Raw genomic sequence first — 54828 nt, 5'->3', positions numbered from 1 at the left:
CGCGCCCTCTCATGATAAAATCCTGATCGGGACTAGGCGGTATCACTCTGTCCTGGCGACCTTACTGCATTTGGAAAGCTCAGAGATTATCATGGCTCCATCACACCAAGAATGGAGACTTCTCATTCGGAAACCGCGCGACTTTGATTCGGAACTGAAGGCACTGGCCGACAAGGCAAAGCAATTGAAGGAGCGCCGCGTACGCGACCTCGGCGCGCTGGTCACGGCAACCGGAGCCGATGCGCTCGATGCCGAAGTCCTGGCGGGCGCACTGCTCGATGCTGCCGCCAACAGCGACGAGGCCAAAGGGGAGGACTGGCGCAAGCTTGGCGCGGCCTTCTTTCAGGGCAAGTCACGCGACAGTGCGAGCGGACCTGGCCAGCAGCCGGAAGGCACTCTTCCGCTCGATGGCGGCGCGACATCGGCTTGAGGCGGCAAAGGCACGAACCGACATGCGCGAATGGCAAGTGAAACGACGCGAACGGACAAGGCAGCTTATCGAGCTGGGCGGACTGGTCGCCAAGGCCGATCTGGTCGAACTGACGGACGATGATCGCGCTGCACTTTACGGAGCATTCCTCACGGTTGCAGCCAAGCTGCGCGGGCCTGATGGAGCGCAGGCGCTTGTGCTGTTCAAACGCAAGGGGAAGAGGGCGTTTGAGAGGGAGCAATCGGACTGATCGATGCAGGGGGAGCACTTCAAGTGTCTGGAGCTCGAAGCTGTCTGCACCAGATTGCTTGATTCCTTGCGTCGGTCATGTGGCGCTCATTTCGCTCATCTCGAAAGTCGACCTGCTCGATGGATACTTTGATGGATTCCTATGTTAATTCGCGTGTGATAGAAGGCATGAAAAGGACGGGAATGGCGCAACAATCTTCTATTGAATGGACCGACCTAACTTGGAATCCGGTCGTAGGGTGTTCTATCGAGAGTGCCGGGTGCACGAACTGCTACGCGATGCGAATGGCTGCGCGGTTGCAAGCAATGGGTCACGAAAAGTATCAAGGACTTACAAAGCGTTCGAAGCGCGGCGCTGTTTGGACCGACAAGGTGCGCTGCCACGAGGCGTCTGTCGAGATTCCATTGTCCTGGAAGAAGCCTCGCCGGGTGTTCGTAAATTCCATGTCCGACTTATTCCACCCTGATGTGCCCAGTGACTTCGTTGGCCGCATTTGGAGCGTGATGAAAAAGACGCCGCAACACCATTACCAAATTCTGACAAAGCGACCTCACCGCATGGCTGAGCTGTTACAAGAAATTGCGCCGAAGCCGCTTGCAAATGTTTGGTTGGGCACCAGCGTCGAAGATCACCGGGTCGTTCAACGCATGGACGATCTGCGCAACGTTCCAGCGAGCGTACGCTTCATCTCATTCGAACCTCTGGTCGGTGACGTCGGGCGCGTAGATCTAGCTGGAATACATTGGGCTATTGTCGGCGGCGAAAGTGGGCCACGCTCGCGTCCAATGGACAAGGAGTGGGTAGAGAGTATTTTGGATCAGTGCCTAGATTCAGGTACAGCCTTTTTCTTCAAGCAGTGGGGCGGGGTTAACAAGAAAAAGGCCGGGCGCCTGCTCAGGGGGCGGACGTACGACGAAATGCCCAAACTATTGCACGCTTAAGCAAAAGTAGTGATGGTTCATCCGCGCACATGGTGAAAAAATCTTATGATTGGAAGAATGGTGCCGCGCTGGATGACCATTCGCGGGTCAAGCTAAGGATTCTTGACGAATACTTCCGTGAATATCTGAGGGTTAGGTGTGTTCTACCGCAGCAGGAAAAATTTCGCCTCGCAGTCGTAGACGGTTTTAGTGGTGCTGGAATCTATGAGGACGGCTCATTCGGATCACCATTAGTTCTGCTTAATGCTTTGCGGCAGACTGAAGAGAAGCTGAATCTCTACCGAGCGGCTGAAGGTTTTAGGCCGATTGTCATTGAGTGCTATTTCTCGTTCAATGATGTTGATCCTGAGGCGATCAATTTGCTTCGTGAAAATTCGGCAGGGATCATTGCCGAAATCAATGAGTGCCATCCGAATGTAGAACTACATACCAGTTTCCATACTGGAGAGTTTGAACAGAGTAGAAGAGCGATTTGTCAAAGAATTCAGGCGTCTCGCGTGCGCAGCGCTCTCTTTAATCTCGATCAATATGGTTATACCCAAGTTTCAGAAGCGACCCTCATTGAGCTCATGAATATCACGAGATCTGCGGAGGTCTTTTTAACATTCGCTATTGAGTCATTCCTGACCTATCTCTCGCCCGAGAGAATTCGGAACATAATAGGTAGCAATACCGTGCCGTTTGCTGGCAACATTTCGAACGTAGATGAAAACCAAACCAAGCCAAATTGGCTTGGCTCGGTTGAGAAAGTGGTTTTTGAAACCCTCAGGGGAGCCGCTTCTTATGTAAGCCCATTTTCGATCCATAACCCGGACGGTTGGAGATACTGGCTCATACACTTCGCGAATTCGTTCAGAGCGCGACAGGTCTACAACGATGTACTTCATAGAAATAAAAGCTCTCAGGCCCATTTTGGAAGATCGGGCCTTAGCATGCTGCACTACAACCCGAGGGAAAGCCTTGATCTCTATCTGTTCAATCAGGACAGTCGTGGCAGCGCCAGAAAGCAACTATTGGATGATATCCCGGACTTAGTGGGCAAATTTGCGAATGCGCTCCTGATTGGTGATTTTTATAAGGCTTCCTATAACGAAACTCCTGCCCACAGTGATGACATTAATTTCGCTATCATCAACAATCCTGATCTTGAAGTGGTGACGCAAAACGGGGGATTGCGCCGTAGCGCCAATACGATCAGGGATACCGATGTGTTGAAATTGCGAGACCAGACGAGCTTTTTTTCTTTGGTCCGATAAGGCATTAGCGTGCTTTGGCTTAGGAGAGTTGAATGAAGGCGCACAGCCTTGAGTGGTCAAAGTTGCTGACTAGCGTAAGGCGCAAGGATCTTGCTAGATCAAGACCTGGCGCTGACAAATTGGGAGCAGCAGGCACTCGGACAGAGATTGAACGGGACTATGATCGGATCTTGTTCAGCGCCCCCATCAGGAGACTTGCGGACAAAACGCAGGTCTTTCCCCTGGATAAGAATGATAGCGTGAGAAATCGGCTCACTCATTCGTATGAAGTTTCGAATTTGGCGCGCAGCATTGGTGTGGCGCTGGTTCATGGCGATACGGGAGTGCCAACTGACGAGCGCACAAGGCGTGATCTGCCTTCGATGCTCGCAGCTGTGGGTCTGGCTCATGACGTTGGAAACCCGCCGTTTGGCCATCAGGGAGAGTATGCGATCAGCTCTTGGTTCCAAGAACACGAAAGCAAGACCCTCGATTTCACAACTGCCGTCTCCGAGGGCGAGATCGATGATGACGATGCAAACCGGATGAAGGCAGATTACCTGAACTTTGAAGGGAATGCCCAAGCGCTACGCATTCTAACCAAGCTACAAATTCTGAATGATAATTTTGGCTTAAATGTGAGCTGCGGCACGTTGGGTGCGTTGATGAAATACCCAGTCACGTCAGACCGAGTGGATAAAGATCGAATTGCGACAAAAAAATTCGGATGCTTCCATTCAGAACGAGATTGTTGTGACGAGATTTGGCGGGAGACGGGGCTTTCGGAAGGGGTTCGGCATCCGCTTGCGTACATAATGGAGGCCTGTGACGATATTGCTTACTCCGTTCTTGACGCCGAGGATTCGGTCAAGAAGGGGTTCGTTTCGTTTTATGATATCATAAACTTCATCTCAGCTGAGTTCCCTGAGGATCCGGTCGTTAAAAGGCTTAAGGAAAAAGCTCTCAAGCGTGATTCAGAGCATAGGAAGCACAATCTCTCACCTGCTGAGTTGAATGACATCTCCATGCAGATGTTTCGGGTGTTTGCGATTGGCGAAATGGTAACTTCGGTTACCAGCGCTTTTTCTGAAAACTACGATGCAATTATGTCTGGAACTTTCGAAGGAGACTTGATCGGGTCGTCGGAAGCAAAGGCCCTTTGCAAGGGGCTGAAGAAATGCTCGCTGCAGCACGCGTTTCTCCACAAGAGTGTCCTGGAAATTGAGCTCAAGGGGCACAACATTATCCATTCCTTGATGGACATGATGTGGCCTGCGATCGAGGCGCGGGGCGACCCATTGCATACCCAAGGTTTTGAAGACGGGGCATGCGTCTTCGAGAAGTATGTTTACAACCGCATCTCGGAAAATTACCGACGCGTTTTCGAAGACCCTAACAACGTGCTACCTTTGGCATACAAGCGCTGTCAGCTGCTCGCGGACATGGTGTCCGGCATGACGGATAGCTATGCGGTAGACCTCGAAAGGGAGTTGCGAGAGCTAAACACAATTGGGATGTGAAGAGGGTCAATGTGAGAATAGCTCGGCACAAAGACGTTCTGAAAAAGAGGGTCCGAAGGTTTTTTGAGTCGCCCCCCTATGAACGTCGCGCAGTTGCCCAGGTTACGCGGGAGCTTGGGGAGGTGGCGGAGGTGTATGTGTTCGGTGGCCTCCTCCGGGATTTGGCTCTTTATGGGGGGGCAAATTTCAGTAGCGATGTTGATATAGTCGTTGTGCCTCATGAAGGAGCGGCGATTGAGGCAATCGCAAAAAAATTCCAATTCAAGAAAAATAAGTTTGGTGGATATCGGCTTGCTTCAAGTCGATGGTTGTTTGACGTTTGGGAATTCGACAAGACTTGGGCTTTTGTCGAGGACCATGTTCAGCCGAAAAGTAGGCGTTCATTGAACGAAACTACATTCTTCAATTGGGACGCGGTATTTTATGATCTTAGGTCAAACCAGATCGTGTGTGCGGAGCACTATTTCGACCAACTCGCAAACCTTTCTTTGGACATAAATCTCGAACATAATCCAAACACTATGGGGATGTTTATGAGGGCGCTCCGCTTTATTGAGCAAGATCATGCTAGGACTGAGCCCAGATTGACGAAGTTCATCGCAGATGTATTTGATAGTGAAGCCAATTCGAGCATTTTACTCTATCATGCGGAGCACTCAAAAGCCGCTTTCTTGAGCGCAGAGAGGTTACAGGGCCTCAGGGCAAAGGCTCAGAGCTGGGAAGGCCAAACTTGCTATAACTGGCGGAAGCAAACTCAGCTGGAGATGTTTGCAATCGATTAAGTCGCCATAGATTCAGTCGGTCGCCAAGAATGGCAACTTTTAAGCTCGAGGTTGCGGCGGTTGTCGGTGCACAAATTGGTATGTCGTCGGAACCTACGCGACGCTGAAAACTATCGACACGATTCGCGCGGAATTTGGTGCACATAGCGCGAAAAGCACTCGCTGATGGCGTAAAGACGCGCTGCCATGAGCAAAAACTGGCTGCCGAGGAACTTTTTCGAAGCCGCTGTTGAACGTGTGGGATGGTCTCCCAAGGTCTCTAAACGTCCGTAGACGTTTCAAATCTCAAAAATCGTTCAAGATTTGCCTTGATTTCAACCTGTAATGACCCTTGCGCTCACCAAATAAGTTCTCATTATGTTCCGTGGAGGGGCTGACAATGTCAATGTGTGAGAACGCCCAATGTCCAATACAGAACGCATCATCCGACTGAAGACAGTGCTCGACCGCACCGGTCTTTCCCGCTCCACAATCTACCGCAAGATCGCCGAGGGCACATTCCCGTCACAGGTAAAGATCAGCGTACATGGCGCAGGATGGCATGAATCAGCAATCAATCGATGGATCGCCGATCCTGCTCACTATCGTGAAGAGGAAGCGGCAGAATGAGTGGACAGCAGAATGTCGAGCCGATTTGCGTCCGGGTCAATGACGCTGCACGCATGATCGGTGTCGGGCGAACAAAACTCTATGAGCTGATTTCAAGTGGCGAAGTCGAAACCGTCAAGATCGGCAAGGCAACGCGAGTCACGACGGCCAGTCTGCATAGGCTGGTAGAGCGGCATCGGGCATTGGACTGACCAGGCCGCCAACTCGCAAATAGACAGCGCCAGGGCATGCCATTACATTGCGATCAGGCTCACCGCGAACCGCTCATTTATTCAGCTTTTTTGGCAAAACGCTGAACCGAACCATCGTTAAATGAACGAAAATGTGGGGGAGAGTGTGGGGGAAGGTCTGCACTTGTTCCAAGAACAGAATTGATATCAAAGGGTTATTTTTCCGGTTCGATTCAAGCCCTGCCACCACCGTCGGCCCTCAACACACCGCACAGACCAAGCCACAGGCGCAACGCCCGAACCGACGTGTTTCGATGAAGTCGAAAAGTTGGTTCGGAGGCGAAGCGCAGCGGAGCCGGCCAGAGCGAAGCGGTGGCCAATCCAGCCCTGTCCACCACCGCCGCAGCCAGGGCTGCTGAGTTTCGGGCAATGCGAGAAACGAGCCGGTACTCCCCAACCATGCCTTGCCGCCCCGCGCGCCAATCCCTAGACACCGGCGATGGCCGGAGAAATTCTCGACAACAGGGGTAGAGGCGAAGCTGGCTGGAGCTGGCCGTCGATCCACCCGGAGGGCCGCAAGTTCGGCCTCATCACCGCCGCCGCATCGCTGGTTTGCGCGCTGTTGGCGTGGGAGACGCTGGCATGGCCTTTGGCGTTCCTCACCATCGGCGTGCTGGCGTTTTTTCGCGATCCGAAGCGTGTCGTGCCGCAGGGCAATAATGTGGTTGTGGCCCCGGCGGACGGGCTGGTTACGCTGATCACGCAAGTTGCGCCGCCACCAGAGTTGCAGATGGACGACGGTCTGGATTCGCGGGGGATGGGCGCGGAACCACTTACGCGCGTGTCCATTTTCATGAGTGTGTTCGACGTTCACATCAATCGTTCGCCCATTGCGGGCACCGTGCGCCGGGTGGTTTATATCCCCGGCAAGTTCGTGAACGCCGACCTCGACAAGGCGAGCGACGATAACGAGCGGCAGCACTTCTTGGTCGAGCGGCAGGACGGGGTGCAGATCGGCTTTACGCAGATCGCTGGCCTGATCGCGCGACGCATCGTGCCTTTCGTGAAGCCGGGCGACATTCTTGGGGCTGGGCAACGCGTCGGACTGATCCGGTTCGGCAGTCGGGTGGATATCTACCTGCCTGCCGGGACCGAGCCGAAAGTTCTGAAAGGGCAAAAGACAATCGCCGGGGAAACTGTCATCGCCGAAATCGGCAACGCGCCGTTGCTGGAAGGAATTCGCCAGTGACCACACCGGGTTTCGACGAAGATCTGGACGACCGCATGGCCGAGCCGGGCGATGTCGGGCCGCGCATCGGGCATGGCGATCGTGCCGTGCCGCGACGTCGCACGCGCGGGCTGACCATGCGGGCGGTGGTGCCCAACGCAATTACGGCGGCGGCGCTGTGCATCGGGTTGACCGGCATTCGCTTCGGCATTGCCGGAGATTGGGATCGTGCCATTCTTGCGGTGCTGGTTGCCGGGTTCCTGGACGGGATCGATGGGCGGATCGCGCGTCTGCTGAAGGCGCAAAGCCGGTTTGGGGCAGAGCTCGATAGCCTTGCCGATTCGCTGTCGTTCGGCGTTGCCCCGGCGCTGATCCTGTTCATGTGGTCGCTTCAGGATCTGCCGCGCCTTGGCTGGTTTGCCGCACTGGCCCTCGCCTTGTGCTGCATGTTGCGGTTGGCGCGGTTCAATGCGCAGATCGACATGGAAGAACAGCCGCACAAGTCCGCCGGTTTCCTCACCGGCATTCCCGCCCCGGTCGGGGCGGGGGTGGCGTTTCTGCCGCTCTACCTTTGGGCCGCGACGGGCGAGCCGATCTTCCGCGATCCGCTTCTGGTCGGACCGTGGGTCATCTTGATTGCGTTCCTGATGATCTCGAACCTCGCGACGCTCAGCTGGACTTCGTTGAAACCGGGGCGCTCGGTGCGGCTCGAACTGATTGCGCTCGTCGGCCTCCTCGGCGCGTTTCTCTTCCTTGAGCCGTGGTGGACGCTGGCCGTCGTGTCGATCCTCTACCTTGCGCTACTACCTTATGGCTGGCTGCGTTATGCCAAGGTCAGGCGGCAACGGGCAGCGGTGCAACCCTGATCGTGGCGCGATCCACCAGCGGCAGGCGATGCACCGTCGCGGGCGTGCGAACGGCGGGACGGGTAGCGACTTCGGGAAAAACCAGCGGCTGACGCACGCGATCGTCGCCATCACGCAGAACCGGCAAAAGATCGAAGAGCAAGCTGCCAACCAGCGCGCAAGCGCCCATGGCTATGACCACGAAGAAAAACAGCGTAACGACCGGCAGCACACTCGACATAGCAATGAACCCCTTTTGTTCCACTGCTTTTTCCGGTATAACGGTAAAGCAGCGTCTGGACCCGACCATCTGGAATGATGGCGCTAGGTACATTTCCTGATTCGCTTTGTTCTCTTTTTGTTCCGATCTGTCAAGTGGAACCGTTTTGGACCCATTCGATCGGGAGCCAAGCCACGGGGCTTTCCTTCGCGGAAAACTGCCGCTAAAGGGCCGCTCGTTCGTAAAGGATTCGGCATCGGGCCGGGTCACGCACGGGCAAATCCACATGGAAGGCACACATACCGGTGCCTTGGCCGGTGCCGACGCGGCGCCAGTCACGGTCATCCGTCTTCCAGAGGCATAACCGGAAAGGAAACGATTATGGCGTCCACTGGCGTCACCATGCAGCAATTGATCGAGGCCGGCGCACACTTCGGCCACCAGACCCACCGCTGGAACCCGCGGATGAAGCCGTACATCTTCGGCAGCCGCAACGGTGTTCACATCATCGACCTGTCGCAGACCGTGCCGCTGTTCCAGCGCGCTCTCGACTTCGTGTCGGCCACCGTGCAGGCGGGCGGCAAGGTGCTGTTCGTCGGCACCAAGCGCCAGGCGCAGGACCCGATCCGCGAAGCCGCGCTGTCGTGCGGCCAGTACTACGTCAACCACCGCTGGCTGGGCGGCATGCTGACCAACTGGCAGACCGTTTCGAAGTCGATCAAGAAGCTGAAGACCATCGAGGAACAGCTTTCGGGTGACACGTCGGGCCTGACCAAGAAGGAAATCCTCGACATGACCCGCAAGCGGGACAAGCTCGAGCTTTCGCTGGGCGGCATCCGCGACATGGGCGGCATTCCGGACGTGATGTTCGTAATCGACGCCAACATGGAAGAGCTGGCCATCAAGGAAGCCAACGTGCTGGGTATCCCGGTCGTCGGCGTGCTCGACACCAATGTCGATCCGACGGGCATCGCGTTCCCGGTTCCGGGTAACGACGACGCGGCCCGCGCGGTTCGCCTGTACTGCGACGCCATTGCCGACGCAGCCCGCAAGGGCGGCCAGAAGGGTGTTGTCGATTCGGGTGTCGACATCGGTGCGATGGACGAGCCAGCCGCCGAAGCGGCTGTTGCCGAGGCCTGATCGGGCTTGATTGAATCTGGCGCGCGGGCGTGATCGTCACGCCCCCGTCATGATTTGCTGTTCAGTGCGCCGGGCCGCAACCGCTGTGGCCCGGCGGCACGATCATTTAAAAAGAGGAACGACGCGATGGCTTACACCGCCGCTGACGTGAAGACCCTGCGCGAAAAGACCGGCGCGGGCATGATGGATTGCAAGAAGGCGCTGACCGAAACCGATGGCGACATGGAAGCCGCGGTCGACTTCCTGCGCGCCAAGGGCCTTGCCGCCGCTGCCAAGAAGTCCAGCCGCACCGCGGCAGAGGGCCTGGTCGGCGTGGCCGTCGAAGGCACCAAGGGCGTTGCTGTCGAGGTTAACTCGGAAACCGACTTCGTTGCCAAGAACGACCAGTTCCAGGACTTCGTCCGCAAGACGACGCAAGTTGCGCTGGGCGTTGACGGCGACGATGTCGAGGCGCTCAAGTCGGCGGCATATCCGGATGGCGGCACCGTCACCGAAAAGCTGACCAACAACGTCGCGACCATCGGTGAGAACCAGCAGGTTCGCCGCATGAAGACCGTCGAAGTCGAGAGCGGCCTCGTCGTTCCCTACATGCATAACGCCGCCGCGCCGAACCTCGGCAAGATCGGCGTGCTGGTCGCTCTGGAGTCCGAAGCGGCTACCGACGTTCTTGAAACGCTGGGCAAGCAGCTGGCCATGCACATCGCCGCCGCGTTCCCTCAGGCGCTGACCGCCGAAGGCCTCGACGCCGAAGTGATCGAGCGCGAGCGCGCCATTGCCCGCGAAAAGGCTGCCGAGAGCGGCAAGCCCGAGAACGTGCAGGAAAAGATGGTCGACGGCGCCGTCGCCAAGTACGCCAAGGAAAACGCACTGCTGAGCCAAGTCTTCGTCATGGACAACAAGACCCCGATCCAGCAGGTTGTCGATCAGGCCGGTAAGGACGCCGGCGCCAAGATCGTGCTGAAGGACTATGTTCGCTTTCAGCTCGGCGAAGGCATCGAAAAGGAAGAGAGCGACTTCGCCGCAGAAGTCGCCGCTGCCGTCGGCGGTTGATCCTTCGATCACGCAAATAGAGCGGGCCGGAAAGCATCATGCTTTCCGGCCCGTTTTGCTTTGCCCAAGGGTGGGTTCAGGCGTCGGCACGTTGCATCGCGTGGATGTCTGCCGCGCCAAGCGGCTGACCGCCGATGGCCCAGTGACCGCCTTCGACTTCGAGGACTCGAACCCAGGTCACGCCGCGCATGACTTCGCCTTCGATTGCGACGACCGCGTCGGTCACGTCCTTGATCATGCGCTGCTTCTGGTCCTTGTCGAAGACACCGTCGATGAGCTGAATGTCGATAAGGGGCATTGTAGTTCTCCTGTATGGCCTTGCTGATGTTCAGTCTTCCGGAGTTCGTTTCCCGGTGACCTGTCCCGTTTAGGCGGGCCCCTTCGCCTCTGCTTGGAGACTGCGTGGAGATTGCGTGGAGACTTTCGCAGGCTTGACTTCACACTCTCCGCCCGCAACGCATCAGGCGGGGCGCATATGGGTAGGGGGCAGTGCCATGACCGTATTTGCCTTCGACGAATTCGAGCTTGATCGCGGCAGTTTCGAGCTGCGCCGCAATGGCGTAGGCGTGGCCATAGAACCGCAGGTCCTGCGTCTTCTGTTCCTGTTGGTCGAGAACCGGGACAGGCTGGTCACCCGCGACGAGTTGTTCGAAGTGATCTGGAAGGGCCGCTTCGTATCCGACACGGCGCTCAGCAGCAGGATCAAATCGGCTCGGCAGGCGCTTGGCGATGATGGCAATGCGCAGCGCTATATCCGGACCGTGCGCGGAGAGGGCTTTCGTTTCGTCGGCAAGCTGTCGGACGAACCGTATTCCGCGCGCGATCTGGCTGCAGGGGTCGCGGTCGTCATGGAACGCTCGCTGGTGGGCGTATTTCCCTTTACGTTCGACCGGGACGAGGCGGCATATCTGGTCGATGGCCTGGCAGAATTGTTGATTGCCGAACTGTCGGCATGGCGATGGTTTCCGATCCTTTCGCGCAACGCGACCGCCGGGGCGAAAGGCGACAGCCTGCTGGATCGCGCACGCTCGCTGGACTTGCGGTATGCCATTTGCGGGCGGGTGATCAGCCATGGCGAGGAGGCGCGCTTGACCGTGGAGGTCGTGGATGTCGCCAGTGGGGAGACGCTTTTTAGCGAAATCTTTGCCGATCGTATCGATGATCTGATTGCGAAGCAGTCGGAAATCGCGCGTTCGATACTGCGCGTTGCCGCGCCAGAGCTTGATGGGGCAGAGCGTCGACGCATCGTGCGGATGCCTGCGCAGAATCTGGGCGCATGGGATCTGACGTTGAAGGCGCTATGGGCGCTGAACTCGCCTTCGCGGGAAAGTCTTGCCTTGGCGCTGGATCAATTGGACTCCTCTATTCGACTTGATCCGGGACTTGCCTTGCCATGGTGCCTGAAGGCGCAGGCGCATTTTGAGATTGGTCTTGGCGGCTGGCTGGGCGGCGATGTTGCGCTTGCCCGCAATTGCTTCAACCAGATGCTGTCGGCGGCACGCGCCTCGCTTGATCTGGACCCGCGCGGGTGGATGGGGCACTCTTTGGCCAGTGCCGGAGAACTGTGGGCGCGTGCCGCATATCATCCCGCCCGATACCATGCGGAGGAGGCGCTTCGCCTTAACCCGAGTGCCGGTCTTGCCCACCATTTTTCCGGCTGCATCGCGGGCTTTGGCGGTGATCCGGCTGCGGCGATCGAGATTCAGGAAGCAGTCTATCTCGTCGATCCCGATTATCGCCATGCGACCGTCATCGAGGCGGACCTGGGCCTGTGGCATTTCCTTTGCGGCGATGTCGAACGTGCGCTTGATCATCTGGATCGTTCGCTTCGGCTGAATTCGGGCAATCTTCGCGCGTTGCAACGACGGATCGCGGCGCGTTTCAGGCTGGGTGACATCGCGGGTGCGGTGGCAGACGGTCGCGATCTGGTGGCGCTGGGCGCGACGTTGAAAATCGACCAGATTCGCGCGTCCTACCCATTTCAGGATGAAGCCCATGCGGATTGCCTGCTGTCCGCGCTGGCCCGGCCAGAGCTGCAGGCACTGGGGTAAATGGCGCAGAACCACCCCCTTTCCCCTTTCCCCCGCGCCCGCCGCGCGCTAGGGACGCCGGTCAGTCGCAATCGCAACCGGGTTCTTCTCGCTCCATGCTTCTTCCAGAGACCAAACGCATCCTCCTGAAGCTGTCGGGCGAGGTGCTGATGGGCGACCAGCAGTTCGGCATCGATACCGATTTCGTGTCGAAGCTGGCCGAGGAAGTGAAAGCGGCCAAGGAAACGGGCCTGGAAATTTGCCTTGTCATCGGCGGCGGCAACATCTTTCGCGGCATGGCGGGCGCGGCCAAGGGCATGGACCGCGCACAGGCCGATTACATGGGCATGCTGGCCACGGTAATGAACGCGCTGGCAATGCAATCGGCATTGGAAAAGCTGGGCGTGGAAACGCGGGTGCAGTCGGCGATCCAGATGGATCAGGTGTGCGAGCCCGTCATTCGCCGCCGCGCCGAAAGGCACCTCGAAAAGGGCCGCGTGGTGATCTTCGCCGCAGGTGTGGGCGCGCCCTACTTCACCACCGATTCCGGTGCCGCCTTGCGCGCGGCCGAGATGCGGTGCGATGCGCTGTTCAAGGGTACCAGCGTCGACGGTGTCTATGATGCCGATCCGAAGAAGGTCGCCAGCGCCACCCGCTATGATCATATCGACTACGACACCGTCCTGGCCGAGAACCTGAAGGTCATGGACGCAAGCGCGGTTGCGCTGTGTCGCGACAATGCAATTCCCATCGTCGTCTTCTCCATTCGCGAACGCGGCAACCTTGCCCGCGTGCTGGCCGGGGAAGGCACCCAGACAATCGTCGGCACCGGCCCGAACCCGGCCTGACGCACCAGAGAGGACCAGACATGGCCAAATACGACAAGGCAGACATCGAGCGCCGCATGAACGGCGCCGTGGAATCGCTGAAGGGCGACCTTTCGGGCCTGCGCACCGGGCGCGCCAACGTCTCGCTGCTCGATCCCGTAGTGGTCGAGGTTTACGGCGCGATGATGCCGCTGAACCAGGTCGCCTCGGTCACGGCCCCTGAACCGCGCATGCTGTCCGTGCAGGTCTGGGACAAGTCGAACGTAATCGCGGTGGAAAAGGGCATCGCCCACGCCAACCTCGGCCTGAACCCGATGATCGACGGCCAGACGCTGCGCCTGCCGATGCCCGACCTGACCGCGGAACGCCGCAAGGATCTGGCCAAGATTGCCGGTAAATATGCGGAAGCTGCGAAGATCGCGATCCGCAACGTACGGCGCGACGGCATGGAAGCGTTGAAGGAAGACGAGAAGAAAAAGGAAATCTCGGAAGACGATCGCAAGCGGTCGGAGGATGAGGTCCAGAAGCTGACCGACAAGTACGTCGCCGAGGCCGACAAGGCCGCAGAGGCGAAGGAAAAGGAAATCCTTAGCCAGTGAGCCCTGATCGCGTCTTTGGGGCCGCGCCCCGATTGGCGCAGGGGTCGCGCGGGGGGCGTGACGCTCGCCATGTCGCGATCATCATGGATGGCAACGGGCGCTGGGCGAAAAAGCGCCTGCTGCCCCGTGCGATGGGTCACAAAAAGGGCGTGGAGGCGGTGCGGGGTCTCGTCCGGTCGCTGCGCGATACGCCCTTAGAGGCGCTGACCCTCTATGCGTTCAGCACCGAGAACTGGGGGCGACCCGCCGACGAGATCGCGGATCTTACCGCGCTGATGAAGCACTTCATCCGCAACGACCTGAACGAGATCGCCGAGGCGGGCGTGAAGTTGAAGATCGTCGGCGATTACTCGGTGTTCGACGAAGAAGCCGTGGCGCTGATCGAAGGCGCCTTGGAACGGACGAAGGATAACGACGCAGTCACGCTGGCCATCGCGTTGAATTACGGTGCGCAGGCGGAAATCGTGCGCGCGGCCCGTGCCGCCGCCGCAGAGGGTGAGATCACCGAGGAGGCGATTGCGCGCCACCTCGACACTGCGGACCTGCCGCCGCTCGACCTGCTGATCCGCACCAGCGGCGAAGTGCGCTTGTCGAACTTTCTGTTGTGGCAGGCTGCCTATGCCGAGCTTTATTTTACCGATGTGCTCTGGCCCGATTTCACCCCGCGTCATTTTGCCGAGGCGCTAGACCATTTCGCGGGACGGGAGCGGCGCTATGGCGGACGGTGAGATCAGCGCAGAGGCACCCGGTCCGGTCGAACCGGGGCACGTAAAGCCCGAAGGTCCGCGCAAGACCGACCTTGGCGTGCGGGCGATGTCCGCCATCGTCATGGTCGCCGTGGCGGGGTTTTGCCTGTGGATGGGCGGCTTGCTGCTCGACGCGTTTATCGTGATCGTCGCGGGTGTGGCCTATTGGGAATTTCAGCGGCTGGTCCGCCGCATGGGCATCGAACTGGGCCATTCGGCGGGCAGGACGCTGGCGTGGACGCTGGGCGGGGCGCTCTACATGGGCGTGGCCGCGTGGTTGATGACGACGGTGCCCGCGATACTGGTGGTGCTGGCCATCGCGATTACGGCCTTCGTCGATACCTTTGCCTATTTCTCGGGCCGGACATTCGGCGGGCCGAAGATCGCGCCATCGATCAGCCCGTCCAAGACATGGGCCGGACTGGGCGGCGGCGTCGTCGGTGCGGCGCTGGCGCTGGTGCTGTTTCTCTATACTGCGCACATCTGGGCGGCGGGTTTTGGCGAGATGGGCGTGCCCGGCAATTCGCGCGACACCTATTTCGTGGTGTTCGGCGGGGCGGAACTGATCGTCTCCGCGCTGGCCGCGGGCGCGGTGCTCGCCATTCTGGCGCAAGCGGGCGACTTCTTCGAAAGCTGGATGAAGCGGCGGGCGAAGGTGAAAGACAGCTCCACGCTGATCCCCGGACATGGCGGGGTGTTCGACCGCGTGGACGGCTTGCTGCCGGTGTCCATCCTGATCGGGCTGCTCGCCCTCTTGGCGGCGTGATGCGCACGATTTCGATCCTTGGCGCGACGGGGTCTGTCGGGGCCTCTACGCTGGACCTGATCCGGCGGGATCGGGACAAGTGGCGCGTCGTCGCGCTGACCGCCAATCGCAGCGCGCGCGAACTGGCGAACCTGGCGCGCGAATTCGGGGCAGAGGTTGCGGTTGTCGGCGATGAAAGCTGTCTTGCCGACCTGCGCGAGGCTTTGGCTGGCAGCGGGGTCGAGGCGGCTGGCGGTCCCGATGCTCTGGTCGAGGCAGCGGCGCGCGGCGCGGAGATGACCGTTGCGGCCATTGTCGGTTGTGCCGGCCTTGCCCCGACGATGGCGGCGATTGAGAAAGGCGGCTCCATCGCGCTGGCCAACAAGGAAGCGCTGGTGTCCGCAGGCGAGGTAATGACCGCCGCGGTCGAACGACACGGTGCAACGCTGCTACCCGTGGATTCAGAGCACAACGCGATCTTCCAGTGCCTGCATGGTGAAGACCTGAACGATGTTCGCTGGATCACCCTGACCGCCAGTGGCGGCCCGTTCCGCGACGCCTCTCGCGCAGAGATCGAGGCCGCGACCCCGGCGCAGGCGGTGGCCCACCCGAACTGGGACATGGGCGCGAAGATCAGCGTCGATTCGGCCACGATGATGAACAAGGGGCTGGAGTTTATCGAGGCGCACCACCTGTTCCCCGTCGGGCTGGACCGGCTGCGCATCATCGTCCACCCACAGTCCATCGTGCACTCCATGGTCGAATACCGCGACGGATCGACGCTGGCGCAGCTTGGCCCCAGCGACATGCGCGTCCCCATCGCCAGCGCACTGGCATGGCCGGGGCGCATGGATACCCCGTGTGAGCCGCTGGATCTTGCCCGTATCGGCACGCTGACCTTTCGCGCGCCTGACGAAGACCTGTTCCCCGCCACCCGCGTCGCCCGCGAATGCGCCAGCGCCGGGGGCGCCGCGCCTGCCGTGCTCAACGCCGCGAACGAGGTGGCCGTGGCCGCGTTTCTTGCCGGTAAGATCGCGTTCACCAAGATCGTGGCACAGTGCGAAGACGTGCTGGCCAAGGGCATCCCCGCCGCACCCGCGAGTCTGGAGGAGGTTATTGCCGTCGACGCAGAAGCCCGCCGCAAGGCGCAAGGCCTGATGGCCATAGTCTGACGGAATAGGCACGATGTTCGAAAACCCCAATCTTTTCACCGCCATCGTCGGCTTCATCGCGGTCCTTGCGCCGTTGGTGGTCGTGCACGAACTTGGCCACTACCTCGTCGGACGCTGGTTCGGCGTGAAGGCAGAGGCATTCTCGGTGGGATTCGGCAAGGAAATCGCCGGTTTCACCGATAAGCGCGGCACCCGGTGGAAGCTGTCGGCCATCCCGCTGGGCGGTTACGTGCAGTTTGCGGGCGACATGAGCCCGTCGAGCCAGCCGACCGACGAGTGGAAGGCTTTACCGGAGGCTGAGCGCAACCAGACGTTTCAGTCCAAGGGGCTGGGAGCGCGTGCCGCGATCGTCGCGGCGGGGCCGCTGACCAACCTGCTGGTCGCGATCATCATCATGGCCGGGTTCATCATGGCCTTCGGCAAGATCGTGGCCGAGCCGGTCGTGGGCGAAATCTACGCCGAATCGGCTGCTGCCGAAGCCGGGATCGACATCGGCGACCGCATCACATCGGTGAACGGCTCCGCTATCGATTCGTTCGACGACTTGCGTGAGCTTATCGTGCCCTATCCCGGCGAAACCGCCACGCTGACCTGGCTGCGCGATGGGCGCGAAATGCGCGCCGACATTGTGATCGGCACGCATGTAGAGGTGGACCGTTTCGGGAACCGCTTTGAAATGGGCCGCATCGGCATCGCCGCAAACGCGGTCGATGCGGTTGAGGTCGGCCCGCTGGAGGCGGTCGCCGAAGGCACGCGCCAGACGCTGTCGATCATGAAGTTGTCGGCGGTCGGCCTGTGGCAGATCATCACCGGCAGGCGCGGTCTGGACGAGCTGGGCGGGCCGGTCAAAATCGCCAAATACTCGGGCGAACAGCTGGTGCAGGGCTGGTATGCCTATATCGGTTTCGTGGCGATGATCTCAATTAACTTGGCATTCATTAACCTTTTGCCAATCCCCGTCCTCGACGGCGGGCACCTTGCGTTTTACGCGATAGAGGCGGTCCGCCGCAGGCCGGTTTCGGCGAAGGGTCAGGATTGGGCCTTTCGCACTGGTCTTGCGCTGGTGCTGGGCCTGATGGTGTTTGTGACGTTCCTCGACATCAGTTCGCTCAACATATTCGGGAGCTGACCCATTTCATCAAAGTTTCGGCCATGCCGGACCCCGTCTGCCGGGGCCGCAATCGCGGATAATCACGCCATTCGGCTTGATCGCCCGTCAGCCATCGGGCACAGGGCTTTCCGCGCCGGGGGCCGGGCCACCTCCGCTCTTTCGGCGGTGAACCTATCGGCCCGGCAGGTATTCGCGGACACGCGTTTGGACGGGAAGGTTGCTTGATGGCCGTAAAGCCAGATTTTTCGCTGCGTAACACCGGGTTTGGTAACGGTGGGATGCGCGGTGCCATGCTGACGGCGCTGCTTGCCGGAACGGCGCTCGCCCCCATCCCGGCCTTCGCGCAAGAGGTAGAGGCCGAGGCAGAGGCGCAAACGCCCGCGCCGGTCGTGCCCGATACACAGGTCATCCGCTCCATCGCGGTCGCCGGGGCCCAGCGGCTGGAGCCGCAGACGATCCTTTCGTACATCAAGATGCGCCCGGGCGACGTCTATACCGCCGCCGCGGCCGACGCCGCGCTGAAGGAGCTTTACGCGACCGAGCTGTTCTCGGACGTGAAGATCCGTGAAGAGGCTGGCAACGTGGTCATCCAGGTGACCGAGAGCCCGATCATCAACCGCATCATCCTTGAGGGCAACAAGCGCCTGAAGGACGACAAGATCCTGCCCGAGATCAAGCTGGCCCCGCGCCAGATCTATACCCGGTCGAAGGTTCGTGCCGACGTCAACCGCATCATCGAACTGTACAAGCGGCAGGGCCGCTTCGCCGCCACGGTAGAGCCGAAGGCGGTGCAGCTGGATCAGAACCGCGTCGATATCGTCTTCGAGATCAAGGAAGGTCCGAAGTCCAAGGTCCGCCAGATCAATATCATCGGGAACGAGAACTTCTCCGACGGCGAATTGCGCGGCGAAATGCTGACCAAGCAGACCGGGTTCCTGTCCTTCATCAAGGGCGGCACCAGTTACGACCCCGACAAGCTGGCGTTCGACCAGCAGAAGCTGCGCCAGTTCTACCTGACCGAAGGCTATGCCGACTTCCGCGTCGTGTCCGCCGTGGCAGAGCTTACGCCCGACAAGGAAGACTTCATCATCACTTATGTGGTGGAAGAGGGCGACCGCTATAAGTTCGGCGACGTCAGCGTCGATTCCGAAATTCGCGACTTCGATTCCGAACGGCTGACCTCGAACCTGCCGATGGATACCGGCGACTGGTACAACGCCAAGATGGTCGAGGACACGATCGAGGGCCTGTCGGAAACGATTGGTGCCTTCGGTTACGCCTTCGCCAGCGTGGAGCCGGAGTACAAGCGCAACAAGGAAGACCTGACGATGGACGTCAACTTCCGCATCGGGAACGCGCCGCGCGTCTATGTCGAATCGATCGACATCAACGGCAACACGCTGACGCAGGACAAGGTGATCCGGCGCGAATTTCGCCTGACCGAAGGCGACGCGTTCAACTCGCTACAGGTCAAGCGGTCGACCGCGCGCATCAACTCGCTGGGCTATTTCCAGGAAAACTTCGAAGTTGGGCAGGAACAGGGCAGCGCGCCCGACCGCATCAAACTGGTCGCCAACGTAGAGGAAAAGGCGACCGGCGAACTGCAGCTTTCGGCAGGTTTCTCCAGCCTTGAAAGCTTCATCCTGCAAGGATCGATCCAGCAGCGCAACTTCCGCGGACGCGGCCAGACGGTCGGCCTGTCGCTGAACTACTCGCGCTATTCCAAATCGGCGCAGGTCAGCTTTACCGAACCTTATATGTTCGATTCGAACATCTCGTTCGGTGCGGACATCTATCGCCGCGATTACAACAGCTTCAACTATTTCCGGAACGATCGAAACAACACGTACGAAAACTCGACGACGGGCTTCTCGTTGCGCGCCGGTACGCCGTTGTCGGAATACATGACGCTGATCGGGCGTTATACGCTGAATCTTGAGGACGTGACGCTGGGTGATCGCTATTTTAGCGATCTCGACGGTGACGGTGATGTCGAATGTAACGTTTTCCAGGCGGGTCGGTATCTGTGCGATGCTGTCGGTAAGCGGACCAGTTCCATCATCGGTACGTCGCTCGTTTACGACAGCCTAAATAACCGCATCCGCCCCAGTCGGGGTGAGCGGATTGTCGGCAATCTCGATTTTGCGGGCCTCGGCGGCGACGTCAAATACGCTCGCGCTCGGCTGAATGCGGCCAAGTATTTTCAGGTGCTGGGCAATTTCGTGTTTTCGGTGCAGGGGGAAGGCGGTTACATCAAGTCGCTGCAGGATCGGAACCGTCCCGGTGTGGACGATGTCCGCCTGACCGACCGGTTCTTCCTTGGCGAGCCGGAGATGCGCGGGTTCGACATTCGCGGGATCGGTCCGCGCGTGGTGCGCAAGCCGGTGACGGATGGTGTCGTCAACGAAGATCGCGATCAGTGGCGTGATGACGCGCTGGGTGGGAAGATGTACTACCGTGCCCGCGCAGAGCTCGAAATACCGCTTGGCGCGGGTGCGCGCGAATTGGGTCTGCGTCCGTCGATATTTGCCGATGTCGGTGCGGTCTTCGGGTTGAAAGACCCTGTCGTGAACAACATCTATTCCGAAGCGACATACAACGAAGCTGGCGAACCGATCCTCGACTCTCAGGGGAATGCAGTTACCATTCTCTCCACGCGCCCCGTCGATGGCCAAGGCAATGAAAATACACTCCGCTTCGTCGAGGAATACCTCGGCGATACGCCCAAGCCGCGCGTTGCCGTTGGCGTCGGCGTCAGCTGGAATTCACCGTTCGGGCCGCTCCGGCTCGATTTCTCAAGGGTTCTGCTGAAGGAAGATGGGGACGATCCCAAGACCTTCAGCTTCAACGTAGGGACGCAGTTCTGATGAAAACCACGCACAAGATCATGGCCGCCGCGCTTGTTGCCGCGACGCCCGTCGCGCTTCCGGTTGCCGCCACCGCACAGGTCGCGCCCGGCATCGCCGTCGCCAACCCCGATGCGATCGTCGTCAATTCGGCCGCCTACAAGCTGGCCGAGCAGCAGCGCCAGACGACGTACAAGCCGCAGCTGGACCAGGCCGAACAGCGCCGCGCCGCGATCGAAGCGCAGCTTCAGCCGCTGCTGACCAAGTACCAGACCGACGCTCAGGCGGCGAGCCCGAACCAGGCATCGCTGCAGCAGCAGGCGCAACAGATTCAGCGTATCCAGCAGTCGGGCGAGGCGGAACTGAACCGCATTCTTCAGCCGCTGGCCCTGTCACGTGCCTACGTTCTCGAACAGATCAGCGACCGTCTGCCCGCCGCGATGGAAGCCGCGCAGAAGCGTCGCAAGATCACACTGGTGCTCAACCCGGCTGCCGTGGTTGCCGCCGACCAGGCTTATAACCTCAATCAGGATGTCCTGACCGAGCTCGACCGCGCGCTGCCGCAGGCGCAGCTGGTGCCGCCCGCCAACTGGAAGCCGGCTGCCCAGCGACAGGCCGAAGCGCAGCAGGCCGCTGCCGCGCAGGGCAACGCTGCCGCCACCGGCGGCCGCTAAGCGCGATTGAGGGGGCATACTCGATGAGCGACACCGGTTTCGACCTGACGAAAGTGCTGGAACTCCTGCCGCATCGCTATCCGATGCTGCTGGTCGATCGGGTCGTTTCGCTGGATCCCGAAAGCGAGATTCACGCGGTCAAGGCCGTGTCGTTCAACGAGGATTTCTTTCAGGGCCACTTCCCCGGCAAGCCGATCATGCCCGGTGTGTTGCAGGTAGAGGCGTTGGCGCAGGCGGCGGGGCTGCTTGCGGTCAAGGCGCTGGGCCTCGAGGGATCGGGCAAGCTGGTCTATTTCCTCGCCATCGATCAGGCGAAGTTCCGCTCTCCGGTAGAGCCGGGCCATCTGCTCGACCTGAAAGTGAAGTTCATTCACAAGCGCGCCCGCATCTGCAAGTTCGCGGGCGAGGCCTCGATCGACGGCACGGTAACTTGCGAGTGCGAGTTCACCGCGATGATCGAAAAGTAGGGCCGGCCCTCCACGCTTGCAATTCCCGCGGCTCACCGCTATGCGCGCCGCTTTCGCGAACACCCCGTGTTGCCGGTCGGAACCGGCGCATCAACGGAGATTACCGCCATGAAGGCCGATACCCATCCCGATTACCACATGATCAAGGTGCAGATGACCGACGGCACCGTGTTCGAAACCCGCTCCACCTGGGGCTCGGAAGGCGACACGCTGACGCTCGAAATCGATCCCACCAGCCACCCGGCATGGACCGGCGGCAACCGCGTGGTGAACGAAGGCGGCCGCGTGGCCCGCTTCAACCAGCGCTTCGGTGGGCTCAAGCTCAAGAAGTAAGCGGTTCGAGCATACCGAACACGATGGGGCGGCCCTGCGGGGCCGCCCTTTTCGTTTTGGGGTGCGCACGCTAAGCGGGAACCAGGCAGGGGGCGAACCGTCTGTCCGGGACAGTTCTTCGAAAGGAAATGCCTTGCCCTCTGGCTTAGTCGCGCTGCTTGACGACGTATCCCTGATCGCCCGCGCCGCCGCCGCCAGCATGGACGATGTCGCCGCCGGGGCCGCCAAAGCGGGGTCAAAGGCAGCGGGTGTCGTCATTGACGATGCGGCGGTCACGCCGTCTTACGTTACCGGTTTCACGCCGCAGCGCGAATTGCCGATCATCTGGAAAATCGCCAAGGGATCGTTCCGCAACAAGCTGCTGATCCTGCTGCCCGCCGCGCTGTTGCTCAGCGAATTCCTGCCATGGGCGATCACGCCGATCCTGATGATGGGCGGGCTGTTCCTGTGTTACGAAGGCGCGGAAAAGATCATCGAGAAGCTGGGCGGCGACAAGCACGGCAAGACGCTGGACGACAAGATCACCGACGTTGCTGAATTTGAGCGGCAGCGTGTTGCGGGCGCGATCCGCACCGACCTGATCCTTTCGGCAGAGATCATGGCGATCTCGCTGAGCGAAGTCGCCGGTAGTTCGTTACTGGTGCGCGGTGTTGCTCTGGCTGCCGTGGGTATCGGCATCACCGTGCTTGTCTATGGCGCGGTGGCCTTGATCGTGAAGATGGACGATATCGGCCTCCACCTGAAGCAGCGCGCGTCACAGACGGCAAAGAGCGTTGGCGATTTCCTGCTCGCGCTGATGCCGAAGCTGATGATCTTCCTGTCGATTGTCGGGACTGCGGCGATGTTGTGGGTTGGCGGCGGCATCGTGCTGCACGGCACGCACGAATTGGGCCTTCATGCCCCGTCAGACATGGTCCACACCGTGCAGCACGCAGTCGAACACGCGACCGGTGCGCTATCGGGTTTGCTAGGCTGGCTGACTTACGCAATTGCCTCGGCCTTTCTTGGCCTGATCCTTGGCGCGGTGATCGTGTTCTTCCTGCACAAGCTGCCCGCGATGATGGGGCGCAAGCCCGCACACTAAGCCGTGCGTGCAGCCCAATCGCTGGCCAGCATGCCCATCGTGTGCTGGTCGATCCATTCGCCATCCCACAGCAGCGCATGGCGGCGGGTGCCTTCGTGAACATAGCCGACTTTTTCGTAGGATCGGATTGCCCGCGGATTGAACGCGAAGACGCCCAGTTCGATGCGGTGCAGGCCGACCTCTTCGATGCCAAATCGGGTCAGCAGTTCCATAGCCTCTGTCCCGTAACCCTTGCTGCGGGCCTCCGGATCCCAGATCACGATGCGGATGTTGGCGCTGGAATTGTCTTCGTCGACTTCGTTCAGCACGACTTCGCCGACCATCCGGCCATCGACGGTAATCGCATAGTCCCAGCGGTCGTCCGCCTTTGCAACGCGGGCGCAGTGGGCGGCAACGCGGTCATAGGGGAATTCGCCGTGGCTGCCGGTTAGGCGATTCGCTTCCGCGTCATCCATGCCGCCAAACACGCAATCGGCATCATCCGCCGTGATCGGTCGCAAAACGATGCGCGTTCCGGTCAGTACCGGTTTTCCCGGCTTTTTCAGTTTCATGACCAACCCCCTGGTGTCGCGCCTATTTCCAGGGACGCTCCCTGTACCACTGCGTTATCACGTATTTAACGCCCTTGCGCACCTTCATCCCGTGGTGGAGCGTGGCGGGATTGGGGGTGCCGTCGGCGCGCATGTTGTTCCAGCAGACCAGGCGACCGGCCTCGGGCTGAAAGGTCTTGCCCGCGACCTTGAACCGGGTCGCACCGCCCGCTTCCGGCTCGTTGAGATAGACCATGAAGGTCCAGGTACGCTGTCCGGCGACGCTGCAATATTTCTGGAAGTCCGCGCCGGTGGGTTCGAAATAGTCGGTGTGATTCTTGAATTCCTGCCCCACATCGTATCGCTGACCTTGCGAGGGCTCGGCATAGGCGATGTCGATGCCCGATATACGTGTGAACAAGTCGCGCAGCGCCTGCACCTGCGGATCGTCGGGCGGCAGGTCGCAGGTCTCGCTCGTGCGGAAATAGTCGTCGCCGTTAGGGTCGGCGATGGTCGAAGGGCGGCGCTTTGTGTCGATCAGCGCGATCAGGTTGGCGCGCATAGCCTCGGGCACGAAGTCGCGCACGGTAAACAGCTCCAGCTTGGGCGCGGGCACTTTCTGCACCTTGGGCCATGATCGCACATGGGCCGTCACCGCTTCGCCGAAATCCGTCATCGTTCAGGCAGATAGGTCATCGATGTGACTTCGCCAAGCCAAGCTTGCGAGGTGGACGACAGTGGCGCATAGCCTCATCCCGCCATGCCCCGCCTAACCGGACCAGCCCGCCCGCGCAACGGTTTCAGCCTGATAGAGCTGATGGTCGTGCTGTTCATCGTCGCACTGATGACCGGGATCGCCTTGATGACGCTGCCCGATGGCCGTGCGGACCTGCGGCGAGAGGCGGAGCGGTTTGCAGCGCGCACCATTGCCGCGCGAGACCAGGCGATTACGACCTCCGCGTCGGTTTCGGCGGTGGTCGGCCCGGCAGGGTATTACTACGAGAGGCGCGTCGATGGCCGGTGGTTGCCGCTGGATGGGCGCGCGTTGGAGGCGACCGACTGGGAACGCGGCACGGTCGCCGCTTTCGAAGGGAAGGGTGCGGACGAAGGCGATTCCGCCAACCGCCGGATCTTGTTCGACCCGCTCGGCCTTGCCAGCGAAGATGCGCGCATTGTCCTGTCACATGACGGCAACGCAGTGGTCGTAGTCCTGCGCCGCAACGGCGAAATTGCCGTGACCGCGCCGTGAATGTCCGCCCGAATCAATCCATGCCCAACCTCCGCCGCAACGGATTTACCCTGATCGAACTGCTCGTCGCGTTGGCGATTTTCGCCATTGCCGGGCTGACGTTGATGCGGATGGAAGGCGCGTCGATCGCCCGAACCGCCGATCTGGATCAGCGGTTGTTGCGAGAGGTTACCGCGCAGAACCTTGCCGCTGAGTGGCTGACCGATCCGATCCCACCCGCGCTGGGCGATGATAGCGGAGAGGTCGCCAATGCCGGGCGGCAGTTCGCGTGGAGCCGGACTGTCGACGCGCCGGAAGAATTCGCGGGCACGATCCGCATCGTCCTTTCGGTTCGCGAAACCACGCCGGGGCGTGAATCGAGCGCGGTTACCTACGAATTCTACCGGATCGCGCCGACATGAGGCGTAATGGTTTCACCCTCGTCGAGATGCTTGTCGCGCTCGTCATTTTCGCGGTGATCGCGGGTGGGGCGCTGGCGATGCTGCGCTTTTCGGTCGATGCCGAGATTTCGGGCCGTAATGCGACGCAGCGAATTGCCGATCAGCGGCGCTTTATCGCGGTCTGGACCGCCGATCTGGCGCAGGCGGCCGCCCGTCCCGCACGGGATGAGGGCGGGCTGATGCACGCGGCGATGGAGGACGGGGCAGACGGCGCGCTGATCGCGCTGACGCGCAGCGGCTGGGACAATCCCGGCGGAGAAGCGCGTTCGTCTTTGCAACGCGTGATCTGGCGGGTCGAGAACGGGCGGCTGGTGCGCATCGGCATGCCGTTCACCGATGGCGCATCCCGGCCCGAACCTTCGCCGATGGCGCAAGTGTCGGGACAGCCGCGCCTGCGGTTCCGCGCGCCTGAGGGGAATTGGATCGACCGCTGGCAGCCCGAAAAGCAGACAGACCTGCCGACGGCGGTCGAACTGCTGCTGCCGCAGGCCGACGGAACCGAGTTGCGCATCGTCGCGCTGGTGGGATCGAACTACCAGTGATGCGGCGCGCCACACCCGAATGGATGCGCGCGAAGGGGCGCGGGGCGGCGCTGCTTTCGGTGCTGTTGCTGGTCGCGGTCATGGCGGTGATCGCGGCGATGATGCTGGAACGGTTGAACCTTGCCACGCGGCTGGCGGTCAATGCACAGGCGATGGCGCAGGCGCGGCTCTATGCGCTGTCGGCGGAGAACATCGTCGCATCGCGGCTGGGCGCACTGGTGGCGATTGATCGGACGCGGACAGTCGATCCCGGCGGGTTGCTCGATACCGCGACCCCGCTGCCGCTCTCGCGCGGCAGCGTGACGGTCACCGTCAGCGACCGGGGCAACTGCTTCAACGTCAACGCGCTGGTTTCTGGCGAGGGCAAATCGACGCGGATGAACCTCAGCGCGCTGAACCAGTTCCGGCGGTTGATGGACCTGCTGGAAGTGCCTCCCGATCAGGCGATCATCGTTAGCGATTCGCTGGTCGACTGGATCGACAGCGATCAGGACCCCCAGATCAACGGGGCCGAAGATGGGTACTATCAGGGGCTGGCCACGCCCTATCGCACGCCGGGTCGCCGGATCGTCGACATTACCGAGCTTCGCGCCGTGCGGGGGATGGAAGAGCCGATCTTTCAGCGTCTGCGCCCGTGGCTCTGCGCATTGCCGGGGGGCGAGGATGCGGTGATCAACCTCAACACCCTGCGCCCGGACCAGGCCCGGCTTGTCGCGGCGCTGACCCCGGATACGTTGGATGTGAACCGCGTGCGCGCCCTGCTCGAATCGCGTCCGGCGACCGGGTGGCAGTCGCTGTCCGCCGCTATCGCACCGCTGGCCGCGCAGGGGGCGCCGATCGGGCCGTCTCAGATGCGGCATCTTGGCGTGGCGAGTCGCTGGTTCGAGGCACGCTTGCAGGTCCAGGTCGATTCGGTTGTGTTGGAAGAACGCGTGCTGATCGACGCGCGGCTGGAGCCGGCGCGGATCGTGTCGCGCAGTTGGGGTGAGGGGGGCTGACGGCCCGCGTAATAATATTGCGCAGTTGTCGCTACCGCTTCTTTTTTGCTTCCCTTTACGCATCGCTTGTGCAACAGGCGCGTCCCGCCTCCGATAGCGCTTGACGCGCCGTCGCGGCAGTGAAAACAGGCCAGCCCTGCCCGTCGTCCGACGGGTTTAACAAGGCTTTGTGGCGACCGTAGCTCAGTTGGTTAGAGCGCCGGTTTGTGGTACCGGAGGTCGGGGGTTCGAGACCCCTCGGTCGCCCCAGCCTGCACTGCCGGATCGTGCGGCGACCATGCCCGCACCATCCGATGATATGGAGAGGCGGCGCAGCGCATATGTGGAACAATCCCGCGTTCGATGACCACGAAAAGGTCACCCTTGTTCACGACCGCAAGAGCGGGCTGCGCGCGATCATTGCCATTCACTCGACCCACCTCGGCCCCTCTGCGGGCGGCACCCGGTTCTGGCACTATGCCGACAGCGCCGCCGCATTGACCGACGCGCTGCGCCTGTCGCAGGGGATGAGCTACAAGAACGCGCTGGCTGGGCTGCCCATCGGCGGCGGCAAGGCGGTGATCCTGGCCGATGCCGACCGCACCAAGACCGACGCGATGATGCTGGCCTTCGGCGAGGCCATCGAAAAGCTGGGCGGCCAATACGTGACGGCGGAAGACGTCGGCATTACCGAGGCGGACATGGCGCTGGTCAATCAGCGGACCGATTTCGTCACCGGCCTGCCTGCCAAGGGCGGTGAGCCGATGGTCGGGTCTGATCCCGGGCCCTTCACGTCCTACGGCATCTTCCTTGGCGTGAAGCAGGCGGTGAAGCACAAGCTGGGCAAGGACAGCGTGGCGGGCGTGCACATCGCGTTGCAGGGCACCGGCAGCGTCGGGTCCGGCCTTGCGCGGCATCTCGCCCACGAGGGCGCGGTGCTGACGCTGGCCGACGTGAATGCGGACCGCGCGGCGAAGCTGGCCGCGGAATTGGGCGGCAAGGCCGTGTCGGCGGACGAGGTCATGACGGTTCCGTGCGACGTGTTCAGCCCCAATGCGCTGGGCGCGATCCTGACCCCCGAATCGATTGCCGCGCTGGACTGCGCTATCGTCGCGGGCGGAGCGAACAACCAGCTTGCCACCGTCAAGGATGGAGACCTGCTGGCGAAACGCGACATTCTGTTTGCACCCGACTATGTGATCAACGCGGGCGGCATCATCTCGGTGATGGTCGAATATCTTGCCCGTGGCGGCCCGTCGGCGACCATCGAAGACGCGAACGGGCGGATCGAGCAGATCCCAGAGCGTCTGGAGGCGATCTGGCAAGAGGCGGCCAGCACCGGCACCGCCGCGAACCGCGTTGCCGATGCCATGGCAAGGCGGGCGATCGGGCGCTGATCGCCTGAAAATCGGGCGCAACCTCATGCTTTAGGGCAAGGCGGGCGAGTCGATCCCTTGCGGTTCCGCGCGCGCGCTGCCAAAGCGGGCCGCGACAAGACGAACACATGCACGGTTTCGCCAATCCCGCCCGATTCCTGCGCTTTGCGCGCTGGCTGACGCCGCTCTTGCTGGTGTCCGGCTTGCTATTGACGGGCGCGGCGCTGACGTGGGGCCTGTGGTTCGCGCCTGCCGACCGCCTGATGGGCGACACGGTGCGCATCCTTTACATTCACGTACCCAGCGCATGGCTCGGCATGGGCGGGTGGACGACTATCGCGATCGCCTCGCTGGTGGAACTGGTCTGGCGGCATCCGCTGGCCACGATTGCCGCCCGCGCCGCTGCGGTTCCGGGCATGGTGTTTACCGCAATCTGCCTTGCAACCGGCTCGATCTGGGGTCGCCCGACATGGGGCACGTGGTGGGTTTGGGACGGTCGTCTGACCTCGATGCTCGTCTTGCTGTTCCTCTATTTCGCCTATCTTGCATTGGCCGGGGCCGCGCAGAAGGACGGGATCGGCGGGGGTAGCCGTGTCGTCGCGATTTTCGGGCTGGTCGGGGCGATTAATGTACCGATCATCAATCGTTCGGTCGTGTGGTGGAATTCGCTGCACCAACCGGCCAGCATCACGATGGGCAAGTCGGCCATCGATCCGGCGTTTCTTTGGCCGCTGCTGATCGCGACGCTGGGCTTTTCCCTGCTGTTCGGCGGGGTCGTGCTGGCGCGGATGCGGGCGATCTTGGCCAACTTCCAGGCAGAGGCGCGCTTGCGCCGCCGCGCTATGGCCAGCGAAGCGTTGCAAGGGATCTCGGCATGAGCGAGGGGCTGAACCACTGGCCGTTCGTGATCGCGGCCTATGCCATTGGCGTCATTGGCACGCTGGGCATGGTGGCATGGTCATGGATCGCGATGCGCCGGGAAGAGGCACGGCGCGACAAAGTGCGGGAGCAAAAATGAGCACGGCCCTGAAACCCAAGCACCAGCGTCTGGCGCTGGTCGTGCTGGCGCTGGTCGTCCTGGTCGGCGCGGCGCTGCTGGCGGCGTGGGGTCTGCGCGGTCAGGCCAGCTATTTCTATGTGCCCAGCGATATCGCATCCGATCCGCCCGAAGCTGGCCGCGCGGTGCGGCTTGGCGGCATGGTGCAGGAAGGTTCTATCAAGACGATGCCCGATGGTGTGACCGTGGCCTTCATCGTCGGCGATGGCGAGGCGACGGTGCCGGTGCGCTATACCGGCATCACGCCCGACTTGTTCGTCGAAGGATCGGGCGTGGTCGCCGATGGTCGACTTGCTCCCGACGGGACATTCGTGGCCGATAGTCTGCTGGCCAAACATGACGAGAATTATATGCCGCGCGAGCTGGAAGACATGTCCAAGGCGCAAGCCAAGGCAGTGGTGGCCGAAACCGAATGATTGCAGAAGCCGGTCTTGCCCTGCTGTGGTTTGCCGCCGCGCTGGCGCTGTTGCAGTTGTTCGCCGGTGCGATGTCCCTGGGGCGGCTGGCCGATGGCGATTTTGCCGGGATCGTGCGCCCCGCCGCGATCATTCAGGGGCCGCTGGTCGGCCTGTCGTTCCTGATGCTGGTCTGGCTGTTCCTGCGCACCGACCTGTCGGTCCTGCTGGTGGCGGCCAATTCACACAGCGCCAAGCCGTTCATCTTCAAGTTAGCGGGTACCTGGGGCAACCACGAAGGATCCATGCTGTTGTGGGTCACGGTCATGGCCCTGTCCGGCTCTTTCGTGGCGCTGGTCGAGCGGCGGCTGCCCGAACGCACGATGATCGCGACTTTGGCCGCGCAGGCCTTCGTGTCGCTCGGCTTCTACGCGTTCCTGCTGTTCAGCTCGAATCCGTTCGAACGCCTGCCGCGTCCGGTGCCGGAGGGGAACGGCCTCAACCCGCTGTTGCAGGACATCGGGTTGGCCTTCCACCCGCCAACGCTTTACATCGGTTATGTCGGGCTGTCCGTGGCGTTCTCTTTCGCGGTTGGAGCGCTGCTGACGCGCGAGGTCGGCCCCGCCTTTGCCCGCGCCATGCGGCCTTGGGTGCTGGGTAGCTGGATATTCCTGACCGTCGGCATCACCGCCGGTTCTTACTGGGCCTATTACGAGCTGGGCTGGGGCGGCTGGTGGTTCTGGGACCCGGTGGAGAACGCCTCGCTGATGCCGTGGCTGGCGGCGACGGCGCTGCTGCATTCCGCCTCGGTATTGGTTTCGCGCGATGCCTTGCGCACGTGGACGCTGATGCTGGGCGTCGTGGCCTTTTCGATGAGCATGGTGGGCACGTTCCTCGTCCGCTCTGGCATCCTGACCAGCGTGCATGCGTTCGCCGTCGACCCGGAGCGCGGTTCGTTCATCCTTGCCTTGCTGGCGATCTATATCGGCGGCGCACTGGCGCTGTTCGGCGCGCGGGCGAGCACGGTTTCGGAAGGCAAGCAGTTCAGCCTTGTCAGCCGCGAGGCGGGGCTGGTGTTCAACAACGTCGCGCTCTCGGCGATCCTTGGCATCGTGCTGCTCGGCACGCTCTATCCGTTGTTGACGGAGGCGTTCGATACGAAGGTTTCGGTTGGGCCGCCGTACTTCAACCCGGTTGGTGCGATCTTTGCGATCCCGATGATCGTGGTGATGGCCATAGGTCCGCTGCTTCGCTGGCGGCGGGACAGTTTCGGGCGGATCACCAAGATCTTGGTCCTGCCTGCGGTTCTGACTGCACTGGTGCTGGCCGGTGCAGCGGTGCTCGTGCCGGGGATCGGGATATTGCCGCTGCTCGGCCTTGGCCTCTCCCTTGGTCTTGGCATCGGCAGCCTGTTGCCCTTGGTGGGTCGCGATCTTCGGCGTACGCCGCTGCCCACATGGGGCATGGTCGTCGGGCATTTCGGACTGGCCGTCGCGCTGTTCGGCATGGCGAGTGAAAGTGCATTTTCGACCGAGAAGCTGGTCGCCGCCAAGGCCGGTGACACGGTCACGGTCGGCCCGTGGTCAGTCGAATTGGCTGGGGTGGAGCCTGTTGCAGGCCCGAACTGGACGGCGTTGGAGGCCAACATGATCGCGCGGTATCAAGGTGGCGCGCCGATCACGTTACACCCGCAGTCGCGCAATTTCACCCAGCCGCCGATGACGACGAGCGAATCGGCGCTGTCGACGCGATGGAACGGACAGCTTTACGCCGTTCTTGGCGAACAGGGGCTGGATGGACGTTGGCAGCTTCGCCTGTGGTGGAAGCCGTTCGTGCCCCTGATCTGGCTGGGCGGCTTTCTCATCGCCTTGGGCGGCGCGCTGGCGCTGGTCGGGCGGGTTATGGGCGATGTTCGCCGCGGTGCACAGCGCCGCCGGATCGAAATGCGGCGTGAGAATAACCCGCTGCCCGGTGCCGTGCCGGAGCCTGCCGAATGAGCGCATCGACCGACCCCGCGCGAAAGGGCAAGAAGTGGGCCATCTGGCTGCCGCTGGTCCTGTTCGGCGCGTTTTTCGTGCTGGTAATGAACGGTCTGGTCCGCCCGGCGGATCGCGAGATCGAAAGCGCGATGGTCGGCAAGGCGTTGCCCGAATTCGACCTGCCGCCGGGATCGGCGGACCGCCCCGGCCTTAGTACCGCCGATTTCCGCAAGGGTAGCCCGCGCCTGTTGAACGTCTTCGCCAGCTGGTGCGTCCCCTGTGCGGCAGAGGCGCCGCAGCTCGACCAACTCGCCCGAGCGGGGGTAGAGATTGATGGCGTTGCCATTCGTGACCGAGAGGAAGACATCGCCCGCTTCCTCAGCCGCCACGGCAACCCGTTCGCGCGAATCGGCAAGGACGATGTCAGCGAGGTGCAGTTGGGCATCGGCTCGTCCGGCGTGCCCGAAACCTTCATAATCGATGGCAGTGGCACGATTCGGTATCAGCATATCGGCCCGATCATGGACGCCGACATTCCGATCCTGCTCGGCCAGCTGAAAGACGCGGAGGCACCGCTGTGACGCGTCTGATCGCCCTTTTCGCGCTGTTCCTTGCCGTGCCGGTCGCGGCGCAGAGCCAGTTGCCGCCCGCCCCCTATGCCTATCGCCAGCTGGAAGACCCGGCGCAGGAGGCGAAGGCGCAGGATCTGATGGAAACGCTGCGCTGCCTGACCTGCCAGAGCCAGTCCATCGCCGATTCCGACGCCGATATCGCGGGCGACATGCGCAACCAGGTGCGAACGCGGATCAAGGCGGGCGAGGAGCCGGAGGAGATCCGCAGATGGCTGGTCGAACGTTATGGCGACTACATCAGTTACAAGCCCGAGCTGACCACGCTGACATGGCCTCTGTTCGCCGCGCCGCTGTTTCTGGCGCTGCTGGCCGTGCTGCTGCTGCGCCGACGATTCGTGCGGCGAAAGGGTGAAGGCTGATGGGTTGGATCATTGCCATCGGGCTTGCCATCGCGACGTTTGCGGCCATGCTCTTCGTGCTGAAAATGCCGCGCGGCGGGCGAGAATTCGCCGCTGCCGCTCTGCTGGTCGGGCTGGCCGGATATGCCCTACAGGGTAGCCCATCGGAACCCGGTTCGCCCACCCAGCCGCGCGAAAACGCCGAAAGCGGGCAGGCCACGCTGGTCGAAGCGCGCCGCATGATGGACGAGGAATTCGGCGAGGGGCGCAATTACCTGATTACCGCCGATGCCTATGCCCGCGCCGGTCAATTCGGGGCCGCGTCCAGCCTGCTTCGCGGGGCGGTGCGCAAGAACCCGGACGATCCCGATCTCTGGCTCGCGCTGGGCAATGCGCTGGTCGGCCATACCGGCGGGATCATCACGCCCGCCGCGCTCTATGCCTTTCAGAAGGCGTCCGACATCGCGCCCACGCATCCGGGGCCGCCGTTCTTCACCGGTCTGGCACTGGCGCAGTCCGGCCAGTTCGAGGATGCGCGCAAGATCTGGCAGGAACTGCTTAACCGGCCGGTAGAGGATGGCGACGACGAATGGCGCGCCGACCTATCCGCCCGTCTGGCGCGACTCGAGGCGATCATTGCCATGCAATCGGGGGCCGCTGGGCCGGTTCCGGTGGAGCAGGATACGCCGCCTGCGACAGAGGCCGACAGTCCCCCTTCGTGACGATTGAAAGCATTTTCTTGCAGGTGCGAACAACCACTGGTAATCGCCGCCCCCCATTGGCCGGGTGAGAAGCAGCCGTGGTCGTTTCGAAAGGCAAGATTGCCCGATGAGCCATTCCGCAAGCACAGGGGACCAGCGCGTCAGCGCCAAGGCCAAGCTTGCTGTGGGCGCAATCGGCATCGTCTTTGGCGATATCGGCACCAGCCCGCTCTACGCTTTCCGCGAAACGTTCGTCGGTCCGCACCCGCTGACGCTCGACCGGCTGCACGTTCTGGGCGTGGTCAGCCTGATTTTCTGGTCGATGACTCTGGTCGTTGCGGTTCAATACGTCACCATCCTGATGCGCGCGGACAACAAGGGGCAGGGCGGCAGCCTCGCGCTGGTTGCCCTGATCTCGCAGCATATCGGCCGATCTCGATACGGTTGGCTGGCTGTCTTGCTGGGCGTGTTCGCAACGTCGCTGTTTTATGGCGACTCGATGATTACCCCGGCGATTTCGGTCCTGTCTGCGGTTGAGGGTCTGACGGTCGTCGACCCGGCCTTCGGGCGCTTCGTCATACCCATCGCGTTGGTCCTGCTGGTGGCGCTGTTCGTCCTGCAGAAACGCGGTACGGCCAAGGTGGGCGCTTTGTTTGGCCCGGTGATGATCGTCTATTTCACGACCATCGCGATCCTCGGCATCGTGCAGATCATGACCCATCCGGGCGTGCTGGTCGCGCTGAACCCGTGGTACGCGGTGCAGTTCTTCCTCGTCGACAAGACGCTGGCCTTTCTCGCCCTCGGCTCGGTCGTGCTGGCGGTTACGGGGTCAGAGGCGCTCTATGCCGACATGGGGCATTTTGGGCGCGGACCGCTGCGCATGTCTTGGTTCGGCTTTGTGATGCCCTGCCTGCTGCTCAACTATTTCGGGCAGGGCGCGATGGTGATCAGCCTGACCGGCGCCGACGCGGCAGAGGCGATAGAGAACCCGTTCTTCATCATGGCGCCCGAAGTGCTGCGCCTGCCGCTCGTCATCCTTGCCACATGCGCGACGTTCATCGCCAGCCAGGCGGTGATCTCCGGCTCGTTCTCGATCACGCATCAGGCGATGCAGCTTGGCTTTATCCCGCGCCTGTCGATCCGCCACACCAGCGAGAGCGAAGCGGGCCAGATTTATATTCCGGCGATCAACTGGGCGCTGATGGTGGCTGTGATCCTGCTGGTGCTGACGTTCCAGAACTCGTCCAATCTCGCTAGCGCTTATGGCATTGCGGTTACCGGCGCGGTGACCATCGATACCCTGCTGATGGCGGTGCTGTTCGTGACAGTGTGGAAATGGCGCTGGTGGTATGCGGCCCCGGTCGTTGTGCTGTTCCTGATCGTGGACGGCGCGTACTTCGGTGCGAACCTGACCAAGGTAGCCGATGGCGGCTGGTTCCCTCTGATGGTCGGCGCGGTCGTGTTCACGTTGCTGACGACATGGGCCAAGGGCCGCCGCCTGATGCGCGAACGCATGACTGAAGTGGCCCTGCCGATCGAAATTTTTGCCAAGAGCGCGGCGAACAGCGCCACGCGCGTTCCGGGCACAGCGATCTTTATGGCGTCGAGCACGGCGGGCGTACCGTCCGCGCTGCTGCATAATATCAAGCACAACAAGGTGCTGCACGAACGAGTCGTGATCCTGACGGTCAACATTGCAGAGGAACCCTATGTCGATCAGGGCCGCCGCGTAGAGATCAAGGATCTGGGCGACGGATTCTTCCGCATGGTGCTTCACTATGGCTTCATGGAAGAGACCGACATTCCCGCCGCGTTGAAGCAGGTCGACAAGTGCGGCGGCATGTTCGACATGATGCAGACCAGCTTCTTCCTGTCGCGGCAGACGCTGCTGCCATCGGAAAAGCCGGCGATGATGCTGTGGCGCGAAAAGATCTTCAGCTGGATGCTGCGGAATGCAGCGACGGCGATGGAATTCTTCCGCCTGCCGACGAACCGCGTCGTGGAACTGGGTTCGCAAGTTCGCATATAGCAAGAAGCGCGCCGGTCACCCCGACGCGCTTCTCTTTTTGCCAATCGCTGATCAACCGAGATTTGCGGTGACCATCGCCCACATCATGGGCAGCGAAAGCAGTGTATTTAGGCGGCTGGCGATCAGCGCCCGAGGCGCGGCAGCCGCCTTCGCCTCGTCACTGGCCTCGACAATACCCAAAATCTTCTTTTGGGCCGGCCAGATGATGAACCAGACGTTGAACGCCATCAGCAGGGCAAGCCACATCCCCACACCGATGAGCAGGACCGAGCCCTCGCCCGAAAATGTCAGAGCCTCAACTAGATAGCCGCTGACCATTGCGATCGTCAGGCCGGTCAAAACTGTCAGCGCGGCGGCCCAGCGAAAGAAGAACAGGACTTTGGGCGCGATATGCCCGCTGATGGCACCCTTCTGCTCTGCCGGGATGGCGGGCATGGTGGGCACCTGAACGAAATTAAGGTAGTAAAGCAGCCCGATCCACAGCACCCCGAAAAAGAGGTGAAGCCAGCGGCTGATGCTATTGATGTCGATGGGCGCGCTGGGCGCGAATGCGATCATGAGCGCGATGGCCGCGATCAGACCGATCGCGAGCACAAGGTGCAGGTTTCCGAAAAGTTTTGCCATGTCCACTCCCTATGGCGGCCTGATTGACCGTCCCGGTGCGACCCGCGGGCAGACATTTGCGCAATTGTGGGAACTTGTCACCGCAGGACGGTGGATAACCTGTGTTAAGGCTCGGAGTGGCCGCTACGTCAGGCAGGCGGATGCTCCGTCACGGCCTCGTCTTCTTCCTCTTTGCCCAGTCCTTCGCGCATCATCATCGGCAGCTGGGTAAAGGTGAACAGGAAAGACAGCGGCAGGAAGACCCAGAGCTTGGCGACCAGCCAGTCTTCAAAGCTGAGCGAGGCGCGGAGCACTTCGTTGAGTACGCCGAGAAAGATGAAATAGACGCCCCAGTTGCGCGACAGCTTCATCCATCCCTTGTCCGAAAGCCCCTCGAACGCGGCGTCGAGCAGGTATTTCAGCAGCGCCTTGCCGCGCCAGTATCCGATCAGCAGCGCGGCGGCGAAGACGGCGTAAATGATCGTCGGCTTGATCTGAACGAAGACCGGGTCCTGAAACAGGATCGTCAGCCCGCCGAAAAACACGATCAGCGCCGTGGAGAGCATGAGCATGGGCGTAACGTGGCCCAGCTTTAGCTTAGACACGATCACGGCGACGATTGCAGCGACGATGAATGCGCCGGTGCCCTTCACGATGGCCAACACCTCGCCAACGGCGTCGCCGTCCTGCTCTGGCCCGAACCACTTGTAGACCGCGAAGAACACGAGCAGCGGGCCGTAATCGATGGCGATGTTGAGCCAGCCGGACTTCTTCTTGGCGACTTGGGTTCCTATTTCGTCGGCCATCAGGCAACTCCTGCAATCACGCGCGCGACAAGGTCGGGATCGAAGGGGCGCAAGTCGTCGATCTTTTCACCCACGCCGATGGCATGGATCGGCAAACCGTATTGCTCCGCCGCCGCGACCAGCACGCCACCGCGCGCGGTGCCGTCCAGCTTGGTCATGACAAGGCCGGTGACGCCCGCGACTTCCTTGAACACGTCGATCTGCTGAAGCGCGTTCTGACCGTTGGTGGCATCCAGCACGAGCACCACGTCGTGCGGCGCTTCGGGATTCAAACGGCCCAGCACCTTTCGGATCTTGGTCAGTTCGTCCATCAGCTCGCGCTTGTTCTGCAGGCGTCCGGCGGTGTCGACGACCAGCACGTCGCTGCCCTTGTCGGTCGCGGCCTTGACCCCGTCGAACACGACGGAGGCGGGGTCGCCGCCTTCTGGTCCGGTCACGACGGGAACGCTCAGACGGTCGGCCCAGACCTTCAGCTGCCCTATAGCGGCGGCGCGAAATGTGTCGCCCGCGGCCAACATCACGCCATAGTCGTCTTCCTGAAACAGGTGCGCCAGCTTGGCGATTGTGGTGGTCTTGCCGCTGCCGTTGACGCCGATGACCAGCACGACATGCGGGCGGGGGAAGGCAGTGATTTCCAGCGGCTTGGCCACGGGGCGCAGGATTTCCGCGATTTCGGCGGCGACCGCTTCTTGCACGGCGCGTTCGTCGGCTCCGCGTTCGAAGCGCCGTTCGGCCAGTGCATCGCGGATGCGCATCGCCGCGCGGGGGCCTAGGTCCGACATGATGAGCGCGTCTTCCAGCTCGTCCAGCTGGCTTTCGGTCAGGCGCGTCGATCCGCTCCACCCGCCGGTGGCAAGGTTGCCGCTCAGCCGCTCGCTCGTCTTGCGAAATCCGCCGAAAAGCCGGTCGGACCAGCTCTCGCTCATGCCAATTCTCCGATGATCTGTCCGTCCGCGATGCCGGTGGCCCGGATTGCGACGATGGTGCCCGGTTTCGCGCCCATGGGCAGGCGGACCGGGGCGAAATTGGGGGCGTGGCCGGTTCCGTCGTTCTCCGCAAGGACGCTGAGCGTGGAACCGACCAGAGATTGCAGCCACGCGGTGCGGGTCTCCGCCACCTGGGCGCGCAAGTCTGCGGCGCGGGCCTTCACTATCGCCGGATCGACCTGCGGCATCCGGGCAGCGGGCGTGCCGGGGCGCGGGCTGTAGGGGAAGACGTGGCCATGCACGACCGCGCATTCGCGTACGATCGTCAGGTTTTCGGCATGCATCGCGGCATCCTCGGTCGGGAACCCGGCGATCAGGTCCGCGCCGATGGCGATATCCGAGCGCCGTGCTTGCAGCCTTTGGACAAGGTCCACGGCCTGGGTGCGGCTATGGCGGCGCTTCATGCGCTTCAGGATCAGGTCGTGTCCGTGCTGCAGCGATAGGTGTAGATGCGGCATCACGCGATCTTCGCCGACGACCAGTTCTTCCAGCCCCTCGTCAATCTCCGCTCCGTCGATCGACGACAGGCGCAGGCGCGGCAGGGCGGGCAGGGCATGCAAGACTTCGCCCACCAGTTGGCCCAGCGAGGGCGAACCGGGCAGGTCGTGCCCCCAGCTGGTCACATCTACGCCGGTCAGCACGATTTCCTGTGCGCCTTGCTCCAGATGCGCTTCGATCTCGCCCAGCACTTGCGGCACGGTCAGCGAGCGGCTTGCCCCGCGTCCCTGAGGGATGACGCAAAACGTGCAGGCGTGATCGCATCCGGTCTGCACCGCGACGAACCCGCGCGTGCGCGGCGTCGTGTTCGTGCTGATCCCGCGATGCGCCTTGATCGGCGGTAGGACGGCCGCATTGTGGCCCGCGCCCCAACTGGCCGGTTCCAGCTTGGCGGAATTGGGAACCAGCGCGTCCACCTCTGGCATGGCGGCCAGCTGCTCGGCTTCGATATCGGCGGCGCAACCAGTGACCAACAGGCGGGCGTCGGGATGGCGGCGGCGCAGGCGGCGGACGGCGCGGCGGGTCTGGCGCACCGCCTCTTCGGTAACGGCGCAGGAATTGACCACCACGGTATCGCTGCGCCCGTCCAGCATCGCGCGGATGCGGTCGCTTTCGGCAGCGTTCAACCGGCAACCCAATGTGATGACTTCGGATACGCTCAAGCGTAGTCGCCCCAGTCGAAGCTGCCGGTAAAGCTGATCGTTGCGGGGCCGGTCATCGTGATGCGGTTATGATCGTCCCACGCGATGGTCAGCGGCCCGCCGGGCAGGGTGACGGTAACGGTCCGGTCCACAAGCCCGCGGCGCATCGCGGCGACGGCCGTAGCACAGGCCCCGGTACCGCAGGCCCGCGTGATCCCGGCACCGCGTTCCCATACGCGCAGGGTGATCGCATCGCGCGCGGTTACGGCGGCGACGTTGACGTTGACCCGTTCGGGGAAGATCGGGTCGTTCTCGATCAGCGGGCCGATCTCGGCCAGCGGGACCGCATAGGGATCGTCGACGAAGAACACCGCGTGCGGATTGCCAACATTGACCGCGACCGGATTTTCCAGTGCCCCATCGCCGACCGGCCAACCGACCGGCATGGCCAGCGTATCCATCGCATAGCCCAAGGGGATCGCGTCCCACTCGAAACGTGGCTCGCCCATGTCGACCGCGATGCCGTTGTCATGGGGGCGCGTGGCAATCAGGCCACCCTTGGTCTCCAGCGTCACGGCTCCGCCGATCAGCAAGCCTACGGCGCGGGATGCATTGCCGCAGGCCTCTACCTCACCGCCGTCGCAATTGTAGATCCGCATCCGCCAGTCGGCCCGGTCGGAGGGTTCGATCACGATCAGCTGGTCGCACCCGATGCCGGTGTGCCGGTCCGCTAGTGCGGCGGCGACATCGCCGGTCAGCGGCGGCAGCGCATGGTCGCGCGCGTCCAGAACGACGAAGTCGTTGCCCAGGCCGTGCATCTTGGTGAAGGCGATCTGCATGATGCGCCGCATCTATGCACGCATGGAGCGCGCGTCCAGTGAAAGCCTTGGTTTCGGGACCGTCAGGCCCCGGCGACGCGCACTTCGGCTTCGGGACCGGGGGCCAGCGGCGGAGGTGCGTCGTTCGAGAGGCGCGCCTCGCTCTTCAACCGGGCACGAACCGCTTCGGCCGGTTCGGGGCGGCCATAGTAGTATCCCTGACCCTTGAACGTGCCGATCCGGCGCAGCGAATCGCGCAGGTTCTCGGTCTCGATGCCTTCGGCGGTCAGCGGCAGGTTCATGCTTTCACCGATGGCGGCGATGGTCGAGACAACGGTGGCCGTATCCTCGTTCCGCGTCAGGCGAGCCACGAAATTGCGGTCGATCTTCACCCGGTCGAACGGCAGGGCGCGCAATTGCGCCAAGGTCGCATAGCCGACGCCGAAATCATCGAGGCTGACCGATACGCCCTGGTTCTTCAGGCTGGTGACGAGCGAGCGGACGAGGCCGATGTTCTCGTTCAGGCAATTCTCGGTGATCTCGATCTCCAGCCGCTCGGGCGGGAAATTGGCCTCGGCCATCAGCTTCAGCAGCCGCTGCGCAAACCACGGGTCGCGCATCTGCACGGGTGAGATATTCACCGCCAGCGTCAGGTTCGAATCCCACTCACGCGCATCGCGCAAGGCTTGGCTGATGATTGCTTCGGACAGGTCGCAGATGACACCCAGTTCCTCGGCAACCGGGATGAAACGGTCCGGCGTGACGAGGCCAAGCTGCGGGCTGTTCCAGCGGGCGAGCATTTCGAAACCGGTCAGTTCGCCGGTCTCTATATCGACCTGTTGTTCGTAGAACGGCACGAACTCGCCGCGGGCGATTCCCGCAAGGATGCCGTTTTCCAGCTCGGCCCGCATGCGCAGGTCGTGCTCCATACGCGGTTCGAACCAGTCGTAGCGGTTTCGCCCGTTCTTCTTGGCATGATACATCGCCATGTCGGCCATGTGCAGCATCTCTTCCGCCGGACTTTCGCAGCGCGAGGGCAGGTTGGTGCTGCACGCGATGCCGACGGAAAGGCTGATCGCCAGTTGGCCGCCCGCGACGTCGAAAGGCTGGCGCGCGGCGGTGATGATTTCCGCCGCGATCAGGTCGATCCGGGCCGGGTTGGCGCGTTCGTAGGTCATGACGCAGGCGAATTCGTCGCCACCCAATCGGGCCAGCATCGCGCCTTCGGGCAGAACGGCGCGAACGCGCTCTGCCATCGTGACCAGCATCGAATCGCCTGCGCGATGCCCGTTGAGGTCGTTGATCTGCTTGAAATGATCGAGATCGAGCATGACGAAGGCGACCGCGCGCGCAGCGCCGGTTTCGGCATGTGCGGATGCGATCAGGGCGTCGACTTGCGGCAGGATGGATCGGCGGTTGAGCGATCCGGTCAGCGGGTCGGTAAAGGCAAGCGTCTTGGCCTGTTCCTCGGCAACGCGGCGTTCCTCTACCTCTCGCAGCAGTTCGACATGGCGGCGCCAGCCGAAGATCAGCAGCGCGGTGTTGAGCAGAAGCGCACTGGCCAGCCATGCGGCGGGGCCTTCGCCTTCGCCTTCGAATGCGCGGATCACGGCGGGCATGGCCGCCGCGGCGTGGCCGACGAACATGATCAGCGCAGCCGCGATGATGCCCAGCGCCACGACATCGCGTTCGCTGATCCGGCGCGCGCCGTGCTTTTGCTTTGTGAATTCAGGCTGCTCGCCGCTATCGCTCATCGAACGGCTTGCTCCTTCGCCAAACCGGGGGCGGGACTGCCCCGATCCGAGGCTTAGGACAGCGCTCTAAACATCGGGTTAAACATCCGGCCCGTAATCAAAAGTCGGGTGGATTGCCTTGCCATGCGCGGGGGGCGGCTGTATGGGCGCACCCGGACAACCGGCGCGAAGGCGGCGGAGGTCCGTGCAATTTACAGGTCCGTGACGGTTACGCGGCACGCTGGTCGGCGAGGTTTCGCCCACCGGCGTTTTGTGCGTTTCGGCCCTGATCGCAAATGTTTGGCCCTGTTTTTTCAGGCCGCAAGGAGAAGAAAACGATGTTCGACAGCCTGTCTGACCGGCTTGGTAACGTCTTCGATTCGCTGCGCGGTCGCGGGGCGTTGAAGGAAGACGACGTTCGCGCCGCAATGCGCGAAGTTCGGATCGCCCTGCTGGAAGCCGACGTCGCGCTTCCGGTCGTAAGACGGTTTATCGACAAGGTTACCGAAGCCGCGATCGGGCAGGAAGTCCTGCGCTCGGTCACGCCCGGTCAGCAGGTCGTCAAGATCGTCAACGACGCGCTCGTCGAAATGCTCGGCGGCCCAGAAGGATCAGGGGACGGTGCGGCTGCCGCCAAACTGGACCTTGAGGCGAAACCGCCGGTCGTGGTCATGATGGTCGGCCTGCAGGGTTCGGGTAAGACTACCAGCACAGCCAAGATCGCCAAGCGCCTGAAAGAGACCGAGGGCAAGAAGGTCTTGATGGCCTCGCTCGACGTCAATCGCCCGGCGGCGCAGGAACAGCTGGCGGTGCTGGGCGAACAGGCCGGGGTCGCGACCCTGCCGATCATTGCCGGGCAGCAACCGGTCGATATTGCAAACCGCGCCATTCAGGCCGCGAAGTTGCAGAGCTTTGACGTCTTGATGCTCGACACGGCGGGCCGTCTGCACGTTGACGAAGCCCTGATGGCCGAGATGAAGGCCGTGGCCGCCGTCTCGACGCCGAAGGAAGTGCTGCTGGTCGTCGACTCGCTGACGGGGCAGGACGCGGTCAACGTCGCGCAGAGCTTCACCGGCGAAGTGCCGCTGACCGGCGTGGTGCTGACCCGCATGGACGGCGATGCGCGCGGCGGTGCGGCGCTGTCGATGCGGGCCGTTACCGGCAAGCCGATCAAGTTCGCGGGTACTGGCGAGAAACTGGACGCGATCGAACCCTTCGTGCCCAGCCGCGTTGCAAATCGCATCCTTGGCATGGGCGACATCGTCTCGATGGTCGAAAAGGCCGCCCTGACGGTCAAGGAAGAGGACGCGGAAAAGCTCGCCAAGAAGATGGCGGCGGGCAAGTTCGACCTCGACGATCTGCGCATGCAGTTGCAGCAGATGACCAAGATGGGCGGGTTGGGCGCGATTGCGGGCATGTTGCCGGGCATGAAGAAGGCCAAGGCGGCGATGCAGCAGTCGGGCATGGACGACCGCGTGCTGCTGCGCATGGACGCGATCATTTCATCCATGACGCCGAAGGAACGCGCCAACCCCGCGCTGCTCAATGCCAAGCGCAAGAAGCGCGTCGCGGCGGGTTCGGGCACGCAGGTTCAGGACGTGAACAAAGTGCTGAAGATGCACCAGGAAATGTCCAAGGCGATGAAACAGATCAAGAAGATGGGCGGGCTGAAAGGCCTTGGCGCCCTGTTCGGCAAGGGCGGTCTCGATGCCGCTATGCCGGGGCTTGGCGGCGGAATGGGCGGCGGAATGGGCGCCGGAATGGGCGCCGGAATGGGCGGCGGTGCTGGCGGGCTTCCGCCGGATCTGGCCAACCTTCTGAACAAGAAGTGATTTTTACTGAAATCGACGAATACGAATTGAACGAAAGGTAATTTGAAATGGCAATTGCAATCCGTCTCGCCCGTGGTGGCGCGAAGAAGCGTCCCTACTACCGGATCGTCGTTTCCGACGTGCGCAGCCCGCGCGACGGTAAGTATCTGGAGCAGGTCGGCATCTACAACCCGGTCCTCGCCAAGGATGACGACAACCGTGTCAAGCTGATCGAAGACCGCATCCGTTACTGGCTGGGCGTTGGCGCGCAGCCGACCGACCGTGTCGCCCGCTTCCTCGATGCCGCCGGCATCCTTGAGCGCAAGGCGAAGAACAACCCGCAGAAGGCCGAGCCGGGCGAAAAGGCCAAGGAACGCGCCGAGGAAAAGGCCGAGAAGGCCCGTGAAGCCGAGGAAGCCAAGAAGGCTGCCGAGGAAGAAGCCAACGCACCGGCTGAAGAAGCAGCGACTGAAGAAGCTGGCGAAGAAGCCGCTGCCGAAGCCCCGGCCGAGGAAGCTGCTGCTGAAGACGCCCCTGCTGAAGAAGCCGGCGAAGAGAAGGCAGAGGGCTAAGCCCCGATGGACCGTACCGTCACGCTCGCCGCCATTACCGGTGCGCACGGCGTGGCGGGAGAGGTCCGCCTGAAGCTGTTCGGCGAAGGCGTGGAGTCCCTGAAGGGATTCCGCGCCTTTCGCGTTTCAAAGGACGGCGCCCTTCGCGATGCACCGCTGACGGCGACAAAGATCAAGGACGACGGCAAGGGCGGCGCAATCGCGCGCTTTGCCGAAGTGACCGACCGTAACGCGGCGGAGGCCCTGCGCGGATCGTTGCTGACCGTTCCGCGCGAAGACCTGCCCGCGCTGGGCGAGGGTGAGTATTACCACGCCGACCTTTTGGGGTTGGCGGCCGTCTCCGAAGCCGGGGAACCGCTGGGCACCGTGATCGCGGTTGAGAACTACGGCGCGGGCGACGTGATCGAGATTGAGCGGCCCGCGGGTTCCAAACCGCGTACCTTCATGGTGCCGATGCATGAGGATGCGGTGCGCGAGTGGGATGGCGAGCGGATGATTGTCACGGACGACTTTGCCCAGCCATAACGTGGCTGCTATCGCCCCCTGACTATGACTAAGGGGCGCATCCAGCTATCCGACGATCCGCTCTGGAAGCGCCTGACGGTCTATCGCATTGGCCCCTCCGATGCTGATTTCACCTTCCAGCAGCGTCTCGCCCGCGAAAACGGGTGGAGTGAGGTGCATGCCGCCCGCGTAATCGAGGAATACCGCCGCTTCTGCTGGCTGGCGATGCGCGCGGGGCATGAGGTTACGCCGTCGGATGCGGTGGATCAGGCATGGCACCTGCACCTGACCTATAGCCGTGATTACTGGCAGCGGATTTGCCCTGAAGTACTTGAAGGCGAACTGCACCATGGTCCCACCGCTGGCGGGCCGGTCGAGCGGGATCGGTACTATCGCCAGTATGCGCAGACGTTGGCCAGTTACGAACGTGTTCGGCCCATCGCCCGCCGATATCTGGCCCGATGCAAACCGGCGGCTCTATCGCGATCCCCTCGCGCGGCGGGTCCAGGTGCGCGACCATTTCGTCGTGCCGCGGCGGCTGGTTTACGCGGTCATTGTTCTTGCACTGATCGGCGCTATTCTGGTGGCGATACTGGGGTAGTTGGGGGCGAAATATGCATGGCGGCAATCCGCTAGACTGGGATGCGAACGAATTTCTGATCCTTTACGGTGTGCTGATCGTCGCGGCGATGATCCTGCGTGTCGTCATCGTAAACTGGTTGCGGCCAGAGGGGCACCCAGCGCGAATCGCGGATGAAGATGAAATTGCAGTCATTGCAGGCGGACCGAACCGTTATGCAGAGGCGGTGACGGCGCGGATGCTGGCCACCGGCGCGCTGACGATGCCGGGCAAGGGTCAGTTCGCGGTGCTCAATCGCCCGCAAAGGCCGACCCAGGCCGAGCGCGCATTGCTTGCCATCGGCACCCGGATGAAGTGGCGTAAGGTTCGCCGCGCGCTTCGCGATCATGCGGCCGGAGTGGAGGAGCGGCTGGCCAGTCGCGGGCTCTATATGGACCGGGGAGAGGCCATGCAGGTGCGCCTGTTGCAACTGGTGCCTTTCGCGTTCCTGCTTGGTTTCGGCTTCGTGCGGTGGAAGGTTGCGCAGATTCGGGAAGAGGACTTCGGCTTCCTGTTGATCATGATGTTCATCGTTGTCGTCTTGTCCTTCATGGCCTTCATGAAGTTCGATCGCGCTACGCGCGAGGCAAAGTCGGAACTGGCAGCCCTGCGCGCCACTCGCGACCGCCTACGCCGCGCCCCGCTTTCCGAAGAGACGGGCATGGCAGTGGCGCTTTACGGCACGACTGTGCTGGCGGGGACCAGCATCGCCGGTTTTCACAAGCTGCGCAGCGATAGCGGCAGCGGTGGGTGCGGCTCTTCTGATAGCGGTGGCGGTTGTGGCGGGGGCGGCTGCGGCGGTTGCGGCGGCTAGGGCCTAGTTTCTTCGCGGGGGATCGACTAACCGCGCTGCCCATGACTTTTGCCGCGACGATCCTGACGCTCTATCCGGAGATGTTTCCCGGGCCGCTCGGCACGTCGCTGGCCGGGCGGGCGCTGGGGGCGGGGACGTGGAGCCTGAACACCGTCCAGATTCGCGACTTCGCGACCGACAAGCACCGCACGGTTGACGATACGCCTGCGGGTGGCGGGGCCGGGATGGTGCTGAAGGCCGACGTCTTGGCCGCCGCCATCGACCACGCGCGCGCGGGCAATCCCGATGCGCCGGTCTTGGCCATGACGCCGCGCGGAAAGCCGCTGACGCAAGGCCGTGTGCGCGAACTGGCGGCGGGGCCGGGCGTGACCGTGCTGTGCGGCCGGTTCGAGGGATTCGACGAGCGAATCTTCGAGGGCCGCAATGTCGAGGAAGTCTGCGTCGGCGACGTCATCCTCTCCGGCGGAGAGGTAGGCGCGCTTGTGCTTCTCGACGCTTGCATTCGGCTGCTTCCCGGCGTAATGGGCGCGGCTTCTAGTGGGGTCGAGGAATCGTTCGAAGGCGGTTTGCTCGAATATCCGCACTATACCCGACCTGTTGAATGGGAAGGGCGCACGATCCCTGAAGTGCTGCGATCGGGGGATCATGCGAAGATCGCGGCGTGGCGAAAGCAACGCAGCGAAGACGATACACGGTTACGCAGGCCGGACCTTTGGGAGCGTCATTTTGATGCTCGGGACCAGTCTGCCTCTGGCGCGCGGCAAAAGAAGAAGGACTAGGACCAGTGAACCTGATCCAGCAGCTTGAAGCCGAAGCGATTGAAGGCCTCGGCAAGGACATTCCGGAATTCCGCGCGGGCGACACCGTGCGCGTCGGCGTGCGCGTCGTCGAAGGCACGCGTGAACGTGTGCAGAACTACGAAGGCGTTGTCATCGCCCGTTCGAACCGCGGCATGGGTTCGAACTTCACCGTTCGAAAGATTTCGTTCGGCGAAGGCGTGGAACGCGTGTTCCCGCTCTATTCGCCCAACATCGACAGCATCACCGTGGTCCGCCGCGGCGTCGTGCGTCGTGCAAAGCTTTATTACCTGCGCGGCCGCACCGGCAAGTCGGCCCGCATTGCAGAGCGCAAGACAGTCCGCGAAAACGCGTAAGACCGCTTGCCAAGGCACGAAACGCGAAAGGCGGTTCCTTCGGGAGCCGCCTTTTTCGTAAGAGCCTTTGCCGTGAGCGTCTCGGGTACCAGCGAGAAGGCCTTGGGCCTGCCCGGTGCATGGGCGATGGCGGTGGGCGTCGTGATCCAGGTCGCTGGCGAATGGGCGGCGCTCAGTTTCCTGATCGGCGGGTTGATCGCGTGGTGTTCTGGCCATTCCTATGCCGAACTGACCGTGCGCCGCGGCGCGCCGGGCGGATCGGACGAGTTCTTGCGTGATATAGGCCAGCACGGGCTGGCCCGCTGGCTTATGCGGGTGTTGATCGCGGGCTATATGCTGACGGCGCCTTCGCGCTGGTCAACGCGCTGGCATGGCGGGCAAGGTGCCTATGCGCTGGATCAGCCAGGCAGGGGCCATCGCCTCGCTGGCGGCGGCGGGCGCTCTGGTCGCGTATGTCGCGGGTTGGTCGTAGCCCATCTCACAAGACTTGCGCGGGCGCGGGCAACCGCCTAACCGGTCCCGCTTGGAAAACAGCTGACCTCAACAGGACCGTGCGACATGGCGACAGCCGCCGATACCATTGCCTTTCAGACCATCCCCCATCCCGCCCCCACGTCGGAGGCGGATCGCACGGCCATGCTTGCGAACCCCGGATTCGGCACACAGTTCACCGACCACATGGTCTCGATCGACTGGGTAGAGGGCAAGGGCTGGCACAATCCTACGGTCGGTCCGCGCGGCCCCATCGCGCTCGATCCGGCGGCGGCGGTTCTGCACTATGCGCAGGAAATCTTCGAAGGCTTGAAGGCCTATCGCCACCCTGACGGTACCGTGGCGCTGTTCCGCCCCGAACAGAACGCGCAGCGGTTCAATCGTTCTGCCGACCGGCTGGCGATGCCGCACTTGCCCGAAGAGTTGTTTCTGGGCGCTATCGATGCGATTCTGTCGGTTGACGGCGGCTGGATTCCCGACGGCGATGGCGCGTCGTTGTACCTGCGCCCGTTCATGTTTGCGAACGAGGCGTTTCTGGGCGTTCGCCCGGCCAAGCAGTACAAGTTCCTGCTGATCGCCAGCCCTGCGGGCAACTACTTCAAGTCGGGCGCGCCAGCCGTGTCGATCTGGGTTTCCAGCGACTACACCCGGGCCGCCCCCGGCGGCACCGGCGCGGCTAAGTGCGGCGGCAACTATGCGGCCAGCCTTGTGCCCCAGGCCGAGGCTATCGAACGCGGGTTCGATCAGGTCGTCTTCCTGGACGCGGTTGAGCGCAAGTGGATCGAGGAACTGGGCGGCATGAACCTGTTCTTCGTGTTCGACGACGGCCGCGTCATCACCCCGCCGCTGACCGGCACGATCCTGCCGGGTATCACCCGCGACAGCCTGATCGACCTGCTGCGCGAGGAAGGACTGACCGTGGTGGAAGAGCGTTATTCCATCGACGATTGGCAGTCCGATGCAAACAGCGGCAAGCTGGTCGAATGTTTCGCCTGCGGTACGGCCGCGGTGGTTACGCCGGTGGGCCGGGTTGCCGGACGCGATCGCGATTTCACCATCGGCACGGGCGGTCCAGGTCAGCTGACCGGCCGGTTGAAAGACCGGCTGACCGGCATCCAGCGCGGACAATTGCCCGATACGCAGGGCTGGGTCCGCAAGATCGGCTGACCGTGACCGCAGGGGCGTCAGTCCTCGAAGGACAGGAATTTGTAGGGATGGACACCGCGCGGTTGCGGGTCCCATCCCTTCAGGCGCGGGTCGATCAAGCGCGGTTCGGTGTACCAATAGATCGGAATGATCGGCAGGTCGCGGGCGAGGATCCGGTCGGCCTGTTCCATCAACCTGTAGCGCGCTGTCTTGTCCCCGGCACTGCGTGACCGATCGATCAGGGCATCGAATTGGGGGCTGGAATAGCCCGAATCGTTGTTGGGATTGCCCGTCGTCATCACTTCCAGCATTGGCAGCGGATCGAGGTACGGCGCGACCCAGCCCATGCGGGCGATGGTGAAATCGCGGTTCTGCCGGGTGTCGAGATAGACCTTCCATTCCTGGTTGTAGATGCCGACATCGATGCCCAGTTCGCGCCGCCACATCGCCTGAATCGCCTCGGCGATCTTGCGATGCCCCTCGCTGGTGTTGATCAGGATTTCGAACCGGGGAAAGCCCTTGCCGCCGGGGAAACCCGCCTCGGCCAGCAAGGCGCGCGCGCGTTCCGGATCGGGGGCGGGACCGGGAACCTGCCGGTAATCCTTGAAGGCGAGGGGGACCAACCCGCCCGCCGGGGTCTGCCCGCCTTGCGTTACCCGCTCGACAATAGCCCTGCGGTCGATGGCAAGACTCAACGCCTCTCGCACGCGCCGGTCGTTAAGCGGTTTGCGCGACAGGTTGATCGAATAGAAATAGGTGCCCGCCAGCGGATCGGCACGAAACCGCGGATCGTCGGCATAGCCGGGTAGCTTGTTGGCGGGCACCGTCGAGGTCAGGTGCAGACGGCCCGACAGGAACGACTTTTCCTCGGTCGTCTCATTCTCGATCGGGAAAAATCGGATCGCGTTCAGCGCGACGCTTTCCGCGTCCCAGTACTGAGCGTTCTTGCGCACCTCGATCAGCTGGTTCGTCTGCCACTTCGTCAGCACGAAGGGCCCGTTGCCGACCAGGGTGCCGGGGGCCAACCAGCGCCCGCTGCGATCCGCGATGCCGCCGTTCGCCTCTATCGTCGCGCGGTGGACCGGGTTGAACGCATAGAACGTCAGCATCTGCAGGAATTGCGGCGTGGGGTTGGCCAGCGTGACGACCAGCGTCCGCGAATCGGGCGTGGCCACACCTACGCCGTCCCATCCCGACTTGCCGAGGTTGAACGCCTCAGCACCTTTTATCACGTAAAGCGTTTCGACCAGTTCGAAGCCCAGCGCCGGGGTCAGCGCGCGGCGCCAGCCATAGGCGAAGTCCTGCGCGGTTACGCGATCGCCGTTGCTCCACCGCGCACCGGGGCGCAGGTGAAACGTCCAGACCCTCGCCTCGTCATCGTGTTCCCAGCTCTGTGCTACCCCCGGCAGGACCGCCTCGCTGCCCTTGGGATCGGTGATGACCAGCCCTTCGAACAAGGCGCTGATGATGTTGCGTTCGGGAACGCCCGACGCGATCTGCGGATCTATCGTCTTGGGCTCTGTCCCGTTGCCGATCAGCAGGACGCCTTCTTCGATAGCGCGGTCGGTTTCGCGTTCTCCGCCCGAACAGGCGGCCAGCAGGATGGAGCATGCGACGATCCAGATCCTGCGGTGCAATCCCATCGGTGCCCTTTCGCTGTGCTGTGCCCCGGTTCCTATCGTTCGGACAGGGACACGAACTTGTAGACGCGGTTGCCACCAAGGCTTTTCCCCCAACCCCTGACCCGCGGATCGCGCAGATAGACGCTGGTGTAATTGAACAGCGGGATCAGCGGCTGTTGGTCCAGCATGCGCGCTTCGGCCTGTTCCATCAAGGCCATGCGTTGCGCCCGGTTACTGGTGCTGCGCGCGCGGGTCATCAAGGTGTCGAACTCGGCATCGGACCAGCCCATGTCGTTGTTCAGGTTGCCGGTCTGCAACACGTCGAGGAATGCGCCGGGGTCGGGATAGCCTGCAATCCAGCCCGATCGGGCTATCGTGAATTTTCGCCTACGCGTGCTATCGAGATAAGCCTGCCACGACTCCTTACGGATGCCGACATCGATGCCCAGCGCCTCTTTCCACTGGCGCTGCACCGCCTCTGCCACGCGGGTGTGCGTTTGCGGCAGGTTGATCAGGATGTCGGTTCTGGGAAATCCGGTACCGTCGGGATAGCCGGCTTCGGCCAACAGCCTGCGTGCCTCTGCGATCTCTACCGCCGGCACCGCCACGGTCGCATAGCCGGGAATGCCCGGCGGGACGACGCCGCCGATGGCAGTCTGTCCCGCAAAGGTCGTCTTGCGGACGAGATCGTCGCGATCCAGAGCCAGCGCCAGCGCGCGCCGCACCCGAACATCGTCGAACGGCGGTCCGGCGATATTGAACATGTAGTAATAGGCGCCCAGCAGATCGTTCTGCACCAACGCGTCGGGCCGATCCTTGCGCAGGGCGACCAATCGATCCGCGGCGACCGACTGGGTGACGTGCAACTTCCCGGCCAGAAACGCCTCGGTCTCCTCCGCCTCCGACGCCATCGGCACGAAGCGAATTGCGTTCAGAGAGACGTTGGCGGCATCCCAATACTGCGGATTGCGTTCGACAAGGATGTGGTCGCCGACCCGCCATTCGCTGAGCAGGAAGGGCCCGTTGCCGACATAATTCCCCGCCGTTGCCCAGCGATTGTTGGGATCGCCGATCGTGCCGTTGGCCAATAGGGCGTTGCGGTTCACCGGCATGAAGGCGGTATTGGTCAGCATCGGCAAAAGATACGGGGTCGGTGCCGCCAGCGTGATTTCCAGCGTCTGCGCATCGGGTGCGGAAATGCCGACTTGCCCAAAGTCGGAAATCTCGCCTTCGTAATAGGCCTGCGCATTCTTCACCACGAACAACAGGTCGGCGCTTTGCGATTGCAGTTCGGGTTGGAGCAGGCGTTCGAAGCTGAACAGGAAATCAGCGGAAGTCAGCGGCCTGCCGTCGCTCCACTTCGCGTTCTTGCGCAGGCGGAACGACCATTGCGTCTGGTCTGCGTTATGCGACCACCGTTCGGCGACGCCGGGTCGCACCTTGGTGCTGTCATCGGGGTCTTCGACGACCAGACCCTCGCTCAACGCCTCGACAATCGCGCTTTCGGGCGTGCCGATCAGAAGGTGCGGGTCGAGCGTCTGTGGGTCGGAGCCGTTGCCCAGCAACAACACGCCATCGCGCGCCGCCTTATCGGCCACGCTGTCTTGTACGCTGCACCCTGCAAGTAAAACCGCAAGTCCAGCCAGAACCGGTCCAAGAATTCGTTTGATGTCGACCCCCCAGTCGCCTTTCCCTCGCCAATATGGCGAAATTGCGGGAAGGACAAGCTCTTGGTTTATGGACCCCCGCAGCCCGCTTGCCGTTCAGGCGACTGCATCTAGCGCGATGTCGTCGCATGTCTCCAAAAGTGCGACCAACCCGCGTTCCATGCGCGACATCCACTGCGTCGATCGCGGCAAAGCCAGGTCGGCGCGCCAGCTTTCCTGCCGATCGACCAGCGCGACGACGGCCGGGTGGACATAGCTGCGCCGCGCAACGGCCGGCGTATTGCCAAGGTCGCCGGAAACCAGTTCCAGCATCGCCTTGATCGTCACCTTTTCCTCGGCATCGGCCAACGCCGTGAAGGCCAGCACGCTGGCGTGGAAAGTACGGAAATCCTTGGCGCTGAAATCCTCGCCCATAACTTCGCGCAAATAGGCGTTGACGTCGCACGATGCGACCGCGTGCGGCTCGCCCTCGTCGTCGAGATACTGGAAAAGGCGCTGCCCCGGCAGGTCCTGTATCTGCTTTACAAAGCGCAACAGGCTGCGATCGGTCAGCGTTACCTCGCGCAACTTGTTCGACTTACCCTTATAGCGCAGCCGCAAGCGGCGGCCCGACAGCTTGGCGTGACGCTGGCGCAAGGTCGTCGCGCCAAAGCTCTTGTTGGACTTGGCGTAAGTCTCGTTACCGATCCGAATGCGGCCAAGGTCGAGCAGGCGCACGACGCAGGCAATGGCGCGGGCCTTGTTCAGTCCGCGCGTCGACAGGTCGGCCTCCACCCGCTTGCGCAGCAGTGGCAGGGCCTTGCCGAACGCGATGGTCCGGTCGAACTTCTCGCACTCCCGCTCTGCACGGAATCGTGGGTGATAGCGATATTGCTTGCGCCCCTTGGCATCGATGCCGGTGGCAAGAATGTGGCCATTGGGCGCGGGGCAGAACCACGCATCGGTATAGGCGGGCGGCAAGGCGATGGCGTTCAGCCGGTCGATTTCATTCCGGTCCGCGACCCTGCGGCCTTTAGCATCGCGATAGGACCAGCCCCGACCGCAGCGGCGGCGCGTGATTCCCGGCAGCGAATCGTCGACGAAGATCAGCCCGGCGCTGTCGGCTGGCTTTTTCGGAATATCGTTTGCGCGGCTGGCCATGGCGAGGGTGGAAACGGCGCAAGCGCTTGCCTGGTTCCGCGCGATGCGACGGGCTGCCCGTGCGGTCGTTTCACCTGCATCGCGAACGGCCCTTTTCATCTGCGCCGCGCGCGCTATATGCAGCCCCCTTGCCGACGAGGTCGTCGGCCTGCTGGGGCGTAGCCAAGCGGTAAGGCACCGGTTTTTGGTACCGGCATGCGCAGGTTCGAATCCTGCCGCCCCAGCCATTTTCAATTCACCGAAAATCTCTGCGATAGGCAGATTTTGCCTCCGGGCCGGTCCTTCGGGCTTGCGATTGAACCGCAGGGCTTCGATAGGGGGCGCGATTTTTAACGCGCGGGAGCATGCGATGCCAGGCCTGTGGTTCGATGAGTTGTACGTCGGGCAGAAATTCGATCACCCGATCCGCCGGACCATTACCGAGGCGGATAATGTCTTTTTCTCGACGATGACGCACAATCCGGCGCAGCTTCATCTCGACGAAGAGTACATGAAGGGGACCGAGTACGGAAAGCGGCTGGTCAATTCCGCGCTGACGCTGGGTTTCGTCGTCGGCATAAGCGTGGGCGATACGACACTGGGCACGGCGGTCGCGAACCTTGGCTGGGACGAAGTACGCTTTCCCAACCCGCTGTTCCATGGCGACACGATCAACGTCGTAACCGAAGTGATCGAACTGCGCGATTCGAAGTCGCGCCCCGAAGCGGGTATCGTCACCTTCAAGCATGAAGCGTTCAACCAGCACGGCCAGTTGGTCGCATCGTGCAAGCGCACCGGGTTGCAACGCCGGAAGCCTGCGGAATGAGCGCGGCACCCCTCCGTTCGCTGCTGTTCATTCCGGGGGACAGCGAGAAGAAGCTGGCCAAGGTCGACGCCTGCGGGGCCGACGCGGTCATCCTCGACCTTGAGGATTCGGTTGCGCCGGGCAACAAGCCGGCCGCGCGCAGACTGCTCGCCGATTTCCTTGCGGCACGTCCGGTTGAGGAGCGCGCGGTCAAGCTGTGGGTACGGGTGAACCCCTTCGACACCGGCATGACGCTGGAGGATCTGGCGGCGGTGATGGCGGGACGGCCTGATGGCATCGTTCAGCCCAAGATCGAGGGCGCGGCCTGCATCGTACGCCTGTCGCACTATCTCGACGCTTTCGAGGCTTCGCACGGCATCGCGGCGGGCAGCACCGGGATTATTCCCATCGCCACCGAAACCCCCGGCGCGCCGTTCCATCTTGGTGAGATCGGCCAGACCGACCTGCCACGTCTGACCGGGCTGACCTGGGGCGCCGAAGATCTGGCCGCGGCGTTGGGGGCTACCGGCAATCGGGGTGCGGACGGCGACTGGCTGTTTACTTATCGCGTGGCGCGGTCGCTGTGCCTGATGGCGGCGCATTCTGCCGGTGTTCCGGCTTACGAGACGCTCCACGCCGATTTCCGTGACGAGGCGGGCCTGTCGGCCACGTCGCGCACCGCGATGGGAGAGGGCTTTTCGGGCCGCCTCGCTATCCATCCCGCGCAGGTCAGGCCGATCAATGAGGCGTTCTTGCCGTCCGCCGACCAGATTGCCCATGCACAGCGCATCGCCGATGCCTTTGCCGCCAATCCCGGTGCGGGGACGGTGGGGCTGGACGGCAAGATGGTCGATATTCCGCACCTGAAGGCGGCGGAAAAGACACTGGCGCTGGCCAAGCGGTTCGGGGCCGCCTGACGCGGCGGACCACCAGGAGAATTTGCGCGTGACCGATTACTGCGTCCTCAGCCTGTCTTGCGACGACCGACCCGGTCTTGTCGCCCGCGTGGCCGCCTTTTTGGCGGACAAGGGCGGCAACATCGTCGACGCGGAACAGTTCAACGATCAGGCGACCGGCAAATTCTTTATGCGGGTGGAATTCGACCCCGGCAGCACTTCAC

63 protein-coding genes and 2 tRNA genes (1 of these 65 only partly in view) are annotated in these 54828 nt (G+C 62.4%); 51 read left to right on the top strand and 14 right to left on the bottom strand.

All coding sequences use genetic code 11. The features are described from left to right. Positions 1–124 precede the first annotated feature (124 nt). From AB433_RS12595 to AB433_RS12550, 10 genes are all read left to right on the top strand, one after another. Positions 125–430: a conjugal transfer protein TraD gene (locus tag AB433_RS12595; protein WP_047824043.1), complete on the top strand. Its 306-nt coding sequence runs from the start codon at positions 125–127 to the stop codon at positions 428–430. Continuing rightward, the gene (locus AB433_RS12590; RefSeq protein ID WP_245626662.1) at positions 408–680 is read left to right on the top strand and encodes a conjugal transfer protein TraD; all 273 of its coding nucleotides are present in this window, start codon (positions 408–410) and stop codon (positions 678–680) included. Before AB433_RS12595 ends, AB433_RS12590 begins: the two co-directional genes overlap by 23 nt. Before the next feature lie 131 nt (positions 681–811). Continuing rightward, entirely contained in the window at positions 812–1621 is an 810-nt protein-coding gene (locus tag AB433_RS12585; RefSeq protein ID WP_260181851.1) for a DUF5131 family protein, read from the top strand. A gap of 29 nt (positions 1622–1650) precedes the next feature. Next, positions 1651–2877 carry a three-Cys-motif partner protein TcmP gene (locus AB433_RS20050; RefSeq protein WP_047821407.1) on the top strand — a complete coding sequence of 409 codons (1227 nt, stop codon included), beginning with the start codon at positions 1651–1653 and terminating at the stop codon, positions 2875–2877. A gap of 32 nt (positions 2878–2909) precedes the next feature. Further along, positions 2910–4376, top strand: a complete 1467-nt coding sequence (gene dgt / locus AB433_RS12575; protein ID WP_047821405.1) for a dGTP triphosphohydrolase — start codon at positions 2910–2912, stop codon at positions 4374–4376. A gap of 122 nt (positions 4377–4498) precedes the next feature. Beyond that, positions 4499–5158, top strand: a complete 660-nt coding sequence (locus AB433_RS12570) for a hypothetical protein (RefSeq protein ID WP_156170808.1) — start codon at positions 4499–4501, stop codon at positions 5156–5158. A gap of 402 nt (positions 5159–5560) precedes the next feature. Then, positions 5561–5767: a helix-turn-helix transcriptional regulator gene (locus tag AB433_RS12565; RefSeq protein WP_047821402.1), complete on the top strand. Its 207-nt coding sequence runs from the start codon at positions 5561–5563 to the stop codon at positions 5765–5767. Then, entirely contained in the window at positions 5764–5958 is a 195-nt protein-coding gene (locus tag AB433_RS12560) for a helix-turn-helix domain-containing protein (RefSeq protein ID WP_047821400.1), read from the top strand. The genes AB433_RS12565 and AB433_RS12560 overlap by 4 nt, the downstream gene beginning before the upstream one ends. 478 nt (positions 5959–6436) lie before the next feature. After that, complete coding sequence (locus tag AB433_RS12555; RefSeq protein WP_047821398.1) at positions 6437–7186, top strand: phosphatidylserine decarboxylase; 750 nt, start codon at positions 6437–6439, stop codon at positions 7184–7186. A 35-nt stretch (positions 7187–7221) separates the two neighbouring features. After that, positions 7222–8031 (top strand): CDP-alcohol phosphatidyltransferase family protein, encoded by an 810-nt coding sequence (locus AB433_RS12550; RefSeq protein WP_047824038.1) that lies wholly within the window; start codon positions 7222–7224, stop codon positions 8029–8031. On the opposite strand, the gene AB433_RS20565 is transcribed toward AB433_RS12550, so the two are convergent. Next, on the bottom strand, positions 8000–8500 hold the full coding sequence (locus AB433_RS20565; RefSeq protein ID WP_156170807.1) for a hypothetical protein: 501 nt from the start codon (positions 8498–8500) through the stop codon (positions 8000–8002). The two genes, AB433_RS12550 and AB433_RS20565, sit on opposite strands and share 32 nt — an antisense overlap. Before the next feature lie 111 nt (positions 8501–8611). On the opposite strand from AB433_RS20565, the gene rpsB reads away from it, so the two are divergent. Both rpsB and tsf read left to right on the top strand, forming a co-directional pair. Continuing rightward, the gene (gene rpsB / locus AB433_RS12540; protein WP_047821394.1) at positions 8612–9370 is read left to right on the top strand and encodes a 30S ribosomal protein S2; all 759 of its coding nucleotides are present in this window, start codon (positions 8612–8614) and stop codon (positions 9368–9370) included. 126 nt (positions 9371–9496) lie between these two features. Next, on the top strand, positions 9497–10420 hold the full coding sequence (gene tsf, locus AB433_RS12535; protein WP_047821392.1) for a translation elongation factor Ts: 924 nt from the start codon (positions 9497–9499) through the stop codon (positions 10418–10420). Positions 10421–10496: 76 nt separating this feature from the next. Here tsf and AB433_RS12530 read toward each other — a convergent pair whose 3' ends face one another. Then, positions 10497–10718, bottom strand: a complete 222-nt coding sequence (locus AB433_RS12530; protein ID WP_047821390.1) for a tautomerase family protein — start codon at positions 10716–10718, stop codon at positions 10497–10499. Positions 10719–10914: 196 nt separating this feature from the next. On the opposite strand from AB433_RS12530, the gene AB433_RS12525 reads away from it, so the two are divergent. The 12 genes from AB433_RS12525 (at position 10915) to AB433_RS12470 (ending at position 23054) form a co-directional block, all read left to right on the top strand. Beyond that, on the top strand, positions 10915–12471 hold the full coding sequence (locus tag AB433_RS12525) for a winged helix-turn-helix domain-containing protein (RefSeq protein ID WP_047821387.1): 1557 nt from the start codon (positions 10915–10917) through the stop codon (positions 12469–12471). Positions 12472–12566: 95 nt separating this feature from the next. Further along, positions 12567–13298, top strand: coding sequence for a UMP kinase (pyrH, locus tag AB433_RS12520; protein ID WP_047821386.1), 732 nt, complete (start codon positions 12567–12569; stop codon positions 13296–13298). A gap of 20 nt (positions 13299–13318) precedes the next feature. After that, positions 13319–13876 carry a ribosome recycling factor gene (frr, locus tag AB433_RS12515; RefSeq protein ID WP_047821384.1) on the top strand — a complete coding sequence of 186 codons (558 nt, stop codon included), beginning with the start codon at positions 13319–13321 and terminating at the stop codon, positions 13874–13876. A gap of 83 nt (positions 13877–13959) precedes the next feature. Next, positions 13960–14604 (top strand): polyprenyl diphosphate synthase, encoded by a 645-nt coding sequence (uppS, locus tag AB433_RS12510; protein ID WP_047824036.1) that lies wholly within the window; start codon positions 13960–13962, stop codon positions 14602–14604. Then, positions 14591–15388, top strand: a complete 798-nt coding sequence (locus AB433_RS12505; RefSeq protein ID WP_053059147.1) for a phosphatidate cytidylyltransferase — start codon at positions 14591–14593, stop codon at positions 15386–15388. Before uppS ends, AB433_RS12505 begins: the two co-directional genes overlap by 14 nt. Further along, complete coding sequence (locus tag AB433_RS12500) at positions 15388–16539, top strand: 1-deoxy-D-xylulose-5-phosphate reductoisomerase (RefSeq protein ID WP_047821383.1); 1152 nt, start codon at positions 15388–15390, stop codon at positions 16537–16539. Before AB433_RS12505 ends, AB433_RS12500 begins: the two co-directional genes overlap by 1 nt. A gap of 13 nt (positions 16540–16552) precedes the next feature. Next, the gene (gene rseP, locus AB433_RS12495) at positions 16553–17668 is read left to right on the top strand and encodes an RIP metalloprotease RseP (protein WP_047821380.1); all 1116 of its coding nucleotides are present in this window, start codon (positions 16553–16555) and stop codon (positions 17666–17668) included. Between the two features lie 206 nt (positions 17669–17874). Continuing rightward, complete coding sequence (bamA, locus tag AB433_RS12490; protein ID WP_375782383.1) at positions 17875–20517, top strand: outer membrane protein assembly factor BamA; 2643 nt, start codon at positions 17875–17877, stop codon at positions 20515–20517. Beyond that, positions 20517–21170, top strand: a complete 654-nt coding sequence (locus tag AB433_RS12485) for an OmpH/Skp family outer membrane protein (protein ID WP_047821377.1) — start codon at positions 20517–20519, stop codon at positions 21168–21170. The genes bamA and AB433_RS12485 overlap by 1 nt, the downstream gene beginning before the upstream one ends. 23 nt (positions 21171–21193) lie before the next feature. Further along, a complete protein-coding gene (gene fabZ, locus AB433_RS12480) occupies positions 21194–21637 on the top strand; it encodes a 3-hydroxyacyl-ACP dehydratase FabZ (protein WP_047821375.1) in 444 nt (147 codons plus the stop codon). 108 nt (positions 21638–21745) lie between these two features. Continuing rightward, positions 21746–21970 (top strand): 50S ribosomal protein L31, encoded by a 225-nt coding sequence (gene rpmE, locus AB433_RS12475; protein ID WP_047824031.1) that lies wholly within the window; start codon positions 21746–21748, stop codon positions 21968–21970. A gap of 133 nt (positions 21971–22103) precedes the next feature. Continuing rightward, on the top strand, positions 22104–23054 hold the full coding sequence (locus AB433_RS12470; RefSeq protein ID WP_047821373.1) for a DUF808 domain-containing protein: 951 nt from the start codon (positions 22104–22106) through the stop codon (positions 23052–23054). Here AB433_RS12470 and AB433_RS12465 read toward each other — a convergent pair. Together AB433_RS12465 and AB433_RS12460 are read right to left on the bottom strand one after the other, a co-directional pair. Next, positions 23051–23605 carry a GNAT family N-acetyltransferase gene (locus tag AB433_RS12465; RefSeq protein WP_047821371.1) on the bottom strand — a complete coding sequence of 185 codons (555 nt, stop codon included), beginning with the start codon at positions 23603–23605 and terminating at the stop codon, positions 23051–23053. The genes AB433_RS12470 and AB433_RS12465 overlap by 4 nt on opposite strands. Positions 23606–23627: 22 nt before the next feature. Further along, a complete protein-coding gene (locus AB433_RS12460; protein ID WP_047821369.1) occupies positions 23628–24260 on the bottom strand; it encodes a prolyl hydroxylase family protein in 633 nt (210 codons plus the stop codon). An 84-nt stretch (positions 24261–24344) separates the two neighbouring features. Between AB433_RS12460 and AB433_RS12455 the strand changes: the two genes are divergently transcribed. The 14 genes from AB433_RS12455 (at position 24345) to AB433_RS12395 (ending at position 35299) form a co-directional block, all read left to right on the top strand. Next, positions 24345–24833 carry a GspH/FimT family pseudopilin gene (locus AB433_RS12455; protein ID WP_082134919.1) on the top strand — a complete coding sequence of 163 codons (489 nt, stop codon included), beginning with the start codon at positions 24345–24347 and terminating at the stop codon, positions 24831–24833. 20 nt (positions 24834–24853) lie between these two features. Further along, on the top strand, positions 24854–25234 hold the full coding sequence (gene gspI / locus AB433_RS12450) for a type II secretion system minor pseudopilin GspI (RefSeq protein ID WP_047824027.1): 381 nt from the start codon (positions 24854–24856) through the stop codon (positions 25232–25234). Next, positions 25231–25815: a type II secretion system minor pseudopilin GspJ gene (gene gspJ / locus AB433_RS12445; protein WP_047821367.1), complete on the top strand. Its 585-nt coding sequence runs from the start codon at positions 25231–25233 to the stop codon at positions 25813–25815. The genes gspI and gspJ overlap by 4 nt, the downstream gene beginning before the upstream one ends. Then, positions 25815–26813 (top strand): type II secretion system minor pseudopilin GspK, encoded by a 999-nt coding sequence (gene gspK / locus AB433_RS12440; RefSeq protein WP_047821365.1) that lies wholly within the window; start codon positions 25815–25817, stop codon positions 26811–26813. Before gspJ ends, gspK begins: the two co-directional genes overlap by 1 nt. Before the next feature lie 172 nt (positions 26814–26985). After that, positions 26986–27062 (top strand) — tRNA-His (locus AB433_RS12435). A gap of 71 nt (positions 27063–27133) precedes the next feature. Further along, a complete protein-coding gene (locus AB433_RS12430) occupies positions 27134–28189 on the top strand; it encodes a Glu/Leu/Phe/Val family dehydrogenase (protein ID WP_047821363.1) in 1056 nt (351 codons plus the stop codon). 107 nt (positions 28190–28296) lie between these two features. Then, positions 28297–29046, top strand: coding sequence for a heme ABC transporter permease CcmC (gene ccmC / locus AB433_RS12425; RefSeq protein ID WP_047821361.1), 750 nt, complete (start codon positions 28297–28299; stop codon positions 29044–29046). Continuing rightward, a complete protein-coding gene (locus tag AB433_RS20865) occupies positions 29043–29186 on the top strand; it encodes a hypothetical protein (protein ID WP_169749355.1) in 144 nt (47 codons plus the stop codon). Before ccmC ends, AB433_RS20865 begins: the two co-directional genes overlap by 4 nt. Further along, positions 29183–29641 (top strand): cytochrome c maturation protein CcmE, encoded by a 459-nt coding sequence (ccmE, locus tag AB433_RS12420; protein ID WP_047821358.1) that lies wholly within the window; start codon positions 29183–29185, stop codon positions 29639–29641. The genes AB433_RS20865 and ccmE overlap by 4 nt, the downstream gene beginning before the upstream one ends. Next, positions 29638–31617, top strand: a complete 1980-nt coding sequence (locus tag AB433_RS12415; RefSeq protein ID WP_047821356.1) for a heme lyase CcmF/NrfE family subunit — start codon at positions 29638–29640, stop codon at positions 31615–31617. The genes ccmE and AB433_RS12415 overlap by 4 nt, the downstream gene beginning before the upstream one ends. Continuing rightward, positions 31614–32180: a DsbE family thiol:disulfide interchange protein gene (locus AB433_RS12410; protein ID WP_047821354.1), complete on the top strand. Its 567-nt coding sequence runs from the start codon at positions 31614–31616 to the stop codon at positions 32178–32180. Before AB433_RS12415 ends, AB433_RS12410 begins: the two co-directional genes overlap by 4 nt. Next, the gene (locus AB433_RS12405) at positions 32177–32590 is read left to right on the top strand and encodes a cytochrome c-type biogenesis protein (protein WP_047821352.1); all 414 of its coding nucleotides are present in this window, start codon (positions 32177–32179) and stop codon (positions 32588–32590) included. Before AB433_RS12410 ends, AB433_RS12405 begins: the two co-directional genes overlap by 4 nt. Continuing rightward, the gene (locus AB433_RS12400) at positions 32590–33291 is read left to right on the top strand and encodes a tetratricopeptide repeat protein (RefSeq protein WP_047821350.1); all 702 of its coding nucleotides are present in this window, start codon (positions 32590–32592) and stop codon (positions 33289–33291) included. The genes AB433_RS12405 and AB433_RS12400 overlap by 1 nt, the downstream gene beginning before the upstream one ends. Before the next feature lie 106 nt (positions 33292–33397). Next, positions 33398–35299 (top strand): potassium transporter Kup, encoded by a 1902-nt coding sequence (locus AB433_RS12395; protein ID WP_047821348.1) that lies wholly within the window; start codon positions 33398–33400, stop codon positions 35297–35299. Positions 35300–35350: 51 nt separating this feature from the next. Here the strand turns inward: AB433_RS12395 and AB433_RS12390 are convergent, their stop codons facing one another. The 6 genes from AB433_RS12390 to AB433_RS12365 form a co-directional block, all read right to left on the bottom strand. Further along, the gene (locus AB433_RS12390) at positions 35351–35923 is read right to left on the bottom strand and encodes a urate hydroxylase PuuD (protein WP_047824025.1); all 573 of its coding nucleotides are present in this window, start codon (positions 35921–35923) and stop codon (positions 35351–35353) included. A 128-nt stretch (positions 35924–36051) separates the two neighbouring features. Beyond that, the gene (locus tag AB433_RS12385; RefSeq protein ID WP_047821345.1) at positions 36052–36708 is read right to left on the bottom strand and encodes an inner membrane-spanning protein YciB; all 657 of its coding nucleotides are present in this window, start codon (positions 36706–36708) and stop codon (positions 36052–36054) included. After that, positions 36708–37634, bottom strand: a complete 927-nt coding sequence (gene ftsY / locus AB433_RS12380; RefSeq protein WP_047821343.1) for a signal recognition particle-docking protein FtsY — start codon at positions 37632–37634, stop codon at positions 36708–36710. The genes AB433_RS12385 and ftsY overlap by 1 nt, the downstream gene beginning before the upstream one ends. Next, positions 37631–38854 (bottom strand): MiaB/RimO family radical SAM methylthiotransferase, encoded by a 1224-nt coding sequence (locus AB433_RS12375; RefSeq protein WP_047821341.1) that lies wholly within the window; start codon positions 38852–38854, stop codon positions 37631–37633. Before AB433_RS12375 ends, ftsY begins: the two co-directional genes overlap by 4 nt. Then, positions 38851–39672 carry a diaminopimelate epimerase gene (gene dapF, locus AB433_RS12370; RefSeq protein WP_047824022.1) on the bottom strand — a complete coding sequence of 274 codons (822 nt, stop codon included), beginning with the start codon at positions 39670–39672 and terminating at the stop codon, positions 38851–38853. The genes AB433_RS12375 and dapF overlap by 4 nt, the downstream gene beginning before the upstream one ends. Positions 39673–39734: 62 nt before the next feature. Continuing rightward, positions 39735–41405 (bottom strand): putative bifunctional diguanylate cyclase/phosphodiesterase, encoded by a 1671-nt coding sequence (locus tag AB433_RS12365; protein ID WP_053059144.1) that lies wholly within the window; start codon positions 41403–41405, stop codon positions 39735–39737. A gap of 317 nt (positions 41406–41722) precedes the next feature. Between AB433_RS12365 and ffh the strand changes: the two genes are divergently transcribed. The 3 genes from ffh to rimM are packed head-to-tail and all read left to right on the top strand — an operon-like array spanning position 41723 to position 44292. Further along, positions 41723–43216 (top strand): signal recognition particle protein, encoded by a 1494-nt coding sequence (gene ffh / locus AB433_RS12360; protein ID WP_047824018.1) that lies wholly within the window; start codon positions 41723–41725, stop codon positions 43214–43216. Between the two features lie 47 nt (positions 43217–43263). Further along, complete coding sequence (gene rpsP / locus AB433_RS12355) at positions 43264–43767, top strand: 30S ribosomal protein S16 (RefSeq protein ID WP_047821339.1); 504 nt, start codon at positions 43264–43266, stop codon at positions 43765–43767. A 6-nt stretch (positions 43768–43773) separates the two neighbouring features. Beyond that, positions 43774–44292 carry a ribosome maturation factor RimM gene (rimM, locus tag AB433_RS12350; protein ID WP_047821336.1) on the top strand — a complete coding sequence of 173 codons (519 nt, stop codon included), beginning with the start codon at positions 43774–43776 and terminating at the stop codon, positions 44290–44292. A 45-nt stretch (positions 44293–44337) separates the two neighbouring features. Here rimM and AB433_RS21315 read toward each other — a convergent pair whose 3' ends face one another. Continuing rightward, positions 44338–44622 (bottom strand): hypothetical protein, encoded by a 285-nt coding sequence (locus AB433_RS21315; protein WP_245626661.1) that lies wholly within the window; start codon positions 44620–44622, stop codon positions 44338–44340. Here AB433_RS21315 and AB433_RS21310 point away from each other — a divergent pair. The 6 genes from AB433_RS21310 (at position 44621) to AB433_RS12320 (ending at position 48516) form a co-directional block, all read left to right on the top strand. Continuing rightward, positions 44621–44872: a hypothetical protein gene (locus AB433_RS21310; RefSeq protein ID WP_245626660.1), complete on the top strand. Its 252-nt coding sequence runs from the start codon at positions 44621–44623 to the stop codon at positions 44870–44872. The genes AB433_RS21315 and AB433_RS21310 overlap by 2 nt on opposite strands. 13 nt (positions 44873–44885) lie before the next feature. Further along, positions 44886–45704, top strand: a complete 819-nt coding sequence (locus tag AB433_RS19545) for a TIGR04222 domain-containing membrane protein (protein ID WP_053059143.1) — start codon at positions 44886–44888, stop codon at positions 45702–45704. Positions 45705–45745: 41 nt separating this feature from the next. After that, complete coding sequence (gene trmD, locus AB433_RS12335) at positions 45746–46483, top strand: tRNA (guanosine(37)-N1)-methyltransferase TrmD (protein ID WP_047821334.1); 738 nt, start codon at positions 45746–45748, stop codon at positions 46481–46483. A gap of 5 nt (positions 46484–46488) precedes the next feature. After that, positions 46489–46857: a 50S ribosomal protein L19 gene (gene rplS, locus AB433_RS12330; protein WP_047821332.1), complete on the top strand. Its 369-nt coding sequence runs from the start codon at positions 46489–46491 to the stop codon at positions 46855–46857. Positions 46858–46929: 72 nt separating this feature from the next. Further along, complete coding sequence (locus tag AB433_RS12325) at positions 46930–47370, top strand: hypothetical protein (RefSeq protein WP_047821330.1); 441 nt, start codon at positions 46930–46932, stop codon at positions 47368–47370. Between the two features lie 45 nt (positions 47371–47415). Beyond that, a complete protein-coding gene (locus tag AB433_RS12320; protein ID WP_047821328.1) occupies positions 47416–48516 on the top strand; it encodes a branched-chain amino acid aminotransferase in 1101 nt (366 codons plus the stop codon). A gap of 17 nt (positions 48517–48533) precedes the next feature. Here the strand turns inward: AB433_RS12320 and AB433_RS12315 are convergent, their stop codons facing one another. The 3 genes from AB433_RS12315 to AB433_RS12305 all read right to left on the bottom strand — a co-directional run bounded on the left by AB433_RS12315 (position 48534) and on the right by AB433_RS12305 (position 52924). Then, positions 48534–50138 carry a peptide ABC transporter substrate-binding protein gene (locus AB433_RS12315; RefSeq protein WP_047821326.1) on the bottom strand — a complete coding sequence of 535 codons (1605 nt, stop codon included), beginning with the start codon at positions 50136–50138 and terminating at the stop codon, positions 48534–48536. A gap of 32 nt (positions 50139–50170) precedes the next feature. After that, entirely contained in the window at positions 50171–51715 is a 1545-nt protein-coding gene (locus tag AB433_RS12310) for a peptide ABC transporter substrate-binding protein (RefSeq protein ID WP_053059142.1), read from the bottom strand. 165 nt (positions 51716–51880) lie between these two features. Beyond that, a complete protein-coding gene (locus AB433_RS12305; protein WP_047821323.1) occupies positions 51881–52924 on the bottom strand; it encodes a DNA topoisomerase IB in 1044 nt (347 codons plus the stop codon). A gap of 152 nt (positions 52925–53076) precedes the next feature. Between AB433_RS12305 and AB433_RS12300 the strand changes: the two genes are divergently transcribed. From AB433_RS12300 to purU, 4 genes are all read left to right on the top strand, one after another. Continuing rightward, positions 53077–53151 (top strand) — tRNA-Gln (locus tag AB433_RS12300). 122 nt (positions 53152–53273) lie between these two features. Further along, positions 53274–53729 (top strand): MaoC family dehydratase, encoded by a 456-nt coding sequence (locus AB433_RS12295; protein WP_047821321.1) that lies wholly within the window; start codon positions 53274–53276, stop codon positions 53727–53729. Continuing rightward, on the top strand, positions 53726–54625 hold the full coding sequence (locus tag AB433_RS12290) for an HpcH/HpaI aldolase/citrate lyase family protein (RefSeq protein ID WP_047821319.1): 900 nt from the start codon (positions 53726–53728) through the stop codon (positions 54623–54625). The genes AB433_RS12295 and AB433_RS12290 overlap by 4 nt, the downstream gene beginning before the upstream one ends. 28 nt (positions 54626–54653) lie before the next feature. Next, positions 54654–54828, top strand: partial view of a formyltetrahydrofolate deformylase gene (gene purU / locus AB433_RS12285; RefSeq protein ID WP_047821317.1) — the 5' portion only. Its footprint extends 677 nt past the window's final position; the window shows 175 of its 852 coding nt (coding positions 1–175); its start codon is at positions 54654–54656; the stop codon falls past the right edge of the window.

The organism is Croceicoccus naphthovorans (assembly GCF_001028705.1).
Lineage (GTDB): Bacteria > Pseudomonadota > Alphaproteobacteria > Sphingomonadales > Sphingomonadaceae > Croceicoccus > Croceicoccus naphthovorans.
This window is presented reverse-complemented; position numbering and strand designations above follow the sequence as displayed.

Excerpts from the sequence above, each read along its gene's own strand:
- AB433_RS12460 (WP_047821369.1), bottom strand. The coding sequence starts at position 24,260 with ATGACGGATTTCGGCGAAGCGGTGACGGCCCATGTGCGATCATGGCCC.
- gspI (WP_047824027.1), top strand. The coding sequence starts at position 24,854 with ATGCCCAACCTCCGCCGCAACGGATTTACCCTGATCGAACTGCTCGTC.
- bamA (WP_375782383.1), top strand. The coding sequence starts at position 17,875 with ATGGCCGTAAAGCCAGATTTTTCGCTGCGTAACACCGGGTTTGGTAAC.
- AB433_RS20050 (WP_047821407.1), top strand. The coding sequence starts at position 1,651 with ATGGTGAAAAAATCTTATGATTGGAAGAATGGTGCCGCGCTGGATGAC.
- AB433_RS12305 (WP_047821323.1), bottom strand. The coding sequence starts at position 52,924 with ATGGCCAGCCGCGCAAACGATATTCCGAAAAAGCCAGCCGACAGCGCC.
- AB433_RS12590 (WP_245626662.1), top strand. The coding sequence starts at position 408 with ATGGCGGCGCGACATCGGCTTGAGGCGGCAAAGGCACGAACCGACATG.
- AB433_RS12320 (WP_047821328.1), top strand. The coding sequence starts at position 47,416 with ATGGCGACAGCCGCCGATACCATTGCCTTTCAGACCATCCCCCATCCC.
- AB433_RS12455 (WP_082134919.1), top strand. The coding sequence starts at position 24,345 with ATGCCCCGCCTAACCGGACCAGCCCGCCCGCGCAACGGTTTCAGCCTG.
- AB433_RS12390 (WP_047824025.1), bottom strand. The coding sequence starts at position 35,923 with ATGGCAAAACTTTTCGGAAACCTGCACCTTGTGCTCGCGATCGGTCTG.
- ccmC (WP_047821361.1), top strand. The coding sequence starts at position 28,297 with ATGCACGGTTTCGCCAATCCCGCCCGATTCCTGCGCTTTGCGCGCTGG.
- rseP (WP_047821380.1), top strand. The coding sequence starts at position 16,553 with ATGTTCGAAAACCCCAATCTTTTCACCGCCATCGTCGGCTTCATCGCG.
- AB433_RS12290 (WP_047821319.1), top strand. The coding sequence starts at position 53,726 with ATGAGCGCGGCACCCCTCCGTTCGCTGCTGTTCATTCCGGGGGACAGC.
- AB433_RS12430 (WP_047821363.1), top strand. The coding sequence starts at position 27,134 with ATGTGGAACAATCCCGCGTTCGATGACCACGAAAAGGTCACCCTTGTT.
- pyrH (WP_047821386.1), top strand. The coding sequence starts at position 12,567 with ATGCTTCTTCCAGAGACCAAACGCATCCTCCTGAAGCTGTCGGGCGAG.
- AB433_RS12400 (WP_047821350.1), top strand. The coding sequence starts at position 32,590 with ATGGGTTGGATCATTGCCATCGGGCTTGCCATCGCGACGTTTGCGGCC.
- dgt (WP_047821405.1), top strand. The coding sequence starts at position 2,910 with ATGAAGGCGCACAGCCTTGAGTGGTCAAAGTTGCTGACTAGCGTAAGG.
- AB433_RS12385 (WP_047821345.1), bottom strand. The coding sequence starts at position 36,708 with ATGGCCGACGAAATAGGAACCCAAGTCGCCAAGAAGAAGTCCGGCTGG.
- AB433_RS20865 (WP_169749355.1), top strand. The coding sequence starts at position 29,043 with ATGAGCGAGGGGCTGAACCACTGGCCGTTCGTGATCGCGGCCTATGCC.
- AB433_RS12525 (WP_047821387.1), top strand. The coding sequence starts at position 10,915 with ATGACCGTATTTGCCTTCGACGAATTCGAGCTTGATCGCGGCAGTTTC.
- AB433_RS12295 (WP_047821321.1), top strand. The coding sequence starts at position 53,274 with ATGCCAGGCCTGTGGTTCGATGAGTTGTACGTCGGGCAGAAATTCGAT.
- AB433_RS12415 (WP_047821356.1), top strand. The coding sequence starts at position 29,638 with ATGATTGCAGAAGCCGGTCTTGCCCTGCTGTGGTTTGCCGCCGCGCTG.
- tsf (WP_047821392.1), top strand. The coding sequence starts at position 9,497 with ATGGCTTACACCGCCGCTGACGTGAAGACCCTGCGCGAAAAGACCGGC.
- fabZ (WP_047821375.1), top strand. The coding sequence starts at position 21,194 with ATGAGCGACACCGGTTTCGACCTGACGAAAGTGCTGGAACTCCTGCCG.
- AB433_RS19545 (WP_053059143.1), top strand. The coding sequence starts at position 44,886 with ATGCATGGCGGCAATCCGCTAGACTGGGATGCGAACGAATTTCTGATC.
- AB433_RS12560 (WP_047821400.1), top strand. The coding sequence starts at position 5,764 with ATGAGTGGACAGCAGAATGTCGAGCCGATTTGCGTCCGGGTCAATGAC.
- rpmE (WP_047824031.1), top strand. The coding sequence starts at position 21,746 with ATGAAGGCCGATACCCATCCCGATTACCACATGATCAAGGTGCAGATG.
- dapF (WP_047824022.1), bottom strand. The coding sequence starts at position 39,672 with ATGCAGATCGCCTTCACCAAGATGCACGGCCTGGGCAACGACTTCGTC.
- AB433_RS12465 (WP_047821371.1), bottom strand. The coding sequence starts at position 23,605 with ATGAAACTGAAAAAGCCGGGAAAACCGGTACTGACCGGAACGCGCATC.
- ftsY (WP_047821343.1), bottom strand. The coding sequence starts at position 37,634 with ATGAGCGAGAGCTGGTCCGACCGGCTTTTCGGCGGATTTCGCAAGACG.
- ccmE (WP_047821358.1), top strand. The coding sequence starts at position 29,183 with ATGAGCACGGCCCTGAAACCCAAGCACCAGCGTCTGGCGCTGGTCGTG.
- AB433_RS12505 (WP_053059147.1), top strand. The coding sequence starts at position 14,591 with ATGGCGGACGGTGAGATCAGCGCAGAGGCACCCGGTCCGGTCGAACCG.
- AB433_RS12550 (WP_047824038.1), top strand. The coding sequence starts at position 7,222 with ATGGCCGAGCCGGGCGATGTCGGGCCGCGCATCGGGCATGGCGATCGT.
- AB433_RS12555 (WP_047821398.1), top strand. The coding sequence starts at position 6,437 with ATGGCCGGAGAAATTCTCGACAACAGGGGTAGAGGCGAAGCTGGCTGG.
- AB433_RS12530 (WP_047821390.1), bottom strand. The coding sequence starts at position 10,718 with ATGCCCCTTATCGACATTCAGCTCATCGACGGTGTCTTCGACAAGGAC.
- AB433_RS12500 (WP_047821383.1), top strand. The coding sequence starts at position 15,388 with ATGCGCACGATTTCGATCCTTGGCGCGACGGGGTCTGTCGGGGCCTCT.
- AB433_RS12485 (WP_047821377.1), top strand. The coding sequence starts at position 20,517 with ATGAAAACCACGCACAAGATCATGGCCGCCGCGCTTGTTGCCGCGACG.
- rimM (WP_047821336.1), top strand. The coding sequence starts at position 43,774 with ATGGACCGTACCGTCACGCTCGCCGCCATTACCGGTGCGCACGGCGTG.
- AB433_RS12585 (WP_260181851.1), top strand. The coding sequence starts at position 812 with ATGGATTCCTATGTTAATTCGCGTGTGATAGAAGGCATGAAAAGGACG.
- AB433_RS12395 (WP_047821348.1), top strand. The coding sequence starts at position 33,398 with ATGAGCCATTCCGCAAGCACAGGGGACCAGCGCGTCAGCGCCAAGGCC.
- rpsP (WP_047821339.1), top strand. The coding sequence starts at position 43,264 with ATGGCAATTGCAATCCGTCTCGCCCGTGGTGGCGCGAAGAAGCGTCCC.
- uppS (WP_047824036.1), top strand. The coding sequence starts at position 13,960 with ATGGATGGCAACGGGCGCTGGGCGAAAAAGCGCCTGCTGCCCCGTGCG.
- AB433_RS12365 (WP_053059144.1), bottom strand. The coding sequence starts at position 41,405 with ATGAGCGATAGCGGCGAGCAGCCTGAATTCACAAAGCAAAAGCACGGC.
- frr (WP_047821384.1), top strand. The coding sequence starts at position 13,319 with ATGGCCAAATACGACAAGGCAGACATCGAGCGCCGCATGAACGGCGCC.
- AB433_RS12565 (WP_047821402.1), top strand. The coding sequence starts at position 5,561 with ATGTCCAATACAGAACGCATCATCCGACTGAAGACAGTGCTCGACCGC.
- AB433_RS21310 (WP_245626660.1), top strand. The coding sequence starts at position 44,621 with ATGGTCCCACCGCTGGCGGGCCGGTCGAGCGGGATCGGTACTATCGCC.
- AB433_RS12410 (WP_047821354.1), top strand. The coding sequence starts at position 31,614 with ATGAGCGCATCGACCGACCCCGCGCGAAAGGGCAAGAAGTGGGCCATC.
- AB433_RS12315 (WP_047821326.1), bottom strand. The coding sequence starts at position 50,138 with ATGGGATTGCACCGCAGGATCTGGATCGTCGCATGCTCCATCCTGCTG.
- AB433_RS21315 (WP_245626661.1), bottom strand. The coding sequence starts at position 44,622 with ATGGTGCAGTTCGCCTTCAAGTACTTCAGGGCAAATCCGCTGCCAGTA.
- gspJ (WP_047821367.1), top strand. The coding sequence starts at position 25,231 with ATGAGGCGTAATGGTTTCACCCTCGTCGAGATGCTTGTCGCGCTCGTC.
- rpsB (WP_047821394.1), top strand. The coding sequence starts at position 8,612 with ATGGCGTCCACTGGCGTCACCATGCAGCAATTGATCGAGGCCGGCGCA.
- gspK (WP_047821365.1), top strand. The coding sequence starts at position 25,815 with ATGCGGCGCGCCACACCCGAATGGATGCGCGCGAAGGGGCGCGGGGCG.
- ffh (WP_047824018.1), top strand. The coding sequence starts at position 41,723 with ATGTTCGACAGCCTGTCTGACCGGCTTGGTAACGTCTTCGATTCGCTG.
- trmD (WP_047821334.1), top strand. The coding sequence starts at position 45,746 with ATGACTTTTGCCGCGACGATCCTGACGCTCTATCCGGAGATGTTTCCC.